Below are 56717 nucleotides of genomic sequence, written 5' to 3' on the forward strand. Positions count from 1 at the left end.
TCGCGGTTGCCGATCCAGGTGATCGGACGCAGCAGGCCCGAGGCGGTGACGGCCAGATCGCCGACGCGCAGATCCTCGACCGCGACCTCGCCCCGGGCGGTGCGGATCAGGGTGCCGGTGGTGAAACAAACTACAGGTGATACATCGAGCACAAGATTGCCACTCTCAATACCGCCAACATCGTCCTGGCGACCACCTGCCTGTACGTAGTAAGTGCGACCCGCAACAGCCTGGAACGTCAGGCCCGCTTTAAAGAAGTCAAGATTGTTTGGGTCGCCCCCGAATTGTCCGTCATCATTTGATGCCACCTCAGTTAGGTTGCCGTATGATGCGCTTGCAGCCGGATTTGTAAGGGCAAAGACCTGTAGCGTCGTGTCGTAATCGGAGCCGCGAGTCCCGAGGGTGACAGGACCGTTTTGTTGCGCCGTGTAGCTAAACCAAACAGTCTTTCCGCTCGGCGCTCCCTCCGGCCCAACTCTAGTGTCTTCTCCTGCTGCGCTAGTAGCATCTGTTGTTGATTGAGAAATTCTAGAAACTGTAATAGGTGTGGCATTAGAAATATCGTCGTTCTGGGCCATTTTCTTCTCCCAAATAACTCGTTGGCAGTTATCGCACGTACATAAGATCAATGCTGTAACCACAGCGCAACAGCAAAAAAAACATTAAGAATCGATATGTGTCACGAGTTTTCTCGTGTAATTGCAATCTAATTTAATGCATTGTAAAACTTTTTACAATCATAGGCTCGACATCGAAATTTTGAGAAAGTCGATGCGCCACTTGCTGGCGATTTTTATTCAGCAAATGTCCCGAAATTACTCGAAATTTTACTCACAGACAGTTGGCCTACATTCAAAGCGCATCGTTCCGAGCCGTTAGCTGCGCACTCCATGCTTGACCGCAAACGCCCACACCGGAATGCCAGCGGGAGCGCCGGCCACGTTGCGGTACCCGCTGACGTTGCCAAACAGGATCCGGTTCGGCTCGATGCCGATCGCTTTGTGTCCGCCCGTGATCATCACCCCGCACCAATCGACTCGCAGCAGGCCGTGCTTGGGGTGGACGCCGAACAGTTCGGTCGCTGTCCAGCCCAGGCGTACGGCGTCTGCACCGTAGCGCTCGATGAAATCGGTGCAGGCCTCGTGGATGTTCGCCCAGGCCGTGGGGTTGACGTAGCGGCAGGGCGGTGAGGTCGGGCGCAGGATGCCGAAGGCTTTGCGCCACTCGGCGGCTTCGAGCGGGAGCGGATCGGACGCGAGTTCGGGAAGGAGCATCAGTGCTGCCGGCTGCGATTGGGCCGGTCGGCATAGCGGCGCTTGGTTACCCCAGCCTTGCGGCGCCGGATCAGCCCCTCAGCGCCCGCGCCAGCAGGGACCGCATCTCAGCGGCGCGCTCGGCAGCTCCCGCAGATGGTTGCCGACACCTGCGGGAGCCTAAGCTTTGGAGGCCATCGGGGCGGCCTCGCAAGCCTGCGCGGCTCGTAACATATGACCGGTGTCCCGAGGCAAGCCCTTTACGCCTTCTGCGCCCGCGCCAGCAGGATCGCCGTGCGGACGGCAGTGCGCCTAGCACCAGTTGTGTTCGTCTTGTCGCGCAGAACAGCGGTAGCGAAGGCGTTTGCCTTCACGGCGGCTGCCACGTCGAGCGTGTAGCCCTCGCCGAGTTCCGCCCGCTGCTCCATCCGCCCGCCGAGCACGGCATCGACCAGGGCGTTCAGGTCGTCATGGGTGACGACCTTGGCCTTGAAGAGCTCGCCGACGGTAGGGGAGGAATCAGCCATGTCGGTGAAATTACTCGTTCCAACGCCTCTGCGGAACGGGTTTGTCGCTCCAACGCTTCCCCACGGGATCAATGACTTGGCTGTGCCTCTTAATCAGCGGGTCCTAGGTTCGAACCCTAGTGCGCCCACCAAATATATCAGATACCTTGCAGTCCAATCGGTCGATCCGAATGAGATCGATGCGGGACCGTGGTGTCTCGGCCAGCCTCTGTCGCTCACAGACTGTTTGTGCGTTCGAGCGCAGATCGATCGCTGCGTCCCGTCGGCGGGATAGCGATGTGCTTGTCCCGATGGTGCGGTATCATCGCGCCCGGCGAAGCATCGCCCTGGAAATGCGATCGGGGGGAGACACGCCGTGTTCGTCTCCCATCCTCTTTTTTCGGCATTCGGCCATCACCTTTCGGAGTGATGCGCTCGTGATCGATCCAGCCGATGTCGTTTCGGAGGGGTGAGAGCGGCAAGCGGCCGGCGCATCGAGGGCGATTGCGGGCTGAGGAGCGAGCCGACATGGCGAGTGCCGGCACACAATCCGAGAAGATCGGCGAGGTCTCGCGCCTGGCGACCCTGGCGGCTGAGCGCATCCTGGAAGCACAGACGACGGAACGACCGCCGTCGCGGGAGCTGTTCATCGCTTTCGTGAGCGCCGCTCGGTTGCTCGAGGAGCACGAGGTGCAGTGGCCGCCGCTGGTCGAGCAGGTTTTGTTCGAGGCCGGCAAACGTTTCAGTCGGGCGGATGCGGAGCCATCGGCAGCGGAGCGGGAGAACGAAGCCGCGGGTGTCGTCGCGGGCCTCACGCGATTTCTGAGCGGTTTCCGGCGCCGCTCGGACGCCCGCTAATCTGCGCCCCGGCGTCGAGATCCGAGGGCCATGAAGGCCAGAGATCCGCCCGCGATCAACCCCAGGACGAAGCCGGCGCCGAAATCGCTGTCATGCTCATGCGTGCCCAGCCACAGGCTGCCGGCCACCAGCGACAGGATGAGCACGAGAATGGCGGGATCGACGAGCCGGCGAAGGCGAGACATCCCGGGAGATTATCTTTCCCAGGGCGATCCTTCCACCCGTCGGGCAGCCGGGTCCGGGAGCCTCGAGGGGTGCACACCTCTCCCCACTCGCCCGACCGTCGCGATGGCGCCTCGCGGGGCGCGCGATCCCTGGCGTGTCAGCTCACGGATGTGTGGGCAGGGCCGTTCTCCGACGCGGCGGCAGCGAGGCGAGCGGCGCTGCGGACGATCGCCAGGACCTCACGGCGCTTCTGATCGTCCTCGATCGCGTCGAAGGCGCGGAGCAGATCGATGGCACCGGGCGTGCGCAGGAAGCTGAACACTTCCGTCTGCACGTCGCCGGCGGCTCCGTCACCCTCGTCGAAGAAAGCGGAAACCGGCACTTCGAGCAGCCGGGCGATTTCCTGAAGGCGCCCGGCGCCGACCCGGTTCGTGCCCTTCTCGTATTTCTGCACCTGCTGGAAGGTCACGCCGACCGCGGTTCCGAGTGCAGTCTGGCTCAGGCCCCTCGCCTTGCGGAGCGCCACGATACGCTCGCCGACGATACGATCCTGCTCTGTTGCCCGCTTTGGCATCGCGCTGGGGAGGCTCATGATACGGTATTCCGGCTTTGGCAATCGGCCGCGCATTTGCCGCCGATCACATGGGTGGGGTGTAGCAACTTAGAAGTGAGCGATTTGGTTGCCCCAGTCCACCGAATCCTTCGAGACCGCTCCGATCGATCGATTCGACATCATCGGTGCGCCGGTATGGTTGTCAGGGCGTGCGATCGTGCTCACGTCAGGGCGGAAGCGTCGATCTTACGCACGGCTCCGCTTGGCCTTCGGACGAATACGGCGTTTCCCGTCTCGCGAACCGCCCGGTGCGTCCGAGGCTTGTACCGCTCGCACGGCTCCGGCCGACCTCGCCTCGAACCGGGTGCTCGCCCATGACACTGCCCCTGCCCTTCGACAACAGCTACGCGCGCCTGCCGGACCGCTTCTACGCGCGGGTCGCGCCGACGGCAGTGGAGGCGCCCCGGCTGGTGCGATTGAATCGGCCTCTCGCGCACGAACTCGGCCTCGATCCCGATGCGCTCGAAGCACCGGGAGGGATCGAGGTGCTGGCCGGGCGGCGAGTGCCCGAGGGCGCGGAGCCGTTGGCGGCTGCCTATGCGGGGCACCAGTTCGGACAGTTCGTTCCGCAGCTTGGGGACGGTCGCGCGATCCTGCTGGGCGAGGTCGTCGGTCGCGATGGGCGCCGAAGGGACATCCAGCTCAAGGGATCGGGTCCGACACCCTTCTCCCGCCGCGGCGACGGTCGGGCCGCCCTGGGGCCGGTCCTGCGGGAATATCTCCTCAGCGAGTCGATGCACGCCCTCGGCATTCCGACCACGCGGGCACTGGCCGCCGTCACCACGGGCGAGCGCGTGATCCGTGAGACGGTCCTGCCCGGTGCGATCCTCACCCGGGTCGCCTCCAGCCACATCCGGGTCGGCACCTTTCAATTCTTTGCCGCCCGCGGCGACGTGGAGGGTCTGCGGACGCTGGCCGACCACGTCCTCGCTCGGCACGATCCCGAGGCGGCGGCGGCCGAGCAGCCCTATCGCGCCTTGCTCGAAGGCGTCGTCCGCCGTCAGGCGGAGCTCGTCGCGCGCTGGCTCCATGTCGGCTTCATCCACGGCGTGATGAACACCGACAACATGTCGATCGCGGGCGAGACGATCGATTACGGGCCCTGCGCCTTCCTCGACGCCTACGATCCGGCGACCGCCTTCTCCTCCATCGACCGGCACGGGCGCTACGCCTACGGCAACCAGCCGCGCATCGCTCTGTGGAACCTCACGCGCCTCGCCGAGGCGCTGGTTCCGCTGCTTGCCGAAGACGAGGCGGCCGGCGTCGCGCAGGCCGAGGCGGCGCGCGGCGGCTTCGCCGGGCAGTTCGAGACCGCCTATTTCGGCGGGTTGCGGGGCAAGCTCGGGCTGACGACCGCGCGCGACGGGGACGCGGAACTGGCCAGCGACCTGCTCAAGGCCATGGCCGAGAACGGCGCCGACTTCACCCTCACCTTCCGCCGCCTGTGCGAGGCCGTGCCCGGTGCCGAGGGTGGGCCGGCGGCGGTCGAGGCCGTGCGCGGCCTGTTCATCGACCCCACGGCCTATGACCGTTGGGCCGAAGGCTGGCACCGGCGGCTCGCCGATGAGCCGGGGGATGCGGCGGCGCGCAGCCGGGCGATGCGCGCGGTCAATCCCGCTTACATTCCGCGCAACCACCGCGTCGAGGAGATGATCGAGGCCGCCGTCGAGCGCCAGGATTTCGGACCCTTCGAAACCCTGCTGACGATTCTGACGCGGCCCTATGAGGATCAGCCTCGATTCGCGCGCTACGCCGAGGCTCCCGAGGGCGGCGGACGGGGATATCGCACTTTCTGCGGGACTTGAGGAAGAATAATTCCCTCGGTGAGGAGCGTGCCACAAGATACCGTGACAACAGTATCGATTAACATATGCTATAGTTGGACTTCGGAGAGAATGGAATATTTCAAGTCTCTGGTAAGGATGCGGCGATAGCTGACAGTTTCTGGGGCGCGGGCGAAAGGCCTTCGCCGAAGGAGTTGTCATGGTTGAAGTTTACCGCGCGCGACGGACGATTCGATTGTCCCTCGCCAGCCGCGTCGCCGTTCTCGGAAGCCTGATCGTATTGGTCGCGACGCTGGCTGTGGGCGGCTACCTCCTGAACGAGGCGCGCGCCGTCATGCATGCCAGGGCCGGCGATGCCCTGGACAGCAGCCTGCGCCTCCTGCGCACCGGCCTCGGATCGGGCCACCAGGACCGCTCGGCAGTCGAAGCCGCGGTCGATCGGGTCGCCAGCGTCACCGGCGGCACGGCCACCGTGTTCGCGGGAGATCTTCGCGTCGCAACCACCTTGCGTCAGCCGGATGGCAGCCGCGCCGTCGGAACCCGGCTCGCGGCCGGACCCGTTCACGAGGCCGTGCTGGGCCGCGGCGAGACCTATCGCGGCGAGGCCGACATTCTCGGCACGCCCTACCTGACGGTCTACGAGCCTTTGCGCGGGGCCGACGGCCAGGTTTCGGGTATCCTTTATGTCGGCCTGAAGCGGGCCGACGTATTGTCCGGCCTCGACCGGATGATGCACCAGGCGGCCCTCGTCGGCGGACTGATGATCCTCGCCGCCATGGGCCTGCTCTGGCTCAGCATCCGCCGCGTCCTTCGCCCGCTCACCGGGATCGGCGTCACGATGACCCGGCTCGCCGAAGGAGACGTCGCGGCCGAGGTGCCGGGCCTGGACCGGCGCGACGAGATCGGCGGCATGGCCGCGGCCGTGCAGGTCTTCAAGGAGAGCCTGATCCGCACGCGCGGCCTCGAAGAGGAGGCGGCGCTCGCCCGGGCCTCGGCCGAGGAGCAGCGCCGGCACGCCCTGCGCACCGTTGCCGAACGCTTCGAGCAGGCGATTGGCGGCGTTCTCGGCACGGTCTCGACCTCGGCCTCCGAATTGAGGACCACGGCCGGCTCGATGTCCGCCACCGCCGCACAGACGGCGAGCCGTTCCTGCATCGTCGCGGCCGCGGCCGGGGAAGCCGCGTCCAACGTCGGCACCGTCGCGGCGGCGGCGGAGGAACTCGGCGCCTCGGTGCAGGAGATCGCACGACAGGTGTCGAACTCGTCCGCGCTGGCGCAGAGCGCCGTGGCGCAGGCCGATCGGACCGGTGCCCTCGTCCATGAACTCGATACGGTCGTGAGCCGGATCGGCGACGTGGTCGGGCTGATTTCCACTATTGCCGGGCAGACGAACCTTTTAGCGCTCAACGCCACCATCGAGGCGGCGCGGGCGGGCGAGGCCGGTCGCGGCTTCGCGGTGGTGGCCGCGGAGGTCAAGGATCTCGCCAGCCAGACCGCGCGGGCCACCGAGGAGATCTCGAGCCAGATCGGCCGGGTGCAGGGTGCGACCGGCGAGGCGGTGGCCGCCATCGGCGACTTCACGGCGCGTATCCGCGAGATCAGCGGCGTCGCCACCGGCATCGCCGCGGCTGTGGAGCAACAGGGTGCGGCCACCCAGGAGATCGTGCGCAACGTGGCCCAGGCGGCGAGCGGAACCGGCGCGGTGACGACGACCATCGCCGACGTCGCGCGGGCCTCGGACGAGACGGGGGCGGCCGCCGCCCAGGTGCTCGCCTCGGCCTCCGAGCTGTCGCGTCAATCCGAGCATCTGAAGGTCGAGGTGGGCCGCTTCCTCGGCACGATCCGCGCGGCCTGAAGCACAGCCGCCGCGCAACCGGCAGTGCTCTCAAGCTCTGCCGCCGTCACGGTGATGAAAAAAAATCGTACGGATTGACGGGACAGCGGGGATCGCTTACTCCGCGCCCCTCACTCCGTCGATGATCGGCGGGTGGTCGGCAGACGGATCCACGATGCGCACGGGTCTTATCGTAACGGAAGCGCCACGGACGGGGCGGGCTTGAGAACAAGCCCGGCAGACCCGGTCGGTGGCGCATGCAGGGTCCCTCGGGGCCCTTTTTTGTTGCGCGAAATCCAGCGGGCCGACATGCGGACCGGACCACGAAGAACGGATTGATGGAGGAGTCGATGAGCGGCGAGGTCATGACCGGTGCCCAGATGGTCATCCGGGCGTTCCAGGATCAGGGCGTGGATACCCTGTTCGGCTATCCGGGCGGCGCCGTGCTTCCGATCTACGACGCGCTCTTCGACGAGACCACGATCAACCACGTGCTGGTCCGCCACGAGCAGGGCGCGGTGCACGCCGCCGAGGGCTACGCCCGCTCGTCGGGCAAGGTCGGCGTCGTCCTCGTCACCTCCGGCCCGGGTGCCACCAACATCGTCACCGGACTGACCGACGCGATGCTGGATTCGATCCCGCTCGTCGCCGTCACCGGCCAGGTTCCGACGCACCTGATCGGCTCGGACGCCTTCCAGGAATGCGACACGGTCGGCATCACGCGCCACTGCACGAAGCACAACTACCTCGTCAAATCGATCGAGGACTTGCCGCGCATCCTGCACGAGGCGTTCTACGTCGCGAGCCACGGGCGCCCGGGCCCGGTCGTCATCGACTTGCCCAAGGACATCCAGTTCGCGTCCGGCGTCTACAGCCGCCCGGAGCAGGACGGCCACAAGACCTACAAGCCGCCGGTCAAGGGTGACGCGGAGAAAATCCGCGCCGCGGTCGAGCTGATGGCGGGTGCGCGCCGGCCGATCTTCTACACCGGTGGCGGCGTCATCAATTCCGGGCCGGAGGCCTCGCGGCTCCTGCGCGAGCTCGTGGCCGAGACGGGCTTTCCCGTCACCTCCACGCTGATGGGCCTCGGTGCCTTCCCGGCCTCGGACGACAAGTTCCTCGGGATGCTGGGCATGCACGGCACCTACGAGGCCAACCTCGCGATGCACGATTGCGACGTGATGATCTGCATCGGCGCCCGTTTCGACGACCGCATCACCGGCCGTCTCGACGCCTTCGCGCCGTTCTCGAAGAAGATTCACGTCGATGTCGACGCTTCCTCGATCAACAAGGTCGTCAAGGTCGATGTCGGCATCCTCGGCGATTGCGCCGCGGTGCTGGAGGAGATGCTGGCTCAGTGGCGCGCCCTGCCGCGCCAGCCCGACAAGGCGCGGATGGAGGACTGGTTCAACAAGATCAGCCGCTGGAAGTCGCGCGACTGCCTCGCCTATTGGCCCTCGGGCACGATCATCAAGCCGCAATACGCGGTGCAGCGGCTCTACGAGGCCTGCAAGGACCGCAAGACCTTCGTCACCACGGAGGTCGGTCAGCACCAGATGTGGGCGGCGCAGTACTTCAAGTTCGATGAGCCGAACCGCTGGATGACGAGCGGAGGCCTCGGCACCATGGGCTACGGCCTGCCGGCGGCGATCGGCACGCAGCTCGCCAACCCGGACGGTCTCGTCATCGACATCGCGGGCGAGGCCTCGATCCTGATGAACATCCAGGAGATGTCGACGGCGGTGCAGTACCGGCTGCCGGTCAAGATCTTCATCCTGAACAACGAGTACATGGGCATGGTGCGCCAGTGGCAGGAGCTGCTGCACGGCTCGCGCTACTCGCAGAGCTACTCGGAGAGCCTGCCGGACTTCGTCAAGCTGGCCGAGGCCTACGGCGCCAAGGGCATCCGCTGCGAGAAGCCCGGTGAGCTCGACGCGGCGATCCGGGAGATGCTGGACTATGACGGTCCCGTGATCTTCGACTGCATCGTCGACAAGACCGAGAACTGCTTCCCGATGATCCCCTCGGGCAAGGCGCATAACGAGATGCTGCTCTCCGACTATCTCGGCGAGACCGGGGTGGAACTCGGCGATGTCATCTCGGCCGAGGGCAAGATGCTGGTCTGACCGGCTCTTCCCTCGACGGCCCGGCCATGCGCGGCCCGATCACAGCACCGGTGTCGGGGCTCTCATCGCGAGAGGCCCCGGCGCCAGCCTCCGGCGAGCCGTTGTCGCCAGTCCGGCCGCGGAAGGGCGTCGTGGCGGCGTGGGTCGAGACGCGGGACGCTCGCCGCACGCTGTGCCGCCGTCCGGTCGCTGCGCTTGCGCAGGAGCACGAAGAACTCGTCCTCCCGCACCCGCGTCGGCTCCAGGGCCGCGCATTCGAACGGCAGCAGATCGAGGCCGATCACTTCCGCCAGCGCGCGGGCGAAGCTGTAGGGTGTGAAGACCGTGCAATGCACGTCGACGGAGCCGCCGGTCTCGGCGATGCCGGCGGCGATCGACAGGGCTTCCCCGGGGCCGCCGCTGATCGGCCTGACCGGAACGGCCTCACCCTTCCAGATGCGCCCCGCATCGACCGGGCAGGCCCGGGCGAAATGCTCGTAGACCGTGGCGATCGTCGGCTGCTCGAGACGCGCGAGATGGGCGGCGACGAGCGCGCCGACGCTGGTGGGTGTGCGGAAATGGTCGAAGGTGAAGCGCTTGTCGGGCACGATGAGGCAGAACACGCCGCCCTCCCGCAGGGCGTCGCCCGCCTCGCGCAGCCAGCGGATTGGATCGGGGACGTGCTCGACGACGTGGGACGCGACGATGTAATCGACCGGCCCGCGCGCGCCGAGCGCCTCGGCGAGGCCGCCGGGCCCGAGCACCACGTCAACGGGCAGGATGCCGTCGATGCCGGCGGGGCCGAGCGTCGGGTGGCCTCGGTACTGGCGGCGGAGTTCCTCCGTCGGAAGGTGGTCCGCGTAGAGCACGTCGCCGTCGCTCTTCAGGACGATCGGATGCGTGAGGGGACCGATCTCGACGCCGGTTCGGCCCTGCGGCACGACGAGATTCAAGACACGCTGGCGCCGATCCATGGCGCGGCCGGTATCACGCCGTCGGCGGGCGGGTCCAGCGCCTCGGCGCGGGCCGCGGCCGGGGGTGCAACAGTTTAAGACGAGGGACGCTGCAAGATGAACGCGATGAACACCCACTACCCCGAGCCCACCCGGGTCGAGACCGTCAACCGCCACACGCTCGCGGTGATCGTGGACAACGAGCCCGGCGCGCTGGCCCGGATCGCCGGCCTGTTCTCCGGCCGCGGCTACAACATCGAGAGCCTGACCGTCTCCGAGACGGAGGAGGCGCGCCACATCTCGCGCATCACCATCGTCACCACCGGCACCGACGCGGTGATCGACCAGATCAAGGCGCAGCTCGACCGCCTCGTCCCCGTGCATCGGGTCGTCGACCTGACGCTCCAGGGGCAGGCGCTGGAGCGCGAACTCTGCCTCGTGAAGGTGGCGGGCACCGGCGAGCACCGCAGCGAGGCCTTGCGGCTGGCCTCCGCTTTCGGCGCCCGCACGCTCGACGCCACGCTGAATTCCTTCGTGTTCGAGCTGACCGGCTCGACCGAGGAGATCGACCGCTTCATCCGCCTCCTCACGGTGATCGGCCTCGTGGAGATTTCCCGCACGGGCATCGCCGCCATGGGCCGCGGCGCGGAGCCGCTGTAGCTGGGCCTGCCCGTGGACGGCGCTATCCTTCCTGGGCGCCGTCCGCAGCGACGAGGGATTCCATGATCGCCCGCACTTTCTACTACGCCCCCGGCGCCTGCTCGCTCGCCTCGCACATCGTGCTGGAGGAGATCGGTGCGCCCTACGAGACGATCCGCCTCGATCTCGCCAAGGGCGACCAGCGGGCGCCGGAATACCTCGCGGTGAACGAGCGCGGGCGCGTCCCGGCCCTCTACGAGGACGGCTGGGTGCTCACCGAGAACGCAGCGATCCTGCGCCACCTCGCCCGCTCGCATCCCGAAGCCGGCCTCCTACCCGACGATCCCCGCGAACAGGCCGTCGTCGACGAATGGCTCGCCTGGCTCTCGACCGGCCACCACATCGCCTACGCCCATGTCCGCCGGCCGGAGCGCTACAGCGCCGACGAGGCGGCCCATCCCGAGATCCGCGCCAAGGGGGCCGACACCTTCGGCGATCTCTGCACCATGACCGAGGTGCGGCTCTCGAACGGCGGCTGGGCGCTGGGCGAGCGCTACAGCATCGTCGATCCCTACCTGATGGTGTTCTGGAACTGGGCGCGGGGCGCCACCATCGGCTTCGACATGCCGGCTCGCTTCCCCGCCTGGACCGCCCATGCGCGGCGCTTGTCCGAGCGCTCCGCCGTCCGGACGGTCTTCGCTCGCGAAGGGCTGACGCTTCCGGCCTGAGGCATCGTCGGGTTCTACCGCAGGATCCACACCGCCAGCGCGATCACGACGGCGACCGCCAGGACGATGCCGACATAGGTCGGCATGACCCAGCGGTTGGCGCCGTGGCTCGTGTGCAGCCTCGAGGCCCGGCTCCGGCGCGGCGTCGTCTCCGCTTCCCGAGCCAGGGCGATGCGGGAGGTCTCCGCCGGGCGCCCGGCCGCCTCGTCGTCGGTGCCGAGCGGCGAGAGCCCCGGGTCCTGGGCCGGGTTCTTATCGCCGGTCCGGCCCGAATCGATCTCCGCCTTGAGCTGCGGAAGGGTCGGATCGCGCGAGGGAGGGGGCGCCTCCGGAACGCGGTCGGCCGGTGGCGGCGGAGTTTCGGAGCGAAGAACCATCTTTGCGAACGTCCCCTCAGCAGCGAGCCGGTCCGCGACCGTCGCCGGACTGCCTCGCAGGAGAGCAAGTCGCCGACGGACGGCCCAGTTTCCGTCCGTGTTCGATCCGGGGCCCGCGGCGCAGCCGCCTGCAGCCGGCCGACCGCTCTCAGGATGTTCCCAGCAGCCGAGGATAGCGCGGCTGGTCCGGAAATCGCTACACGGCCGATACCGGGAGCATCGTCGCCGACGGCCGAAAGGACGGGCGGCGGGGAACGGACGAGGCGATTTACGGTTCTGCCGCTCAGGTCGGGCCACTGAAGCACGAGGACAGCCGGCGCCCATGTGCGGAATCTGCGGGGAGATCAGCTTCGGAGGACGGGCCGATCGGGGGGCCGTCGAAGCGATGATGATGGTCCTCCGCCCGCGCGGACCCGATGCGAGCGGCCTCCAAGAGGAGGGCCGCGTGGCCCTCGGCCATTGCCGGCTGAAGATCATCGACCTGTCGGAGACCGGGCGGCAGCCGATGGTCGATCCGGAACTCGGCCTCAGCCTCGTGTTCAACGGCTGCATCTACAACTACAAGGAACTGCGCGAGGAGCTGACGGCCAGGGGCTACCGCTTCTTCTCCACGAGCGACACCGAGGTGGTGCTCAAAGCCTATCACGCCTGGGGCCGGGATTGCGTGAAGCGCTTTCTCGGCATGTTCGCCTTCGCCGTCCATGAGCGCGAGACCGGCCGGGTGATGCTCGCCCGCGACCGGCTCGGCATCAAGCCGCTCTACTATGCCGAGACGCCCGAGCGCTTCCGCTTCGCCTCCGCGCTGCCGGCCCTGCTCGCCGCCGGGGATGTCGATACGTCGATCGATCCGGTCGCGTTGCATCACTTCATGAGCTGGCACGCGGGCGTGCCGGCCCCGCTGACGATCCTCAAAGGCGTGCGGAAGCTCCATCCCGCCACGACGCTCACCTTCGAGCCCGACGGCGCGCGCCGGGAGGAGACCTACTGGTCGCTCACGGTCGGCCCGCGGGACGAGGACCGCGCCATGACCGAGGCCGATTGGCGCGCAGCCGTGCTCGATTCCCTCGGCGTCGCCGTGGCCCGGCGCCAGATCGCCGACGTGCCGACCGGGGTGCTGCTCTCGGGCGGCCTCGACTCGTCTGTCATCGTGGCGCTGCTGGCCCGGAACGGCCAGAGCGGGCTCAAGACCTTCTCGGTCGGCTTCGACGCGGTGAACGGCGTCGAGGGCGACGAGTTCAAGTATTCCGACATCATCGCCGAGCGCTTCGAGACTGATCACGCCAAGCTCGTCGTCGACGGCTCGCGCACCCTGGAGGCGCTGCCTGCGGCGATCCACGCCATGGCCGAGCCGCAGATGAGCCACGACGCGGTGGCCTTCCTGCTGCTCTCTCAGGAGGTCGCCCGGCATGTGAAGGTGATCCAGAGCGGCCAGGGCGCCGACGAGGTGTTCGGCGGTTACCACTGGTACCCGAAGCTGATGGGCTCGACCGACCCGACCGCCGATTACGCCAAGGCCTATTTCGACCGCGACCACGCGGAGATGCGCGAGGCGATCACGCCCGATTACCTCGGCGCGGATCACAGCCGCGACTACATCGCCCGGTTCTTCGCGGAGTCGCGGAGCGCGAGCGCCATCGACAAGACCCTCGACCTCGACCAGCGGATCATGCTCGTGGACGATCCGGTCAAGCGGGTCGACAACATGACCATGGCCTGCGGACTGGAGGCGCGCGTCCCGTTCCTCGATCACGAACTCGTCGAACTCGCCGCGCGCATCCCGGCGGAGCTGAAGGTGCGCGATGGGGGAAAGTACATCCTCAAGGAGGCGGCCCGCGCCGTCGTTCCGGCGGAGGTGATCGACCGGCCGAAGGGCTATTTTCCGGTTCCCGCTCTGAAGCACATCCGCGGGCCGTTCATGGATTTTGTGCGCGACGTGCTCGACCGGCCGGCGGCGCGCGAACGCGGGATCTTCAACCGGGATTACGTCGATCGTCTGCTCGCCGATCCGGACGGGACGCTGACGCCGAAGGGCAATTCGAAGCTCTGGCAGGTCTCGCTGCTCGAAGCGTGGCTGCAATCGCACGGCATCTGATCTGCTGGTCCCGCGTTGGGCGCATGAGGCGCCGTGCAGATCGTCGCGCGAAGCAGACGCTTGCGCTCAAGGTGACGCGGATTCTCCACGATCATCGACGAAGCGCGGCGGGCAAGAACGCACGGTTTGGGGGAGGCCCGAGAGTATGTGCCGCTGGATCGCCTATCGGGGCCGCACGATACCGCTCGAGCATTACGTGACGGAGCCGGCGCATTCGCTGGTCTCACAGAGCATCAAGGCGCTCGAATCGACCGCGAGCACCAACGGCGACGGGTTCGGGTTGGGCTGGTACGGCGACCACCCGGAGCCGGGCCGCTTCCGCGAGGTGCAGCCCGCCTGGTCCGACGAGAACCTGCGCTACATCTGCCGGCACCTGCACTCGCACCTGTTCTTCGCCCATGTGCGGGCGGCCACGGGCACGCCGATCACGCGGCCCAACTGCCACCCCTTCGCCTGCGGCCCGTGGCTCTTCATGCATAACGGCTATATCGGCGACTGGGCCCGCCTGCGCCGGCCGGTCGAGGCGCTGATCCCCGACGAACTCTACCCCTCGCGCAACGGCACGACGGATTCGGAGGCGCTGTTCCTGGCGATCCTTGGTCAGGGCCTGATGGCCAGCGAGACGAAGCACGACCCAATCACTGCGACGGCGCGGGCGCTGGCCGCCGTGACGGAACTGGTCGGCGGCATCGAGGACGGCCATCCCTTCCGCTTCACGGCGGCCCTGGCCGACGGACGCGACCTGTACGCCTTCCGCTACGCGGCCAACGACGCGGCCAACAGCATGTATTACCGCCAGTCCGCCGACGGCGTCGTCGTCGTCTCGGAGCCGCTGGACAAGGAGCATGCGACCTGGACGCCGGTGCCCGACAACAGCGTCGTGATCGCCCGCAAGGACGAGCCGGTCGAGGTTCTGTCGCTCAAGGAGTTCGGGCTGGCACGCCGCTCCGGCCTGCCGCACCTGCAATTGCAGCTGAGTGCCTGAAGCGGCCCCGGGTAATCCGGGGCCGGGTTCCGTTCTCAGGTCACCCAGGTGGTGCCGCCGACGGCCGAGAGCGTCATGCCGTCGGAGCCGACATCGGCGGCGCTGTAGCCGAGGATCTGAGCGAGCTGTTCGCGGGCGCGCCAGACGCGGCTCTTCACCGTGCCGATCCGGCAGTTCATCACCGTCGCGGCCTCCTCGTAGCTGAGGTTCTCGATCGCCACGAGGATCAGCGCCTGCCGCATCGGCAGGGGCAGCTTGGCGAGCGCCGTCTGCGCGTCCATGAGATCGACATGGCCGGATTGTTCCGGGGCGGCGGCGAGACGCTCGGCGTAATCGCCGTCGCTGTCGGCTACCTCGCGCACCTCCTTGCGGTGGCGCGAGTAGAAGGCGTTGCGCATGATCGTGAACAGCCACGCCCCGAGATTGGTGCCGACGGTGAAGCGCGACCGGCTCCGCCAAGCCCGCAGGAAGGTGTCCTGAACGAGGTCGTCGGCGGCGGAGGGGTTCTTCGTCAGCGACATCGCGAAGTTGTAGAGGCGCGGCGTCATCTCGATGATGGCGGAGCGGAACGACTCCTCGTCCTTGCCCTCCTGAGCGACGAGGACGGTCTCCAACCGCGCGAGCAGGGCGTCGAACCGGCCGGCTCCGGCACTTGGGGTGCCCGGCATCTGGGCATAGGCTTCGGCGAGAAGGGCTCCGAGACGCTGCTGGATACCGGCAGGGAGCATGGGGGCCTCGCCGAGCGGCGGGGCGGACATTTCGAAGGCAGTCTTTGGCATCAGGTCCTGTGGTAGGTCACGGACTTGGGCCGGGGTCATGCCCCGGCCGCCGATTTGTCCCGCGAATTCCCTGCGCCTGCGCCTACATAGATTATTAGTACCGGTGCAGTGGTCCGTTATCCCGGTCGCGCTGCTTCGGCCGCCGAGCTTCTGTCTGCCCCCGTACCGATGACTTTACGCTGCGACAGCTTGAGTTCATGTGTCGCGGCGCGAACAACTTCGCCATAACGCGGTTGTCGAACCGCGGACGACCGCCGCAGGGTTCGAAGGTCAACGACTGCGCATGGGCTGGCCGCTCCGTCTTCTCGTCGCTTCCGGGATCGTGGCCGGAGGCGTCGCCGTCGGCGCCCTGGCCCGCTTCAGTCACGCACCGATGCCCGGCGAGGGCGACCTTCTCAATCTCGGGCGCTATCACCCCGAGACCGCCTTCGATCTCCTCGGTCGGCGCGTCGGGCGCGACGAGGCCGAGCGGCTGACGGCGACGGCGGAGGGCCGTGAACAGCTTTCGCCCGACCGCGGCGCCGTGGCGATCGACGCGGCCCTGATCGAGCGCGGACGCGACGCCTTCTACCGCGAGACCTTCGGCAACGAGGTGTTCCTCACCGACGTGATGGGCATGCTCGACGGCGGCATCACGCCCTACGAGGTCGCCCGCGCCATCGCCCTGCTCGCCGGGCAAGGCACCTCGAACCTTCAAGTCCGCATGGCGCGCGACGTCACCGTCGGCGAACGCACCTGGAAGAAGGGAGAGCTAGTGCCGACGGGGCTCGACGTGCCGCGCGGCTCCGCCTTCATCCTCGGCATCCGCGCCTTCTACGATCGCGGCCACCTGCGCATGGGCATCACCTGCGCCCTCTGCCACGCGGCCGTCGACCCGGCCTCCGGCAAGGTGGTCGAGGGCGCGCCCAACACCGACCTCAATGCCGGGCTGCTGATGGCGCTGGCGAGCAATTCGACGGCCTATTTCATGCACGGCAGCGCCGACCCGGCCAGCCATCCCGGCGATCCCGCCCGCGCCGTGACCGGGGAGGACGGGAGCAGGGTGACCCTGCCGGACCGCGAGTCATTCGAGGCCGCCGCCAAGGTGCAGGTCGCGAGCTGGCCGGCCGGCAGCTTCGATTCCTCCGCGGACCGCGAGACCAATCCGACCTCGATCCCGTCGAGCTTCTCCGCCTACGGCGAGCCCTACAGCTGGAGCGGACGCGCTGCGATCGGTCCATTCAAGGGGCTTTCGGCGCTCAACAACAACGTCCATGCCGCCAATTCCGACACCACGCAGCAGACGCGGGCGGTCAAGGTGCTGTTCGGCCTCGATCCCGAACTCTATCTCGGCATGGTCCTGCAGGGGGCCGCTGACGCGGCGCTACGCTTCGATCCGGCCTCGGGCAGGCAGCCGACCCAGGTTCTGGCCGTCGCCGACCTGACACCGGGCACGCCCGGCCTCAACAGCTACGCCGTGCTGCCGAGCTTTCCCGCCACCAACTACATGACCGACAACAGCCTGCTCGCCTCCGTCGCGGGGGAGCCCGCCAACTACGCCAACAACGCCATGTCGGCCTTCCAGAACCTCCTGCGGGCCCCCGACGCGGCGTTCGCCGACGCCGCGCAACGGGCGCGGGGGCGCGCGGTGTTCGCACGAGCCGGATGCGTCGGTTGTCACTCGGGACCCGCGCTCACCAACAACCGGGTGATCCCGATCGAGGAGATCGGCACCGAGCCGAGCCGCGCGCGCGCGACGGTCCGGATGGAGGCCCAACTGGCCGCGCCCGCCATTTTCGCCACGGACACGCCCTTCCCGCTGCCGCCGGACGCGAAGACGGTCCCGATACCCGTCGAGGGCGACGCGCTGAAGCAGCTTCAACTCGCCTGGGCGCATGCCGGAACGAAGGGCGGCTACAAAGTGCCCAATCTCGTCGGGCTGGCCTGGAGCGCGCCCTACCTGCACGATTCCGGCGTCTCGGTCGGACCCGACGCCGAGCGGCAACTCGGCGTGCCGGGCACCCTCGACGCCGGCGTCCTGCCCGATCCCGCCAACAGCCTGCGGGCGCTGGTGGACCGGAGCCTGCGGGCCCGGGTCGTGGCGGCGAACGGGGCGTCCGCGAAGGCGAGGACGGCTCGCGTCACCGGCGAGGGCCATGCCTACTGGGCGGATGCCGAGGCCGGTATCCCGGCCGAGGATCAGGCAGCCCTCGTCGCCTACCTGCTCTCCGTCGTCCGGCTGACCGAAGCGGTGCCGGTGCCCTGAGCGGGGTAACCGGTGCGACCCCGCGTCGGCCTACTTCAGGGCGGCATCCTGTGATCCAATGCAGGGCACCGGAGGTTGTCCGGTGAGCGCCCCGGTCGGGCCCGCGCCGCCGCGAAGAGAGGCCGATCCATGAGCGTTCCGGACTGGCTTCCGCTCCTGGCCTTCCAGGCTCCCCTCCCCCCGATCCGGCCCGAGCCGCCGCGGCGCATGCCGGAATGGTTTCCGGCCTTCATCATGGGCATGACGGTCTTCATCATGGTCGCCCCGATAATCGCGATCTGGGGGTTTCACAGGCCCGAGAAGCCGTTCCGCTCCGTCTGCGAGGCGGCCGGCGGCCGCGTGGTGCCGGGCTCGCTCGCGGGCGACGGTCCGCCCCGATGCCGTCGCTTCTGACGGTTGTGCGGGCACGAAAAGAAACCCGCGCCGGCCGAGGCCGGGCGGGTCGAAGTCCAGGGAGAAAACAGGAAGCAGACCTGTACGGGCTCTAACCTGCCGACCGCGGTCCGGTTCATCGAAATTCGCGCCGAGACTGCTACCTCGCGGTCAACGTGATCACGTGTCTTCGATCGGCGGCGCCGTCAGGTCTGGAACGACAGCACCGCGCGCGTGCCGGTCCGGCCCGGCGCGTAGGTGAGGACCGAGCGCAGGTTGGAGGCCATGGCGCGGATGATGCGCGAGCCGAGACCGGTCCCCTTCGCCTCGCCCTCCCCCGTCCAGCCGACGCCATCATCCTCGACCGTTAGCGAGAGCGTGTCGGGACCCTCGCGCATCACCTGCACCCGGATCTCGCCCTGAGTGCCGCCGGGATAGGCGTATTTGTAGGCGTTGGTGACGAGTTCGGTCACGACGACGCCGAGCGAGACGGCCTTGTCGGTGGCGAGCCGGATCGGCTCGGCCTGAAGGCGGATCGCGTGGTCGCGGCCCGACGCTTTCATGGCGAGCTGCAATTCCTCCACGAGCCCGCTCAGATAGGCGTCGAGCTCGACGGCCTCGACGTCCTGCGAGGTGTAGAGCCGCCGGTGGATGCCGGCGATGGCCGAGATGCGCGCCTGCATCTCCTCCAGCGCCTCCTTGGCCGCCGGATCGGTCACGGCGTTGGTCTGCAGGCGCGCCAGCGCCGCCACCAGGGTCAGCGAGTTGGCGACGCGGTGATTGACCTCGCGCAAGAGCAACTCGGCCCTGTCGCGCGCCTCGCGCACGGCGGCCTCCGCCCGCTCCTTGTCGCGCCGCAACGCCTCCTGCCGGAGCGCGGTGTCCACGGCCTCGCCGAGCAGTTCGCGGAACTGGCCCTGCACGTCCTTCCAGACGTAATCGACCGCGCCCGCCTTCAGGGCGGCCACTGCCACGCGGCTGTCCTCCGAGCCCGTCACGTAGATGATCGGCGGCGGCTCCGGCAGCGCGCGTAGGGCCGGCAGCAGGTCGAGGCCGGTCTGGTCCGGCATGTGATGGTCGAGGGCGATCAGGTCGATCCCACCGGCCCGCGCCCGCGCCAATCCCGCCTCCCCGTTCGGTGCCAGCTCGACGGAATGGCCTCGGGCCTGGAGCCCGCGCTGCACCAGGCGCCCGAGGCCCGGATCGTCGTCGATGTAGAGGATGCGGCAGGGGGCCGGAGGGGCGTCGCTCATGAGTTCTCGGGAACCTGGATCACCGAGAAGAACAGCCCCAGCTGGCGGATGGCGTTGGAGAAGCCTTCGTAGTTGACCGGCTTGGTGATGTAGACGTTCGCCCCGAGATCGTAGCAGCGCTGGATCTCGCGGGCATCGTCGGTGGTGGTGAGCACCACGACGGGGGAGCGCTTGGTGTGCGGGTTGGCCTTGATCCGCTCCAGGATGTCGATGCCGGTCATGTCCGGCAGGTTGAGATCGAGCAGGATCAGGAGGTGGCGCCGGGCGCTGGCCTCGCCCGAGCCGTCCGGACCCAGCAGGAAGTCGAGCGCCGTGGTGCCGTCGCGGAACGGCATGATCTCGTTGCTCACCCCGGCGCGGCGGATGTTGCGCTCGATGAGGCGGGCATGGCCCTCGTCGTCCTCGATCATCACGATGGTGACGGCTTGGATGGGCGGCTGCATGGTCACTCCGCGGCCAGGATCATCGGTTCGGGCTGGGCCGCTTCGGCCGTCCCGCCGCCTGTAGCCGCCTCACGGGGCAGCGTCACGACAAAGGTGGTGCCGACCCCGACTTGCGAGGCGACCTCGATCCGCCCGCCCAGCGCGCGCGTCAGCGCCTTCACGTGGGCCAGGCCGATTCCCTCGCCCGGCCGGTCCTGCACCCCGGAGCGGCGGAACAGCTCGAAGATGCGGCCGTGGTCCTGGGCCGGAATTCCGCGGCCGTTGTCCGAGACCGCGAAGCGGATGCGGTCGCCCGGAGCCGGCCGGGCCGTCACCTCGATGCGCCCGGGCCGGTCGGGATCGAGATATTTCAGGGCGTTGTCGATCAGGTTGCCGAAGATCTGTTCGACGGCGAGACGGTCCGCCACGATCACAGGCAAGTCGTCGGCCACCGTCACCGTCGCGCCCCGGCTGGCGGCCTGATGGCGCTGCACGTCGGCGATGCCCCGGAGCAGCCCCGTCATCTCGACGGGCTCGGGCGCGAAGCGGCGCCGCCCTTCGCGCGACAGCTTCAGGATGGCCGCGATCAGCCGCTCCATCTTCGCGACGGCCGCTTGGATGAAGCCCAGGGCCTCCGCCATGTCGCCGTCGATGCGCGCGCCCTGCGGGTGGTCGCGCAGAACGGTGCGCAACTCCTCCCGCACCGCTTCAAGCTCGCTGGTGAAGCCCATCACGTTGACGAGCGGCGCGCGCAGGTCGTGGCTGACGATGTAGGCGTAGCGCTGGATCTCCTCGTTCGATTCGCGCAACTCGGCCTCGGCCTCGCGCTGCTCGGTGATGTCGGTATGCACGCCGACCCATTCGCGGATGGCGCCGTGGGCATCGAGCACGGGAACCGCGCGGATCGCGAAGTGGCGCCAGAGGCCGTCCCGCGCGCGCACCCGGTGCTCGTGGAGGAAGGTACCCCGGGTCGCGACCGTCGCGTTCCAGGCCGCGACGCTCGCCTCTCGGTCGTCCGGATGCACGGCCTCGGCCCAGCCGAACCCCTCGTACTCCGACCGGCTCTGGCCGGTCAGGGCGCTCCAGCCCGGCTGCTCGCCGGTCATTCGGCCCTCGGGATCGTTGGTCCACAGCACACCACGCACCGCCTGAACGGCGGCCCGGAAGCGCTCCTCGCTCGCGCGTAGATCGCCCTGGATGCGCTGCTGATCGACTGCGGAGGCGAGCATCGCCAGGAACAGGATAACGAAGGTCGCGCCGGTCACCGAGAGGGCAATGTTCTTCTGGTCGGCGCCCGCGGCCGCGATGTGGGCGGCGTGCGCGCCCGCTTCCTCCGCCGTGAAGGTGGCCGCGGCCATGCCGGTATAGTGCATACCTGCGACGGCCGCGCCCATGACGAGCGCCGCGACGAGCTTCTGCGAGACGCTGGTCGGCCGGAAGGTGAGCCAGAGGGCCACGCTGGCGGCGCTGATGGCGATCGCGACCGAGAGCGCCACCACCGGAAGGCTGTAGGCGAGGTTGCCGGGCACCCGCATCGCGGCCATGCCGGTATAATGCATCGCCGCGACGCCGATTCCCATGATCGGGCCCGCGATGAGCACGTCTCGGCGCCCCGCCCGGCGGCGGCCGACCCAGGCCAGGGCCGCTCCGGTGACGCCGACCGCGATGAGGAGAGAGAGCAGGGTGATGCCGAGATCGTAGGCTGCCGGCATCCCCATCTCGAAGGCCAGCATGCCGACGAAGTGCATCGACCAGATGCCGCCGCCCATCGCCACCGCGGCGCCGAGCAGCCAAGCCGGCCGAAAGCGTCCCGGCGCCGTCCGCACCCGCGCGCCGAGATCGAGCGCGGTGTAGGAGGCGAGGATCGCGATGGCGAGGGAGAGCGCCACCAGGGCCGGATCGTAGCCGGTGTGAACCATCGTCGTTGGGCGGCCCGGGGCTGGTCAGGTCTCAAGCGCGGCGGCGAAGGCTTCCCACGCGCTGCGTCCCGAGGAAGCGCGAACCGGACCCCAGCAGAACGCCCGGTTCCTCATAGGTTAACGTACCCGGTCCGCGGGCGCCATCGGCCTTTCTCGGCACGCTGCGGCATTCGGCAAGGCGCAGTTGCCTGCGGCGACGTTTTTTTACACTGGCCGGGTCGGGTGCGGCTGAGGCACCCGATTGCTGCGGTCGGACCGAAATACCGGCGTCCGAGCCTTACGACGTTGGACCCGGCGGGTGAGCGATATGGGGCCGACGGCGAGGGGCCCTGCCAGCCGTGTTCATCCGGCCGAATCGGTCGGCGTCCTACCCGAACCCTCTGCCGAGCTTCATACATCCGTGACGTCGTGACAGGCGCATGCCGCCGACTAGAGTGCGAAACGAGAAAATCAGTCCTACTCGGTCTCGAGCATCAAATGCACTTTTGAATTTTGCAAGATAAATCCTGATATTACTCCAACCAACTGAATGAAATGTTATCATCTAATGGTATTTTTGACGAATTCTAATACCAGGATCGCACCGTGTGCCGCGCCTGTACACCTTAGTGCTCGAGTGCTCGTCGCATCATCCTGCCGGGAGGCATGCATGAAGAAGGTCACGACATTCGCAGCTGCGTTTATTTTGGCCACCGCGCCTTCGCGATCACGATGCTCACGAAACCGCCCGTGTCCGAAGCACGGCCGGTTGCTTCGATCGACACCGATGCGCTGACGATCAGTATCGCCCTGCGAGGCGAGTCTGCCTTCGACGCCAACGGCAAAGCCGTTGCGTCCGACAGGGAGGGGTGGTGCTGCGCCGATCGTCCCTGCCCCCACCGCGCTTGAACGGCGGCCCGGCGCTTCGTCTCGGCCGGATGTCACCGCGCCGGATCATCGGCCGAAAGCCCCGATAGGGGGCGGCGGCTGGTTCGTTTATCTGTTCAGACGAACCTTACGGCCGATCGACGGACGGGTTCGCGGCCTTGAGGCCGTTGACGGCTGCAGCCGGCACGGCTTCGCGACGCATGATCCAACGCACCGATATCCGATGCTATGCGGTCCACTGCGACAGTCTATCGTCCGCGCCGTTGCTCATGGCAGGACCACTGGCGCCGCTGGCACTCGGGTCTACCGCATCCGTGTCGACGGGTTCGGATTTTGGGGCTTAGGTTCATGTGAACCCTAAAGCATTCCGCAACCGACATCTAAGTCATTGAAGGGAATGGTGCTGCGAGAGAGGATTGAACTCTCGACCTCCTCATTACCAATGAGGTGCTCTACCACTGAGCTACCGCAGCGCGGTGTCGGGGGGCAGTGCCGCCGCCGGACTGGAGGGGGCATTAGCGGATCGCTTTCGGCTTGGCAACGCTGTCGGCGCGAACAAAATGCAGGAAGGCCGAGCCGGCGTGCCGCCGTGACGTTTTGTTGACGGATCGGGGGGGCGCGGCTATAGAGCGGCCTCCACGTCCGGCCGCAGATTTGCGCCCGGCCGTTTCGCCTTTGCTTATCATCAGGCTGCGCTGACCGACACCGGATCGTCCCGGGCTGGGTTCGTTGCCGCCACGACCAGACGAGGATGCCCCATGGCCAACACCGTGTCGGCCAAGAAGATGACCCGTAAGATCGCCAAGCGCACGGCGATCAACCGCTCGCGCCGTTCGCGGATGCGCACCTTCGTCCGCAAGGTCGAGGAGGCCATCGCCTCCGGCGATCAGGGCGTGGCTCTCTCGGCGCTCCGCGCTGCCGAGCCGGAGATCATGCGCGCTGCCCAGCATGGCATCGTTCACAAGAACAATGCCTCGCGGAAAGTCTCCCGCCTCGCCGCCCGCGTGAAGGCCATCGCCGCTTGATCCGACGAGTCGCGTCTCGACACCCGGAAACGGGATCGACCGAGAGGCGCCTTCACCAAAGAGTTTGAATCTAGCCCGGCCTCCCGCAGGCCGGGCTTTTTTCATGCGCCGGCCCCGTCCCTCGACAGCGACCGTGAGACGCTTGCGTCCGAGATCGGTTGGCCTGTCCGGCTGCGCGTATCCCGTACGACTCCCGGCCACGGACGGCCTTCGCCCCGACGCTGCCCTGTCGGCTCCTGGGCGACGCCTGGCCGGTCGCCTCCTCTGGCCGATGTTGTGCACCGGCCTCGCGCCCTTCTCCACAGATCCCGATCGGTTATCCCGAATTGCGGCTTGCACCGCCCCGGCGAACGCTTCGTTAACCATCCGCCGAGTGTTCAGCGTTGCGCGCGTCTGAGCTCAGCGTGTAGCTTAACAAAACCTTGCGGCCGCGGCGGTGCCGCAAGTCGAACGGCGGGACGGCACGAGTCTTCCCCAAGTTGCGGGCCCGGCTTCGACTCTTTCCTCCCACAGGCGCGACTCGCACCGCACGAAGATGTTTTCCCCGATCGTCCCGCTGTTAGGAGAACGATAGAGGATTGTTGATACACAGCCATCTTTAGCGATGGCCGCCGGCGCTGCCCTTGACAGCGTCGAGACCATTTCGGGGGAACCGTCCCGAGCGTCTCTCACAACCCTCCCGCCGGACCGTCGCGGTCTCCGGGAAGGCTCCCGGCAAGCCGGGGCTCTGTGAGGTACCTCACGTCGGGCGGCACCTCCACTCGTGTGGCGTATGCGTACGCATCCCCTCCGGTCCGCCGGTCCGGGATGCGAGGAGACACGGTGATGCACCTCGACGGCAGCATGGCGGACGGCGATGGCGGAAACGGCAGAGGGGGCACCGACTTTCCCGCTGCTTGGACGCGGGTGAAGCGACGGCTGCGGGCGGAGCTCGGCGAAGACGTGTTCGCGAGCTGGTTCGCCCGCCTGGAATTGGAGGATGTGACCAGCGGCGTCGCCCGGCTCACCGTGCCGACGCGTTTCCTCAAGAGCTGGATCGAGTCGCACTATCTCGACCGGGTGCTGACGACGTTCCGCGCCGAGGCCGAGAGCGTGAGCCGCATCGAAGTCGGCGTACGCGGCCCCTCCGCCCCGGTCCGGCCCGCCGCCGGCTCACCGGCCAAGGCGAATCCGACCAGCGGCCCGCTCACCCGTCTCCACGCTACGGCGACGGCGGCGGCCCTGCAGGGGCCCGGCCCGATGGTCGAGACCGAGATCGCCGCATTGCGCGGCGATTCGGCCGCGGTCGATCTGAACGGTGCGCCGCTCGATGCCCGGCTCACCTTCACGAGCTTCGTCGTCGGCCGCTCGAACGCCCTGGCCCACGCGGCGGCTGAGCGCATCGCCCGCAACGATGGCGAGGGCTCGCTCTACAACCCGCTCTACGTTCATGCCGGCGTCGGCCTGGGCAAGACGCACCTGCTCCACGCCGCGGGCCACGCCGCCCGCGAGGCCGGCCGCCGGGTAATCTACCTCACCGCCGACCGCTTCATGTACGGCTTCGTCAACGCGCTGAAGACGCAGAGCGCACTGGCCTTTAAGGAGCGCCTGCGCGCGATCGACCTGCTGATCCTCGACGACGTGCAGTTCATTCAGGGCAAGTCGATCCAGACGGAGTTCGGCCACACCCTCAACGCGCTGATCGATTCGGGCCGTCAGGTGGTCGTAGCCTCCGACCGTCCCCCGGCGGAACTCGAAACCCTCGACGAGCGGGTGCGCTCGCGGCTGGCCGGCGGACTCGTCGTCGAGATCGGCGGTCTCGATGAGGGCCTGCGCGCCTCGATCCTCTCCGCCCGGCTCGATGCCGTGCGCCAGAGCCACCCGAACTTCGAGGTCTCTCCCGCGGTCTCCGCCTACGTCGCCCGGGCGATCACTGCCAACGGACGCGACCTCGAAGGCGCGGTGAACCGGCTGCTGGCGCATGCCACGCTGACCGGCGCACCGGTGACGGTCGAGACCGCCGAAACGGCCATCCGCGATCTCGTGAAGAACCGCGAGCCCAAGCGGGTGAAGATCGAGGACATCCAGAAGCTGGTGGCCTCCCGCTACAACGTCTCCCGTTCGGACATCCTCTCCGAGCGCCGCACCGCCGCCGTGGTGAAACCCCGCCAGATCGCGATGTACCTGTCGAAGGTGCTGACCTTGCGCTCCCTGCCCGAGATCGGCCGCCGCTTCGGTGGACGCGATCACACCACCGTGCTGCACGCGGTGCGCAAGATCGAGAAGCAGATCGGCGAGGACGCGGTGCTCGGCGACGAGGTCGAGCTGCTGAAGCGCATGCTTCAGGATTGACCGCAACGGCGCGCCGGGATCGAGACGGTGCCCGGTCCCGGCGACACGCCGGGGCCGGCCGGCCCATCATTTCTCCGATCCGGTCGCACGGTGCAATCGGAAGATGTGCGGCTGTGTGGAGGCGGGACGGCGTCCCCGGCGCCCTTGCCTTCGCCGGGGCGCTTCGCCAAGCTATGCAGCCCCTCACCGCTTGAAGCCTCGGGCCGGGCCGAGGGCGGGCCAGTGTTTGAAGAGACGGCGGGTTTTTCGATGAGAGTCACAGTCGAGCGCGCGGCCCTCCTGAGATCGCTCGGCCACGTGCACCGGGTCGTGGAGCGGCGCAACACGATTCCGATCCTTTCGAACGTCCTGCTGCGCACGGGCGAGAACGGTCTCCAGCTCAAGGCGACCGACCTCGACATCGAGGTCACCGAGACGGTGCCGGCGGACGTGATCGATGCCGGTGCCACCACGGTGCCCGCCCACGTCATCTACGACATCGTGCGCAAGCTGCCGGACGGGGCGCAGGTCTCGCTGGAGACCTCGGGCGAGACCGGGCAGATGACGATCCGCTCCGGGCGCTCGCGCTTCGCCCTCGGTGCGCTGCCCGAGGGGGATTTCCCCGACCTCGCCGCGGGCGAACTGCCGCACGCCTTCGCGATCCCCGCCGCCGAACTGAAGCAACTCATCGAGAAGACGCAGTTCGCGATCTCGACGGAGGAGACGCGCTACTACCTCAACGGCATCTATCTCCACACCGTCGAGGCGGAAGGCGAGCTGAAGCTGCGCGCCGTGGCCACCGACGGGCACCGGCTCGCCCGGGTCGAGACCACGGCGCCCGAGGGTAGCCGCGGCATGCCCGGCATCATCGTGCCCCGCAAGGCCGTGGCCGAGATCCAGAAGCTCGTCGACGACGGCGGCGAGAGCGTGCAGGTCGAGATCTCGCCGGCCAAGATCCGCCTCACCTTCGCGGGCGGCGTGACCCTGATCTCGAAGCTCATCGACGGCACCTTCCCCGATTACCAGCGCGTGATTCCGACCGGCAACGACAAGCGCCTGACGGTGGAGCGCGACGCCTTCGCCCGGGCCGTGGACCGCGTCTCGACCATCTCGTCGGAGCGCGGCCGGGCGGTGAAGCTCGCCGTGAGCGAAGGGCGGCTTGCCCTCTCCGTCACCAACCCGGATGCCGGTTCGGCGACCGAGGAACTCGACGTCGATTACGAGGCCTCCGCCCTCGATATCGGCTTCAACGCCCGTTACCTCCTCGACATCACCGCCCAGCTTCAGGGTGACACGGCCCTGTTCAAGCTCGCCGATCCCGGCTCGCCCACGCTGATCCAGGACCGGGACGGAGCGCCCGCGCTCTACGTGCTGATGCCGATGCGCGTGTGAGGCGAGCGCCCCGTCGACGGTGAATCCGAGCCTGCGGCCCCGGCGCGGCAGATGAGGCGGCTTCCGATGTCGGTCGGATCGGATATACCGCCCGGATGGACACGCTGCCGGGCGGCGCCCGCCTCACCCGCCTGATCGCACGCGACTTTCGCAACCACCTCGATCTCGATCTCGCCACGACGCGCCGCTTCGTGGCCCTGGTCGGCGAGAACGGTGCGGGCAAGACCAACCTTCTGGAGGCGATCTCGCTGTTCTGCCCAGGCCGCGGCCTTCGGCGGGCCGATCTGGCGACCATGGCGCGCGTGAATGGTCCCGGCGGTTTTGCCGTCTCGGCGACGCTGGAGGCGGCCGAGGCCGAGCACCGGCTGGGCACCGGCTACGAGCCGCCCGGTTATGACGGGCGCGGCACGCGGGTCTGCCGCATCGATGGGGCGAGCGCCCCCTCCCCCGTCGCCTTCGCCGAATTCCTGCGGATCGTCTGGCTGACGCCGGATCTCGACGGGCTGTTCCGCGGCGCCGCCGGGGACCGCCGCCGCTTCCTCGACCGGCTCGTGCTCGCCGTCGATGCCGCGCACGGCGCCCGCGTATCGGCCATGGAGCGGGCTCTGCGCTCGCGCAACCGGCTTCTCGACGAGCGCCCGGACGATGCGCGCTGGCTCGATGCGGTGGAGCACGAGGTGGCCGAACTCGGCGTCGCCGTGGCGCTCGCCCGCCGCGAGACGGTGGAGCGGCTCGACCGGCTGATCGCGGAGGGGCGGGACGACGCGGCGCCCTTCCCCTGGGCCTCGCTGCGGCTGGAGGGCGACCTCGACGACCTCGTCGCGGTCTGGCCGGCACTGGAGGCGGAGGATCGCTTCCGCCGCGCCTTGGCGCAGGGCCGCCACCGCGACCGGGCGGCGGGCCGCACCCTGATCGGGCCGCAGACCACCGACCTCGTCGTGCGCCACGGCCCCAAGGACGTGCCGGCGGCCACCGCCTCGACCGGCGAGCAGAAGGCCCTGCTGATCGGCCTCGTGCTGGCCCATGCCCGCCTCGTGCGGGCGATGAGCGGGCTGACGCCCCTCATCCTCCTCGACGAGGTCGCGGCGCATCTCGATCCGCGGCGGCGCGGTGGGCTGTTCGATGCGCTCGAAGCGTTGGAGGGGCAGGTCTGGATGACGGGTGCGGACCCGGCCCTGTTCTACGAGTTGGAGGGCCGCGCGGACATCGTGCAGGTGGCCGAGGGCAGGATCGTGCCGGCCGTGGCCTGAGTCTCAGGTCAGCGCGGCGGCGATGTCGGTCTGGATGAAGTCGTTGCCGACGAAGAGAAGCGGAACGTCGCGGGTCCGGGCGCAGGCATAGGCGAAGCAGTCGCCCATGTTCAGCTGGGCCGGGTGGCCCTGTCCCTTTCCGAAGCGGGCGAAGGCGGCGAGAGCCGCCTGTCCATCGGTCTCCGTGATCGGCACGACGGAAATGCCTGCGGTCTCGAGAAAGACTCGAACCTGCTCCGCCGACGTCTCGGCGGATTGAGCCCGCCTCCGTGTCACGGCCGCAACGATCTCGAACACGGCGAGAGGGGATGTGACGAGTTCGGTAGCCTCGTCGAGACAGCGCAGGACTGCGCTGCGTTGAGGTTCGTTGGCAAGGATCGCGACCGCGGCGGAGGCGTCGACGAACATCACGTCTGACCATTCAGCTCATCGAAGAACGCCTTGTCGGCCGGAAGACCGGTATCGGGAACGGCATCGATGCGCCCGAGGAGCGGGCGGAGGCGTTCTTCGAGCGGGATGCGGCGCTCCCGCCGTTCCAACTCGTTGACGAGTGCGATACGCACCGCCTCGGTCTTGCTCACGCCCGCCCGCGATGCCAGCTTCTCGGCGAGGCGGTTCACCGCCTCGCTGCGGATGTTCAGGGGCATGGCGGCCTCGTTGTTTAGACAACCGGAAGCTATTGCCTACACACTTCTGCCGCAAGCCGGCTTCCGCTCCGTTCCTCGCCTCTCGCAAGTGACCCGATGACAGCTCGCCTCGACGAGGCCCGTGCCGCGCTGAAGAAGACCTTCGGCTACGACGATTTCCGGCCCGGACAGGACGAGGTGATCGGCGCCGTCCTCGATGGGGCGGACGTGTTCGCGGTGATGCCGACGGGCTCCGGCAAGTCGATGACCTACCAGCTGCCCGCCCTGGTCGATGCGGGCCTCACGGTGGTGGTCTCGCCGCTGATCGCGCTGATGCACGATCAGGTGCAGCAGATGCACGCCTTCGGCATCGAGGCCGCGACCCTGAATTCGACGGTGGCCGAGTCGGCCTCGCGGGAGACGTGGCGCAAGATCCGCTCCGGCGAGCTGCGCCTGCTGTTCGTCTCGCCCGAGCGCCTGCTCATGGACGGCTGCATGGAAGCCCTTCGCGGGGCGGGCGTGCGCCGGCTCGCGGTGGACGAGGCGCATTGCGTCTCGCAATGGGGCCACGATTTCCGCCCTGAATACCGCGAGATCGCCCGCGCCCGCGAGGCCTTGGGCAACGTGCAGACGCTCGCCCTGACCGCTACGGCGGATGCCGCCACCCGCGCGGAGATCGCCGAGCGCCTGTTCCCCGCCGGGCGCTCTCCGAAAACCTTCGTCCACTCCTTCGACCGGCCGAACATCCGGCTGACCTTCCAGCCCAAGGACAACCCGACGCGCCAGCTGGAGCGCTTCCTGCGCAACCGGCGCTCGGAGAGCGGCATCATCTACTGCTCGTCCCGCAAGCGCGTCGAGCAGCTCGCCGACACCCTGAAGGCCGACGGCTTCAATGCCCTGCCCTACCATGCGGGGCTCGACCAGGGCACGCGGGCACGGAACCAAGACACCTTCCTGCAAGAGGACGGCGTGGTGATGACCGCCACGATCGCCTTCGGCATGGGCATCAACAAGCCCGACGTGCGCTACGTCTGCCACGCCGACATGCCGACCAACATCGAGGGCTATTACCAGGAGATCGGTCGCGCCGGACGCGACAGCCTGCCCTCGGATACGCTGACCCTGTACGGCCTGGACGATATGGCGCTGCGCCGTCGCCAGATCGACGAGAAGGAGATCTCGGAAGAGCGGCGCCGGGTCGAGCGGCGCAAGCTCGAGGCGATGATCGCGCTCTGCGAGGGCGCGGCCTGCCGCCGCCAGTCGCTGCTGAGTTACTTCGGCGAGACCAGCGCGGCTTGCGGCCGCTGCGATCTCTGCCGCGGCGGCGTCTCCCTCATCGACGGCACCGTCGCGGCGCAGAAGCTGCTCTCGGCCATCGTCCGCACCGGGCAACGCTTCGGTGCCGCCTATGTCTGCGACGTGGTCCACGGCAAGGAAAGTGAGTCGATCCGCCGAAACGGTCACGCTGGCCTCAAGACCTTCGGCGTCGGTGCCGACAAGCCGGTCGCGGCCTGGCGCGCCTTGCTGCGCCAGCTCTTCGCCGCCGGTGCGGTGGCCGAGAACACCGACGGCTATGGCGGCCTCGTCATGACGGAGAAGGGCGAGGCGATCCTGTTCGGCCGCGAGACGGTGCAGGTCCGGCCCGATCCCGAGCCGAAGAAGGCCGAGTCCAGGAGCCGCCGCGCTGCGCCCCGCGACGACGAGGCCGGGCTGAACGAGGCCGACGAGGCCCTGTTCCAGCACCTGCGGGGCCTGCGCGCGACGATCGCCCGGGCCGAGGGCATCGCGGCCTTCATGGTCTTTCCCGACCGCACCCTGATCGAGATGGCGCGGGGCAAGCCCGTCGATCTCTGGGCCCTGCGCACGGTCCACGGCGTCGGCGAGCGCAAGCGCGAGGCCTATGGCGAGCGCTTCACCGACGCGATCCGGGAGTTCCTGAGCGATGCCAAGCAGGTAGGCTGACGCTCACCTCCATCGTCCGACCCTCTGAGGCGTCACGACTCGGCGGGACCGCCCGCCGCAGGTGGGCTGGCTTGCCATGCAAGCGTTATCCACATATTGTCCACAGGAAGAACATAACGCGAACGTAGGCCGCTTTCAGAAGGCGGCTCCGTTCCGCTCACGGGCCCTGTCCACATCCTGGGGACGCACCATGAGAACCGCCGACAAGCAGATCGCCGACATTCTCGTGCGCTATGGCGAGCCCTTCGCGGGCAACGTTTGGCGCGTGCAGGGTACGGCCGTGATCTATCACAAAACCCTGGAGCGGATCGCCGCCCACACCAAGATCCGCTTCGATGCTCCGACGCTCCTGCGCAGCGAGCGGGACGAGGCCGTGCTCCTCGTCACCGGCCGCATGCCCGGCGAGAAGGCGGGCGAGGAGCGGATCGAATGGTCGATCGGCGAGGCGCTGGTGAACGTGAATTACCGCGTCTCCGGCCGGCAGGCGGCCTACGTCTACGCCATGGCCGAGAAGCGGGCGAAGGACCGGGTCATCCTCAAGCTGATCGAGCTGCACGGCCTCGTCTATTCCGAAGAGGAGGCGGACGAGTTCCGCCAGAACCAGCCCATGGCCATTCGCGCCGTGGACGAGGACTTCGATGCGCCGCCGGCCTTCGACGAGGTGACGGAGCAGGAAGCCGACCTCAAGCGCCTCATCGACGAGGCGGAATCGATCAACGCGGTCACCGACCTAATGCTCGACGAGCGCACGCAGGGCATCCTCAACGCCATGCCGAACGGCACCCGCGAGGAGGTCCGCGACTACGCCAAGGCCCGCCTGCGGGCGCTGGGCTGGCCGCCGGCCAAGAAGGCCGGCCGCGGCAGCCGGGCCGCCTAACGGGATCCCGAAGGTCCGGCCCTTCGGCGGGGTGCCGGCTGTCTTTCAGGGCTCGGCCCTGGTCCCGCGAAAGGTCTCGACCTTCCGAAACCATGACGGGGTGAGCCCATGAACGCGCCGGTCCGGCCTCCCGGCCTCGACGTGCTGGCCGGCTCGGTCGAGCGGGTGACTTTCCACAGTGCCGAGACCGGCTTCTGCGTGCTCAAGGTCCATGCCCGCGGCCGCCGCGACCTCGTGCCGGTGGTGGGCCACGCCCCCGCCATCGCCGCGGGCGAGTGGCTGACGGCGTCCGGCCGCTGGACCACGGATCGCGAGCACGGGCTGCAGTTTCGGGCCGAGACCCTTCAGGTCACGCCGCCGACCGGCGTGGAGGGCATCGAGCGCTACCTTGCCTCCGGTCAGATGCGCGGTATCGGCCCGATGATGGCCAAGCGCATCGTCGCGGCCTTCGGCGAGGCGGTGTTCGAGATCATCGAGGCGGAGCCCGGCCGCCTCACCGAAGTGGATGGCATCGGCAAGACGCGTGCGGCCCGCATCGTCAAGGGCTGGGCCGAGCAGAAGGCGGTGCGGGAGATCATGATCTTCCTGCACGCCCACGGCGTCGGCACGGCCCGGGCGACCCGCATCTTCCGCACCTATGGCGGGGACGCGCTCAGGGTCATGGCCGAGGACCCCTACCGGCTCGCCCGCGACATCCGCGGCATCGGCTTCCGCACGGCGGATGCCATCGCGCTCCGCCTCGGGCTTGCCCGAGACGCGCCGCAGCGGCTCGCCGCAGGCGTTTCCTACGCCCTCCAGACGGCGATGGACGAGGGCCATTGCGGGCTTCCCGTCGAGCGGCTGGTCAGCCTCGCCGTCGATCTCCTCGAGGTCGGTTCCGACCTCGTCCGGGTCGCTGCGGCGCTGGCTCTGCGCGAGGGCCGGGAGGTGGTCGCCGACAGCTTGCGCGGCGAGCCCTGCCTGCTCCTCAAGGGACTGCATGGTTCGGAGAGGGCCATCGCGATGCGGCTGTCCGAGCGCGCTGCCGGAGCGCCGCCCTGGCCGGCGATCGATTTCGCCCTCACCCGCCCCTGGGTCGAGGCGAGGACCGGCAAGGCCTTGTCCGAGTCCCAGGCCGAGGCCGTGCGGCTGGCCCTGTCTGCCAAGCTCTGCGTGCTGACCGGCGGGCCGGGCGTCGGCAAAACGAGCACGCTCGACGCGATCCTGCGTATCCTCACCGCCAAGGGCGTGCGGGTCCTGCTCGCGGCTCCGACGGGGCGCGCGGCCAAGCGCATGGCCGAGCAGACGGGGTTGGAGGCGCGCACCATCCACCGCCTGCTGGAAATCGATCCGCGCAACGGCGGCTTTCAACGGGGCGAGGACAACCCGCTCGATTGCGATCTTCTCGTCATCGACGAGACCTCCATGGTCGACGTGCCGCTGATGCACGCCCTCCTCAAGGCGGTGCCGGAGCGCGCCGGCCTGATCCTCGTCGGCGACGTCGATCAGCTCCCCTCCGTCGGGCCCGGACAGGTTCTCGCCGACGCGATCGCGTCGGGCCGCATCCCGGTGGCGCGCCTCACCGAGATTTTTCGTCAGGCGGCGCAGAGCCAGATCGTCGTCAACGCCCACAGCATCAACACCGGTCGGATGCCGCTGTCGCCCGCCAAGGGTGAGGCCAGCGACTTTTATCTCGTCGAGATCGACGACCCGGATGCGGGCGTCGAATGCCTGATCGAACTCGTCACCCGTCGGATCCCCAGCCGCTTCGGCCTCGATCCCGCGCGCGACATCCAGGTTTTGACGCCGATGATTCGCGGTTCCCTCGGCAGCCGCAACCTCAACCACGCCCTCCAGCGGGTGCTGAACCCCTCTCCCCCGGCCGAAGTCGAGCGCTTCGGCTGGCGCTTCGCCCCAGGAGACCGGGTGATGGAGACCCGCAACGATTACGACCGCGACGTGTTCAACGGCGATCTCGGGACCGTGAGTGCTATTGATGCCGACGAGGAGGCGCTGGTGGTCGATTTCGACGGGCGCGCCGTCGTCTACCCCTTCAACGAACTCGACACGCTGGTGCCGGCCTTCGCTACCACGATCCACAAGTCGCAGGGTTCGGAATACCCGGCCGTGGTCATCCCGGTGGTGACGCAGCACCGGACCATGCTCGCGCGCAACCTGCTCTATACCGGCGTCACCCGCGGGCGCCGCCTCGTGGTGCTCGTCGGTCAGCGACGGGCGATCGGCATGGCGATCCGCGAAGGCGCCTCGCGCCGGCGCTGGACCAAGCTCAAGGAATGGCTCGAAGCGGGCTGAAGCCGACGAGTGTCACGCGTTTGCCCTCGCCGAGGGCCCGCGCCATCGTGTAGGCAGCGGGTGAACGGGCGCGCCGTCACGCTCGCCCGACCCAAGAGCGAGCAGGGCGGTCCATCATTTCCGAGCCCGACCACAGCCGAAAGGTGCGGCAGGTCTTCTACCTGCCGGGCTTCGATCCCCGTGAGCCGGAAACCTATTGGGGCCTGTTCCGACGCGAGAGCCGGATCACGTCGGGGCGTCGCGACATGGCCATCGAGGTCTCCGAGCCGGTCCGCTCCGCCGACGGCATCAGCCTCGACTGGGACGTGCGGAGTGAGGCCGAGGGCCGCAACACCCGCGTGCGCTACAGCCTGCTGCGCTGGGACGACATCGTCCGCGCCCGCTTCCCCCGCTCGAACCTGCGCCGCCTCGCGGAATTGCCGCCGCTCTGGTGGCGGCTCTGGCGCTCGGGCTACCTCAGGACCTTCCGGCGCGAGGCGCGGCGCTTCTACCGGGTGATCGTCAGCGTCCACCAGTTTTACCTCGCCTTCGTCCTCTTCAGCCTCGCCGCCGCCGCGGCGCTCGTGACGCTGAGCCCGCTCGCCGGCCTGCCCGCCCTCGTCGGCGCGGGCCTCGTGCCGCTCCTCGGCTACGGCATCCTCGCTCTGCTCACGCGGCTCACCCGCGGAAAGCCGCTCTACGTCGCCCATCTCGTCGACGACACCGCCTTCACCCACGACCACGCCTCCGGCCGCGAGACCACGATGCGCGCGCGCCTCGGCCCCTGGACCGAGCGCATCCGGGCCGCGGAAGCGACCGCCTCCGAGATCGTGGTGATCGGCCATTCCTCGTCGAGCTTCCTTGCCCTCGAAGCACTCGACCGCATCCTCGAGGCTGATCCGCAATTCGGGCAAAGGGGTACGCCGGTGACCCTGGTGACCTTGGGCAGCGTCATTCCCTGGATCACCCTCGATCCGCGGGCGAGGGACGCGCGGGAGGCGCTCGCCCGGATCGGCCGCGAGACCACCATCGGCTGGCTCGACATCCGCGCACCCTGGGACTGGCTCTCGATCCACCTGCGCGATCCCGTCAGTGCCTCGGGGCTGCCGGCCCCGCCCCCCGGGCGCTTCGCCGTGATGCGGGTGGCCATCGAGGATCTGATCGAACCGGCCCTCGTCGCGCGGCGCCAGTGGAACCTGTTCCGCATGCACTTCCAACTCTTGATGTCGAGCCGCGACGCAAAGGGCTTCGATTACGCGGCCTTCGTTGCCGGGCCCGAACCCGTCCACGCCGCGGTGGAACGCTGCCGGGCCGCGCGTCCGGCCGCCGGCACGATTGGCGAGGGAAAACCCGATCCGGACGCGGCGCTGTCGGAATCGGTGCCGCGCTGACCCTTTGCAGCCGGTGCTGATCCGCACTAGAGCGGAGCGCAAAGTCTGTATGCGTCGCGGCGGGAGGCATGACCCGCGGTTCTCGGGCCGGAATCCGGCGTGAGGGCGTTGCGGCGAAGGTTTGGGACAGGGCTTCGGATGTTTCGCAACGATGTTCCGATCACACCCGAGCTGGTGCGCCAGCACGGCTTGACGCCGGACGAGTACGAGCGCTTCCGCGCTTTGGTCGGCCGCGAACCGACGCTGACCGAGCTCGGCATCGTCTCGGCGATGTGGAACGAGCACTGCTCCTACAAGTCCTCGCGCAAGCACCTGCGCGGCCTGCCGACCTCAGCGCCGTGGGTAATCCAAGGTCCGGGCGAGAACGCGGGCGTCATCGATATCGGCGACGGGCTGGCCTGCGTCTTCAAGATGGAGAGCCACAACCACCCGAGCTTCATCGAGCCCTATCAGGGCGCGGCGACCGGTGTCGGCGGCATTCTTCGGGATGTCTTCACGATGGGCGCCCGGCCCATCGCTGCCTTGAACGCCCTGCGCTTCGGCTCGCCCGACCATCCCCGCACCCGCCACCTCGTCTCGGGCGTCGTCGCGGGCGTGGGCGGTTACGGCAATTCCTTCGGCGTGCCGACCGTCGGCGGCCTCGTCGGCTTCCACCGGCGCTACGACGGCAACATCCTCGTCAACGCCATGGCGGTGGGCCTCGCCCGTGCCGACGCGATCTTCTACGCGGCGGCCACGGGCGTCGGGAATCCGATCGTTTATCTCGGCTCGAAGACCGGCCGCGACGGCATCCACGGCGCGACCATGGCCTCGGCCGAGTTCGACGAGGCCAGCGAGTCGAAGCGGCCGACCGTGCAGGTCGGCGATCCCTTCGCCGAGAAGCTGCTGCTGGAGGCCTGCCTGGAGCTGATGGCCTCCGGCGCGGTCATCGCGATCCAGGACATGGGCGCGGCCGGCCTGACCTGTTCGGCCGTGGAGATGGGCGCCAAGGGCGATCTCGGCGTGGAACTGCACCTCGAGAAGGTGCCGACCCGCGAAGAGGGCATGACCCCCTACGAGATGATGCTCTCGGAGAGCCAGGAGCGCATGCTCATGGTGCTCAAGCCCGGCATGGAAGCCGAGGCGCAGGCCATCTTCGTGAAGTGGGGCCTCGACTTCGCCGTCATCGGCCACACCACCGACACGCTCCGCTTCGTCATCAAGCACAACGGCGAGACCGTCGCCGACCTGCCGATCAAGGAACTCGGCGACGAGGCGCCGCTCTACGACCGGCCGCACATCGCCAACACGCATCAGTCCGTGATCGCAGCCGCGAGCGTCGCGGCGAGCCTGCCCAACGCGGACGCCCTCAAGCGCCTGATCGGCTCGCCCGAACTCGCCTCCAAGCGCTGGGTCTACGAGCAGTACGACCACTTCATTCTCGGCAACACCGTGCAGAAGCCCGGCGGCGACGCCGCCATCGTGCGGATCGAGGATGGGCCGAAGGGCCTTGCGATCTCCACCGACGTGACCCCGCGCTACTGCGAGGCCGATCCGGTCGAAGGCGGGCGGCAGGCGGTGGCCGAGGCATGGCGCAACATCACCGCCGTCGGCGGCCGGCCGCTCGCCATCACCGACAACCTCAATTTCGGCAATCCCGAGAAGCCCGAGGTGATGGGCCAGCTCGTGGGCTGCCTGAAGGGCATCGGCGAGGCCTGCACGGCGCTCGACTTCCCCGTCGTCTCCGGCAACGTCTCGCTCTACAACGAGACCAACGGCATCGGCATCCTTCCCACCCCCACCATCGGCGGCGTCGGCGTGCTCGACGATGTCGAGCGCCACGCGACCCTCTCGCTCAAGCGCGAGGGTGACGTGCTGGTGCTGATCGGGCGCAGCGAGGGCTGGCTCGGCCAGTCGCTCTACCTCGCCGAGATCGCCGGCCGCGAGGAGGGCGCGCCTCCGCCGGTCGATCTCGCCACCGAGCGGCGCAACGGCGATTTCGTGCGCAGCCTGATCGTGGCCGGCATCGCCGACACGGTGCACGACCTCTCCGACGGCGGGCTCGCGGTGGCGCTCGCCGAGATGGCCATGGCCGGCGGCCTCGGCGCGGCCCTGCCCGCGGTGCTGGGCGATCTGCCGGCACACGCCTACCTGTTCGGCGAGGACCAGGGCCGCTATCTCATCGCGATCCCGGCGGAGGCCGCCTCCGACCTTCTCTACAGCGCCTCGGCGCAAGGGATCGACGCGGCGACCGTCGGCATCGTCGGCGGCGACAGCCTCGTGCTGCCGGGCGATGAAACCATATCCGTGGCCGAACTCAAGGCGGCCAACGAGGCGTGGTTCCCGGCCTACATGGCGAGCCAGCCCGCCGCTCCGGCGGCCTGACCCTTCAAGGACGAGCGGAGTTTTCCCATGCCGATGGATGCACGCGAGATCGAGTCGATGATCCGCGAGGCGCTGCCCGACGCGACGGTCGAGATCAAGGATCTGGCCGGCGACGGCGACCACTACGCCGCCACCGTGATTTCCTCCGCCTTCAAGGGGAAGACGCGCGTGGCCCAGCACCAGATGGTCTACGGCGCGCTCCAGGGACGGATGGGGGGCGTGCTCCACGCCCTTGCCCTCACCACGGGCGTGCCGCAGGATTAAGGCGATCACTCCTATCCAAACGGGTCGCGCCGATGGACCGGCCGAGCCTCGTCACTGCTGGCCGCCGCGTTCGATGCCGACACCGCCCTTCTGCGGATTGCCGAGGCGGCGGTCTTGAAATCCGCCGGACATTCCTGACTTTCCAAGCATTCAGAGACGTAAACGAGGACCTTCGCGATGACCGACGTCAACACCACCATCAAGAACGAGATCGACTCGCAGGACGTGGTCGTCTTCATGAAGGGCACGCCGCAATTTCCGATGTGCGGCTTCTCGGGTCAGGTGGTTCAGATCCTCAACTACCTGGGCGTGCCGTTCAAGGGCGTGAACGTGCTCGACGACATGGCGGTGCGTGATGGCATCAAGGCCTTCTCCAACTGGCCGACCATCCCGCAGATCTACGTGAAGGGCGAGTTCGTCGGCGGCTGCGACATCGCCCGCGAGATGTTCCAGTCGGGTGAGCTGCAGCAGTTCCTCTCCGAGAAGGGCGTCCCGGTCAAAAGCGCAGCCTGAGGCGCCTCGGCCCTTTTCGCGGAAACCCTTTCCGCTCCATCGTGCTTGTCCCGGCAATGCGGTCGGGACTTTGATATGCGCGACGTCATCATCGTGGGCGGCGGCCCGGCCGGGCTCAATGCCGCCCTGATCCTCGGTCGCGCCCGGCGCAGCGTCCTGCTCTGCGACGAGGGTCGGCCCCGCAACGCGGCTACCCCGCGCACCTGGGGCCTGTTCACCCGTGACGGCACGCCGCCCTTCGATCTGCGCGCCCAGGGCCATGCCGACCTCGCCCGCTACGGGACCGTGGAGTGCCGCGAGATCGCGGTGACGCAAGCGCGCCGGCTCGACGACGGCTTCGCGGTGCGGCTCGACGACGGCCGCGAGGAGCGCGCGCGTCGCCTGATCCTCGCCACCGGTCTGTCCCAGAAAATCCCCCGGATCGAGGGCTTCGACACCTACTGGGGCACGGGCGTGCATTCGTGCCCCTATTGCGACGGCTTCGAGGTCTGCGACCGCTCGCTCGTCGTCTACGGACGCGGGCATCGCGGCTGCGGATTGGCCCTCGAACTGACCGGCTGGAGCCGCGACGTCGTCCTCTGCACGGATGGCGAGGACGAGGATCTCTCGGACAAGGACCGCGACCGGCTCGCCCGCAACGGCGTGCGCGTGATCGAGGCGAAGGTCGACCGGCTCGATGGAGACGGCGCCCGCCCGACGCGGCTGCGCTTTCGCGACGGCACCGACACGCCCTGCACGGCTCTGTTCCTGATGCCGTTCGCCTGCTCCCCCTCCCCGCTCATCGCGCAGCTCGGCTGCGAACTCGACGAGACGCGCAGCGTCGTGCCGACGCACGAATACGAGAAGACCAACGTGCCGGGACTCTACGTGGCGGGCGATGCCTCGCGGCGGGTGCAGTTCGCCGTGGTCGCCGCCGCCGAGGGGGCGATGGCGGCCTTCGCCATCAACGCCGAATTCGTCGCCGAAGCCACGCGGTAGAGCGCGCCTCGCCGACCAGCCAATGCGCTCGCAAACGTGACCCGCGCCTCGGGCCTCGCGGTTGAGGACCACGGCGACGATCCCGACACCGATCCGGAGATCCGATGACACCGACCGTCCATCCGCACACACCGCGCGTCACCGTCGCCTGCGGCTGCGCCCTCGGTGAGGAGGTGCTGTGGGACGAGCGCGACGGCTCGCTGCTCTGGGTCGACATCGAGAATCCGGCGGTCTGGCGCCACTGGCCGGAACGCAACGAATCCCTCCGCCTGCCGCTCGACGAGAAGATCGGATTCGCCGTGCCGACGCCCGATCCCGACCGGGTGGTCGCGGGCTTCCAGACCGGCGTCGCGCTGCTCCGGCTGTCGGACGGTGCGCGCACGCCCCTCGTTCGTCCGGACGAGCACCGGGCGGGCGACCGCCTCAACAGCGGCAATGCCGGGCCGGATGGCCGGCTTTATTTCGGCACCATGGACGATGCGGAAGAGGAGGCGACCGGAAGCTTCTTCCGCTGGGACGGGACGCGGCTCGAGCGCTTCGGGGGGCGCGCGGCGGTCACCAACGGACCCGTCCTCAGCCCGGACGGCACACGCCTCTACACGATCGATACGGCGCAGGGCATCGTTCGGGTCCACGATCTCGATGGCGACCGGATCGGTGAGCCGCAGCCCCTCATCCGGTTCGATGAGGGGTCGGGCAAGCCCGACGGCCTCACCCTCGACGCCGAGGGCCATCTCTGGATCTGCCACTACGGGGCCGGGCGCATCACCCGATTCACGCCGGACGGAGAGCCCGAACACATCCTGCCGATGCCGACCGCCCTCGTGACCAAATGCGCCTTCGGCGGTCCCGACCTCTCGACCCTCTACATCACGACCTGCCTGCGAGGTCGCAACCCTACGATCGACCCGATGGCTGGCCACCTCTACCAAGTTGAGACGGAGTTTCGCGGCCTGCCCACAAGGAGGTTGGACCTACCTCTTTTTCATGAAGGCAACTAATAGTTTATTGAGGTGCGTCTTCGCACTGCGGCGAAAGCTGCCGCAATGCAAAGATAAATGTGCGGTTAAAATCGTGTGGACGGCGGAACTTATCCCCGCTATGCCGATTTTCTTGGAACGGTCGAGCTTTCGCTCAGAAACCGCAAGTCCCTGCGAATGGGTCGGAGCGGGTCATGCCAGTCTTCGATGGGAAGAATCTTTCGGTGCAGGACGACGGCGATGCGCTGCTAGCCATGATCCTCCACGCTGCCCCCTCCGCCCGTGACGCGGCCCGCGAACGCGGTCGGTTGCGGATCGAGCGGGCGACGATGCTGCCGGAAGCGGCTGCGCCGGCACCTCCCGAAAAACCTCGCTCGCTCAAGCCCGCCGAGATCACCCCGGTCAATTGAGCCGCGCCTGCCGAGCCCTGTTCCGTCTCACCAGGCCTGGGGCGTGATCACGCCCTGTCGCGTCACGACGACCCACTGGCGGCCCCGACGCTCGATCGCCTCGACCCGTCCGACGCCCGGAACCGCGTCTCCGCGCCCGACCTCGACGAGGCGGCGGCGACGGTCCTCAAGGATCGCCACTCCGTCATAGACATCCCGCAGAGCCCAGCCTTCGAGCGTCTCCGCCTTCGGCTTGTCCGGCAAGCTTCCGGTTTGGGTCGGCTCCGGCGCACGAACCTCCGGCTTGGGCTCCACCTTCGTTGGCGCCGCGACTGCCACCGTCTGTACCTTCTTCTCCACTTGTCCGACCAGGGCGGCGATGCGCTCGCCGTGGTCGCGCTCGGCCCGGGTCACGGTTTCGGACAGCGTCGTCAGGCGCCGCTCGACGGTCTGCTCCGTGCGGGCGATCCGATCCGACAGGCTGACATTCAGCGCCTTGGCCTCGCTGCGGGCGGCCTCGCCGGCGTCGCGCAGGCCCGTCACCGTGCGGGTCAGGCGGTCGATCTCCTGGGACAGACGCGCGGTCTCGGTCCGCCCGGCCTCCAAGCCGGCGCGAAGCGCGTCCGCCGTGTCGTCCGACCGTTGCCCCGGTGCCGCCATCAGACCGATGGCGAGACCGAAGGCGAGGGCCGCAGCGCTCGTGCCGACCAGCCGGGTCGTCGCGCCGAAGGGGATCCTCCGGCTCGCGACCTTCGCCGGAGAAGTCGCGGGCGAGGCAGGCACGGCGGCGGGCTTGGACGGCGCGGTGCCGCCGACGACCTGCCTCAACAGCTCGGCGGCCTTCGAGGCCGCATCCTTGCCCGTTTCGACCGTGTCCGACATGGTCAGGCTTCCCGGTGATGAGGCCGTGAGGCCTCGAATGCTGAGCAGTTCGACGGCGCGGCGGCTTTGGCCGCCTTCCGCCGGTCGTACCGGCGGCCCGAGCAGGTCCCTCTCGCCGACATCCGAAAGCGGGCCGCCTCGACAGGCGGTTGCTTCGGCTCGGGAAAGCTTCGCCGGGCATGCTCGGACTTTGTTAAGGATGCTTGTTTACTGAAAGGTTACCGTCGCCATCCTGCCGCCACACCGATCGAAGCTTCGGCCGCGATCGACGGATCAGGCGAGGCGCATGGCGGTGCGCCGCAGGGCCGAGGCCAGGATCTCCCGGGTTCTCGGATCGCGCGCCGTCCGCATCGCCGCCATCAGGGCCGGTGCCGCATCGACGGCCGTCTCGCCCATCCGGCCGAGTGCGTTGCCCAGGGCGCGACGTCGATCTTCGTCCGACGTCTCTTCCAACAGTGCCACCAACGGTGCGACGGCCGGGGCCCCGATTTCCGCGATGACGAGGCCGAGCCGCCACTGGACCGGGGCGAAGCCCGATCGCCTCATCACTGTGACCAGCGTCTTCAGGTGCGCCGCGGGCGCAGGTCCGATCCGGCGCAGGTCGTCCACGATCTGGAGCCGAACCCGATCCTCAGCCGCGCCCGCCAGGGCTTCGACGAGCGATCCGATCAGGGCCTCGCGCGCGTCCACGGCCGCGGGACCGATCAGCCCGAGAGCGTGGAGGATGAGGAGGCGGACCGGTTCGTTCGGTGCGCTCTCGAGAGCGGCCGACAGTGGCCCGATTGCGGCCGCTCCCATGGCGCCGAGCAATTGCGCCGTGTGTCGCCCGAGCGCGCTCTCGCCGTAGATCGCGAGCAGACCGGCAAGGCCTTGGATCGCCGCCGGGGACGGGATCACCCCGCGTGCGATTTTGCGCAGGATCGCCTCCGAGCCGGATGCCCGGGGCGCGAGCGTGGCCGCGTCGATCTGCGCGGTCGCGAGCAGCGCGGCCGGCGCGCCGATCATCCGCAGCGCCTCGGCAAGGGCCGTGCCCAGCGCGGCATCCTCGGTCGCCCCGACCGCTGCCCCGAGGCTTGCGACCGCCGCACCCGCCTCTGTTCCGAACTCTCCCAGCCCCTCGGCCAAAGCGGTGCGCGCGGCGGGATCTTGGTTGGCTTCGAATTCCGCCAGGAGGATCGGCAGGGCGACCGGGCCGAGGCTCGCCATCGCTTCGACGATGCGACGCAACGTCCACAGATCGCGGCTCGCCCGCAGGGCATCGCGCAAGGGGCTAAGCGAGGCGGGCGAACGCAGACCGATCGCCGTCAGCGCCTCGGCCATCGCCGCGCGTGAGGGATCGTCGGCTGCGGCACCGACCGCCTCCACGAGGTCGCCGAGGGCGGGCGCCGCGCTTGGGCCGATCGAGCCGAGGGCCCGCGCGAGCGTCGCACGCTGCCGCGCCTGCGCCGCGCCGCGAAAAGCCGCCACGAGAGGGCCGATTGCGGTGGGTCCGATCCTGCCCAGGGCATGGGCAAGCATGGCGTGGGTGTTCGCGTCGCGTGCGGTTGCGAGCGCCGCGAGCAATGATTGGATCGCTTCCGAGCCCGCCGCGCTGATCCGTTCGATCATCAGCGCGACCTGACTGTGATGCCCGGGTCCGCACAAAGCCTCGACCCGCACGATGACGGCCGGCAGATGGAACGCTGCCGGGGCACCGATGCCGGCAAGGGCGTAGGCCAGGGCTTCGACACCGTCGAGATCCGTCGTTGCGGCGAGCGCCAACGCAAGCTTGTCTGCGAGCGGCGCCGCTTCGGTTCCGATGCGGCCTGCGGCGTAGGCGATCCATCGGCGCCGATCGTGGTCCCGGATTTGTTCGAGCCCGGCTGCAAGAGCCTCCAGATCCGTTGGGCCGGCCCACCAGAGCAGGCCGGCCAGATCCGCCGGCGCGGTCCCGCTCGCCCCGCCGGCCAACATTTCGAACAGGCCGGGCACCGGGCTCGTGCGATGACCGTCGCGGGACAGTCGAATTTCCTCGCCCGCACGTTGCCCATCGAGCAGCGCCCGCGCCTCGTCCTGTCGGATCTCGACGCGTTCCTCACGGTTCGACAACCGCATGTCGGCCGTGACACGGCCATTCACGATCCGGAAGAGCCGGAAGGATTCGGGGATCGTCTCGCCGTGGGGACGTAGGGTGCTGCACCGGACGGAATGACTCCGCAGATCACCCGATAGCCATGTCGCGGGAACGGGACCGGTGCACTCGTACACCTCCGCCATGCCGATCGGACGGCTGGGCTCTTCCTCGCCGAGACGGCTGCGGGACCAGGCCGCCTCGCCATCGCTGACCGCCACGTTGCCGCCGAAGCCTGCAAGGAAGAGTCGGCCGTCCCGGATGAGCCAGCGGGCCACATAGCCTCGGACATGGGCCGTGGAGGAGCCGCGCAGGAAACGGCATCGTCGCCAGAGCGGGTGGCCGGCCGGGAGGATCGGTGGGCAGCTCGTGAGGAAGTAGCCCACTCCGTCGGCTTCGAGCCGGTCCGGGACTTGACGTGTCATCGCTGAGGAGCGCCCGCAATCGCCATTGCGTCGTCATCGAGGACGCAGGCGCCCCCGGCCGTCAAGGACCTCAACTGCTCGCCCGGCCCGGCGAGGTGCTCGCTCATCCGACCTCGTTGGCCGGAACCGACAGATTGCCCCGGATCAGGTCGCGGCCGGCATAGATGCCGCCCGCGGTCTCCAGCTCGAGGCGTTCGGCGTCGCGGCGGCGCACTTCGGCCATGACATCGCTGGCGGCCTCCGGATCGTCCCCGATCGTGAGGAGCGTCTGCTCGCCGAAGGCGAGCGCCGACTCGACGGTCTCGCGGATCTGGTAGGCGACGCCGGCATGGATCAGCTCGACGGCGTGCTCCCGGTCGCGGGCGCGGGCGAGGACGGGGACCAGCGGGAATTCCGCGCGGGCGATCTCGGCGATACGCTTGGCCGTCTCCGGGTCGTCGACGCAAATCAGGATCGCGCGGGCGGTCTCGGCACCGGCCGAGCGCAGGATGTCGAGCCGGGTGCCGTCTCCGTAATAGACCTTGAAGCCGAAGGATTCGGCGAGGCGGATGTTCTCGGCGTTGGTGTCGATGATGGAGACGGAGCAGCCGCGCGAGATCAGCGGCTGGCTGACGATCTGCCCGAACCGGCCGAAGCCGACGATCAGGGCGCTGCCGGCGAGGTTCTCGGCCAGCTCGACGCCGTCCATCGAGACCGTTGCCTTCGGGCCGAGCCGGTCGAACAGGATCACCGCGAGCGGCGTCACCGCCATGGACAGGATCACCGTCGCCGTCAGGACGGCATTGGTCGTGCCGTCGATGATGCCCACGCTCGCCGCGGCGGCGTAGAGCACGAAGGCGAACTCGCCTCCCTGCGCCATCAGCGCGGCGCGCTCCAGCGACTCCGTATGGGTGGCCCGCAGGATCCGGGCGATCCCGTAGATCACGAGACTCTTCACCACCATGTAGGCGGCCACGGAAAGGAGGATCAGGCCCCAGTTCGCGGCGATGATCGCGAGGTCGAGGGACATGCCGACGCCGAGGAAGAACAGGCCGAGCAGGATGCCTCGGAAGGGCTCGACATCCGCTTCGAGCTGATGCCGGAAGCTCGATTCCGAGAGCAGCACGCCGGCCAGGAAGGCGCCCATCGCCATGGAGAGGCCGCCGAGCTGCATCGCGAGCGCGGAGCCGAGCACGACCAGCAGGGCGGCGGCCGTCATCACCTCGCGAGCCTTCGCGGCGGCGAGCAGGCGGAACAGCGGGTTGAGGAGCCAGCGCCCGGCCGCCACCAGAGCCGCGACGGAGCCGAGCGCGATGCCGATGGCGTAGAGGCGCTCCATGCCGCTGGCCCCAGCCCCGCCCGGCGCAAGCAGCGTGACCACCGCCAGCAGCGGCACGATCGCGAGATCCTCCAGAAGCAGGATCGCGACGATCCTCTGGCCCTTCGGCCTGGAGAGCGAGCCGCGCTCCTCCAGCAGTTGCATCACGATGGCCGTCGAGGTCAGCACGAAGCCGGTGCCGGCCACGAAGGCCACGGTCACCGAGAAGCCAAGGCCGACGCCGACCAGGGTGAGCGCGGCGATGCAGGCGCCAACCTGCGCGAGGCCGAGGCCGAAGATCTCGCGGCGCATCCCCCAGAGCCGGGACGGCTCCATCTCCAACCCGATGATGAAGAGGAACATCACGACGCCGAGTTCGGCGACGTGCAGGATCGCATGCGCGTCGGTGAACAGGCCGAGGCCGAAGGGGCCGATGACCAGTCCCGCCAGGAGGTAGCCGAGCACCGAGCCGAGTCCGAGCCGCTTGAACAGCGGAACCGCGATCACGCCCGCGGCGAGCAGCGACACGACCTGGACGAGCTCGCTCGCCGCTCCGGATGCTTCGGCAGCCATGGCGTCTTCAACCTCGATCTTTTGAGAGAGCGCCGCCCGTGGGCGGCGAGAGGGGCTTTGCGGGTGGCGGGGCACCCGCTCCGGGGCTCAGGGGTAGCGGACAGGCGGAGGGGATTCGGGCAGCGGAATGAACTCTGCGTCGTTCGGCACGGTGTCGAAACGGCCCTGGCGCCAATCCTCCTTAGCCTGCTCGATCCGCTCCGGCCGCGACGAAACGAAGTTCCACCAGAGGTGGCGCGGTCCGTCCATCGGTTCGCCGCCCAGCACCATGAAGCGCGCGCCTTCCGTCGCCCGCACGCTGATGCGGTCGCCGGGCCGGAAGACCAGCAGCTGGCCGGGCTCGAAGCCGTCGCCCGCGATCTCGATCGCGCCGGAGACCGTATAGATCGCCCGCTCGTCGTAGGTCGGATCGAGCGGCAATACGGCGCCCGCCTCCAGCGCCACGTCCGCGTAGACCATCGGGCTCGAAGTGCGCACGGGCGAGCGGGCGCCGAAGGCCTCGCCCGCGATCAGATGGACGGTCTTGCCCTCCCCCGTCAGCACCGGCATGGCCGCGGCATCGTAATGCTCGAAGGCCGGCGCGTTCTCCTCGTCCCGCGCATTCAGCGCGACCCAACTCTGGATGCCGAACAGCTTGGAGCCGGTCTGGCGCAGGTCGGTGCCGGTGCGCTCGGAATGGGTGATGCCGCGGCCCGCCGTCATCCAGTTGAGTTCGCCCGGGCGGATCGGCAACTCGGTGCCGAGGCTGTCCCGGTGCATGATCTCGCCGTCGAACAGGTAGGTCACCGTGGCCAGCCCGATATGCGGGTGGGGTCGCACGTCCATGCCCTGCCCGAGTAGGAATTCGGACGGACCCATCTGATCGAAGAAGATGAACGGCCCGACCATCCGGCACTCGGCCGAGGGAAGAGCCCGCCGCACGGCAAAGGAGCCGAGATCCCGCGAGCGGGGCACGATCAGGGTCTTGATTGCATCGCAGCTGAACGTATCAGCCGCAATCGGGTCGTCTGCACCGTGCCAGCTCATGCTTCTGCTCCCTCGCTTGAGCGGGACCGACCGCGATAGGCGGTTCTGCGCTCGACGGTTTAGCGCGACCCGAAGACTCGGGTCGACGGGCAACAAGATGCGTCGGCTGGTTCTGTTTTGTAATGGAAACGAGCAAAACGCATCGTTTCCAATTTTTCCATCTCATCCGTGGCTGGACGGGTGCTGGCCAGATGCGCTGGCGGTGTGGCACGGAACTCCGTGACGGCCGCGCCTGCCGAACACGGAAATGCGATCCGATCGGTCCAGCTTTATTTCAAATGATAACTTTTTGTTAGATCGCCTGGAATAGCGTCCATTGAGACGGCAATGAAAAATCGTTATTCAATCGTCGTTTGAAGAGACAAGTACAATGCCGGTGATTTTCCGGCTCTAACCTGTTGTGCGTTAATGAATGGTGGTCGTCCGAACCCGTTCGGAAGGGTCTCTCCGGCCCGGCCGCAGACTTCGAAGACCCTCGCGACCAAGGTGCTCTCGGCCGAACGTCGTGCTGAACTCGCACCAGAATGGCTTGATCCGGCTGCGACGGCTGCGCGACCGGAGCGGCTGGCGGTGATCTTCTCCGGCCTCGGTCGTCCGTATCGACGATGCCACACGCTCAAACCGCACGCCTCGACCGGGGGGCCTAACCATTCATGTTGGACTTCAGCACGCTGCAGGTCGCGAGCATCAGTAGCCGCCTTGCCTTCATCGTCGTCTTCCTGGTGACGCTCTCACGGCACCCGAGCGAGTTCTATTTCGGCATCTGGGCGAGCGCGCTCGGCTGCTCCCTGATCGCCTCCTTCATGATGCTGGGCGATCCCTCGACGGTTCCGCTCCAGCCCTTCAAGGGAGCCGTCGTCTACGCCCTCTACGGAGCCAGCCTCTCGGCCTCGTGGATCGGCTTGCGGCTGTTCTACGAACGGCCGGTTTCGGTTCCGCCGGCCATCGTCCTGGCCGTCGGTCCGGGCGTCCTCTACGGGCTCATGTTGCAGGTCGGCATCGCGATACCGTGGGGCCTGTCCACGGTGTTCGTTCTGATCGCCGTGAGCACCGGCCTGTGCATCCTCGAAATCCTGCGGACGCCCGCGCAGTCGCGCCTGTGGACGCAATACATCGTCCTTCTGGGATTTCTCGGTTATTTCTCGGCCTTCGTCCTGTCGGTCGTGATCATCCACTTTGCGAGCGAACACTTCGCTTCACCGGATAGTGGGGTCTACTCCCTGCTGTTCGATCAGTGGTGTGGAGTCTTCATCCAGATCGGCTACCTCGCCATGGTGAGCGAGCGCGCGCATCTGAGGCTCAGCCACTTGGCCGATACCGACCCGCTCACCGGTCTGGCGAACCGCCGCGGCCTGCGCGCGGCGATGAGCCGACGCGCGGCGGGCGATCGCGGAACCGCGGGCTGCGCGGTGCTTCTGGCCGACATCGATCGCTTCAAATCGATCAACGACACCCACGGCCACGAGGGGGGCGATGCCGTCCTCGTCGGCGTCGCCGAGAGGTTGCGCAGCGTGATGCGCAAGGACGATCTCATCGCCCGCTGGGGCGGCGAGGAGTTCCTCGTGGTGGTGGATCGAACCGACGACGCGCAGGCGGTCCTCGTCGCCGAACGCCTGCGCGCGGCGGTGGCCGGGCAGCCGATCCTGCTCGGCGGCACCTCCATCGCGGTGACGGCAAGCGTCGGCGTGTCGGTCGGGACGATGGGCGAGGTGCAGATCGATGCTGCCGTGGCCCGCGCGGACGCGGCGCTCTACGCGGCCAAGAACGGCGGCAGGAATCAGGTGCGCCTGGAACTGCCGACGGTGCCTCAGCCGGCCGCCGCCGGGGCGACATGGATTCCGGCCCCGCCCGTCGGGCCGTCCCAACCGATCGCGACTGCGATTGCCATCCGAGAAGCGTGATCGAGCCGTGCCCAGAAGATCGACGCAAAGAAGCGATGTCTGCGATCGTTCGCGCGCCAACGCGATGTCACGTGGCCGCCGGACCGGGCTTGCGCTCGCGGCCCTGGCGCTGGCTTCGCCCGGCCGGGCGGCGGATATGCCCGCGGCTCCAGCGCCCGAGGAGGCGCTGACGGCGGGGAGCCTCCTCGTGCGGGCTCGAATCATCGGTTCGATCCCCGTCAACCAGTTCTCCCGGATCGAGCTGGTCGGGGGCCGGGTGTCGACGCCGGCGCGAGCACTGCCGGATCTCGACATCACCTACTTCCTCAGCGATCACTTCGCGCTCGCCCTGCAGGGCGGGGTCGTGCCGACGCGAACCTCGATCCGCGGATCGGTCGTCGGCAACCTGCCGATCGGCACGACCTGGAGCGCCTCGGTGACCAGCGCGATCCAGTTCCACTTCCTGCCGCACGCCGCCTTCAACCCGTATCTCGGTGCCGGGGTCGCCTACACGCATCCGCTGGCCTACGAACCGGCCAAGCCGTTCGTCACCGCCATGAAGGCCGATCCGCAACTGGGGCCGATGATCCAGGCCGGCTTCGATTATCATCTCGGCGGCCGCTGGTACGCCAACATGGACATCAAGCAGGTCTTCCTGCCGACGCAGGTCTCCCGCGTCGGACCGGTCGGCGCGACGGTGCGGCTCGACTTGCTGATGGTCGGGGCCGGCCTCGGCTACCGCTTCTGACAATCCGGTCCGCGACCCCGATCGCCTGCGCCGGTGATCCCCTTTCCTCCGAGCGCGTTGTCCCGGCTGCGATCGTGACGGAGGAACAGGACATGACGAAGCTCTTCATCGCCCATGTGCGCGGCCCGGCCGGCGAGCGCCCGCTCGTGACCGTGCGTGCGGCCGCCGAGGGCGAGGCGCGCCTGTTCGTCGAGGCGGCCTACCCGGAAGACGAGGTGGTCGAGATCGCCGAGCCCGGCGAATGGGTGAGCGACGCCGATACCGGCACTCGGACCGGGGACGTGCGCGAGCATCCCGGCAGCGCGTGGCAGCCGCCGACGAGCCGGGCCTGAGACCGAAGGCCGTGACTTGCCTCCCCGAGGACGTGCGCGCCCTCGCGCTCCTGCTGCCGGAGACGGTCGAGGGTGCCCATCAGGGCCACCCCGACTTCCGGGTCGGCGGGCGGATCTACGCCACCCTCTGGACCGACGAGGCGCGCGTCGTCGTCAAGCTGACGCCCGACGAGCAGGCGCGCGTCCTGGAGGACGAACCGGACGCCTTCGAGCCGGTGCCGGGCGCCTGGGGCGGCCGGGGCTGGACCAGCCTTGACCTCGATGCTGCGGACGAGGCGGTTCTGCGTATCGCCCTGCTGACCGCGTGGCGGACCGTGGCGCCCGGAGACCTCGTCGCCCGCTACGACGATCTCGCCCTCGACCCTTGAGCCTCGCTCAAGCTCGAAGGCCCGGCGCTTCCTGGCCGGTGCTCGCGACGTATTCCGAGTAGCCGCCGCCGTAGAGGCGCACGCCGTCCCCCGTCAGTTCGAGCAGCCGGTTCGACAGAGCTGCCAGGAAGTGACGGTCGTGGGAGACGAACAGCATCGTGCCCTCGTAGGAGGCGAGCGCGGCGATCAGCATCTCCTTGGTGGCGATGTCGAGGTGGTTGGTGGGCTCGTCGAGCACGAGGAAGTTCGGCGGGTCGTAGAGCATCTTGGCCATGACGAGGCGGGCCTTCTCGCCGCCCGAGAGGACGCGGCAGGGCTTCTCTACGTCGTCGCCCGAGAAGCCGAAGCAGCCGGCCAGCGCCCGCAGCGAGCCCTGCCCCGCCTGCGGGAAGGTGCTCTCCAGATCCTCGAAGATCGTCAGGTCGCCGTCGAGCAGGTCCATGGCGTGCTGGGCGAAGTATCCGAGCTTCACGCTGCCCCCGACCGTCACCGAACCGGAATCGGGCTGCGCGGTGCCGGTGACGAGCTTCAGCAGCGTCGACTTACCGGCGCCGTTCACGCCCATCACGCACCAGCGCTCCTTGCGGCGGATCGAGAAGTCGAACCCTTCATAGATGATGCGGCTGCCGTAGCTCTTGTGGACGCCCTTGAGCATCGCGACGTCGTCGCCCGAGCGCGGTGCGGGCTGGAATTCGAAGGCGACGGTCTGGCGGCGGCGCGGCGGCTCGACCCGCTCGATCTTGTCGAGCTTCTTCACCCGGCTCTGCACCTGCGCGGCATGGCTGGCGCGCGCCTTGAATCGCTCGATGAACTTGATCTCCTTGGCGAGCATCGCCTGCTGACGCTCGAACTGCGCCTGCTGCTGCAGTTCGTTGAGCGCCCGCTGCTGCTCGTAGAAGCCGTAATCGCCCGAATAGGTGGTGAGCGTGCCGCCGTCGATCTCGATGACCTTGGAGACGATGCGGTTCATGAACTCGCGATCGTGCGAGGTCATCAGCAGTGCGCCGTCATAGCCCTTGAGGAAGGATTCGAGCCAGATCAGGCTCTCTAGGTCGAGGTGGTTGCTCGGCTCGTCGAGCAGCATCACGTCGGGCCGCATGAGCAGGATGCGCGCGAGCGCGACGCGCATCTTCCAGCCGCCGGAGAGCCGGCCGACATCGTTCTCCATCATCTCCTGGGAGAAGCCGAGACCGGCCAGCACCTCGTAGGCCCGGCCCTCGAGCGCGTAGCCGTCGAGCTCCTCGAAGCGGGCCTGCACCTCGCCGTAGCGCTCGACCAGAGCCTCCATTTCGTCGGCCCGCTCGGGGTCGGCGAGCGCGCCTTCGAGTTCCTTCAATTCCGCCGCCACGATGCTGACCGGGCCGGCCCCGTCCATGACCTCCGCCACGACGGAGCGCCCGCGCATCTCGCCGACGTCCTGGCTGAAATAGCCGATGGTGATACCGCGCTCCGCCGAGACCTGCCCCTCGTCCGGCTGCTCCTGGCCGGTCATCATGCGGAACAACGTGGTTTTGCCGGCGCCGTTCGGCCCGACGAGGCCGGCCTTCTCGCCCTTCTGCAGAGCGGCGGACGCCTCGATGAAGACGATCTGCCGGCCGTTCTGCTTGCCGATCTTGTCGAGGCGAATCATGCGTCCGCGAAGCCTGGATGAGGGTCTGAGGTGGAAGGCGAAAGGATGTACGCGGCCTTACGCCAAGGGCGCCGCGAGCGAAAGCGGAGCGGCCTCACGGCAGACCCGCTTCGGGCGGGCACGCTCCATCCGCCGCGCCCGGCCGGATCAGAACCCCGATAATATTTGAATGAGTCGGCGCGACAGGCGAATGGATCGATATAAATCCTCATGAAGTCTGTCTTGGTGAGGGGACTATCAACTGATGGATTCTGATTTGGATCAAAATTCAAATTCGAGGTTGGATCTTGTTAACGATCGGTCACTCACAAGATCGTGATCCAATGAGGCAGGGGCGGCCCTCGGATGCTTCGAAACAGTCCCCGTGACGCGGCTGATGCGCTGGTTCACTCATCTCAAGCTCCTCGGCAAACTCGCCATCCCGGCGGCGCTGATTGCACTGGTCTCGGCCGGCATCATCGTCTTGGCCCGTGACAAGCTCGATCAGATGGAGCGGACGACGCAGCAGGTCGTCGACGTGCGGGCCGCCCGCGTCATCACCGCCCTGCAGACCGCGCTCGCGATCGACGAGGCCGTCATCAGCGAGAAGAACATCATCCTGGAAAGCGACGCGTCGATCCTATCGACCCAGCACGGGCGTTTCGAGGATGCGCGGGGGCGGGCCCTGGCCGGCGTCGACAGGCTGATCGCCCTGGCGGAGGCGGACGCGAGCCGGACGAAGCTGGAGGAGGTGAAAGGGTCGATCTCGCTCTTCGTCACCACGCTCAAGCGCTCGATCGCTCTGGGGATGAAGGGGCTGAAGGAGCAGGCGGTCAAGGTCTCCTACGACGAGGTGAGGCCGGTCCGGATCAAGGCCATCGAGGCGATCCAGGCGCGCATTGCGTCCAACATGCGCGAACTCGAACAGGCCAAGCAGCAGGCCAGCGAGGTCGGCAAATCCGCCGCCGTGGCGCTTACCGGCATCGCCGCGGCCGGCCTGCTCGTCGCCTTCGGCCTGCTCGGGCTGATCGCCGTCGCCGGGGTCGCGCGTCCCATGGGCCGGCTCGTGCGAATTCTCGAGCGGATGGCGGAGGGCGAGACCGAGACCGACATCGCCGAGGCGCGCCGCGGCGACGAGATCGGCGCCGTCGCCCGCGCGGTGGAGGGCATCAAGGTGCTGGTGGCCCGCAAGGCGGCCGAGCAGGCGGAACTCAAGCGGGTGGCCGACGAGGCCGCTGCCGTCGAGCGCCGCCGCACCATGCTCGAACTCGCCGACGGCTTCGAGCGCGCGGTCGGCGGCGTCGTCGGGATGGTCTCGTCGTCCGCGACCGAGCTGCAGGCCACCGCGCAGACCATGACGGCAACCGCCACGCAGACCGCGAGCCAGTCCACCACCGTCGCCGCGGCGGCGGAGGAGGCCGCCTCCAACGTCAACACCGTCGCTGCCGCCGCGGAGGAACTCGGCGCCTCGGTCCACGAGATCGGGCGCCAGGTCGGAACCTCGTCGAACATGGCCCAAATCGCCGTCGGCGAGGCGGATCGCAGCGCCGCTCTCGTCCACGAACTGGCCCAGGCCGCCGCCCGGATCGGGGACGTGGTGAACCTCATCGCCAACATCGCGAGCCAGACCAACCTGCTTGCCCTGAACGCGACCATCGAAGCCGCGCGGGCGGGCGAGGCCGGCCGCGGCTTCGCCGTCGTCGCGAGCGAGGTGAAGGAACTCGCAGCGCAGACCGCGCGGGCCACGGGCGAGATCTCCGGACAGATCGCCCAGATCCAGGGCGCCACCGATCAGGCGGTGACGGCCATCGGCAGCATCACGGGGCGCATCCGCGACATCAACGCGGTGGCGACGACGATCGCCGCGGCGGTGGAGGAACAGGGTGCGGCCACCCAGGAGATCGTGCGCAACGTGGCGCAGGCGGCCCTGGGTGCGGGCGAGGTGACCGGCAACATCGCCGGGGTGGCTCAGGCCTCCGAGGAGACCGGTGTCGCCGCCAGGCAGGTGCTGGTTTCCGCCTCCGAACTGTCGCAGCAATCCGAGCAGCTGCGGGCGGAGGTCGCGCGCTTCCTCGCCACCGTGCGGGCGGCCTGAGCCGCCGAGGGCAGAAACGAAAAGGGGGCGCTCCGCGGCGCCCCCTTTTTCTTCGTCGGCCCAAGTCCAACCGTGCAAGCGATCGCCGTCGCTCCAAGATGGCGCTCTAACCCGGCACCTTCTTGTGGCTCACGGTGGCGACCTCGTCAGGCCGTCCCTCGTCGCCGGTCACGGCACCGGCAAGCGCCGCCGCGTGGAGGGCCAGCACCGGTACGAAGACCAGTGCCATCATCAGGGCGACGACGAGCACGACGCTGCCGTTGCGGCTGGACTTCGCCGCACGGGCGCGGGCACGCCGGGAAATGACGTTGGAGTCAGTCATGGCTCACCTCTTGTCGGACCAGCCGCCGAAGGCCGGTCGCGGGTGAGCCGGATCAGACGATCAGGCGCAGAGCACGCGGGAGGCCGAAGGCGGCGTGGTCGATCGACTACTGTCGTCGGGCATGGGGGTAGAAAGATCCTGTGGAGCCGCACATCGGACGCACGGCGGCGATGGACGGACAACGCGCGCATGACGGATGAGTTCGATCCCGTCAAGTCCGCATCGCCCGGCCCGCTGTGCACGAGCGCGGCGATTCCGCTCCTCAAGGCATCGAATCGAGCGGGGGCGCGAACGCGGGTGGCAGCCTCCGCGTTGGGATGGCATGTCGACCGATACGATCATCTGGACCCAGGGCGGGATCTCCGAGGTACCCCTGGCGCGCTACACCGGCCAAGTCGGTTCCGTGGCGGTTGCCACCATCGAGTACGATGGTTCGAACCGGCTCTGGACCTGGTGGAGCCCGCTCGCCGAGGACATCTGGGGCCACGCCCAGGATGCGGACGGCGCCAAGCAGGCTGCGGAGGTCTGGCTGCGTGGCTGGCTTGAGAATTTCCGCCCCTTCTTCGAGATGGCCCGCTGACGGCCTCAGGCGGCTGCGGCGACGGCGTCCCGGCTGCGCCACATGTAGCGGGCGAGGATCGAGCGATGAGGCGCGAAGCCTGCGGCGACCGCGGCCGTGTCCGCGATGCCGGTGAGCCGGCGCAACACGCCGACCGCGGCGACGTCGCCCGCGGGCCAGATGTCCGGATCGAGGAAGTGGAAGATGCCGACCATGTCGGCCGTCCAGGGTCCGACGCCGCGGATCCGGCAGAGCCGTTCCACGCGCTCCGCCTGCGGCACGTCTGCCAGCTCCGCGCCGAGCAGACCGGCGTCCTCCGCCTCGCGGATCGCGAAAAGGGCCCGCACCTTGTTCCCCGAGACGCCGCAGCCCAGCAGCAGCGGCTCGAAGCCCGGCACGAACAGCTCGGGCGTCGCGACGCCCTGGGACGCGGCGGCGGCCTCGATCCTGTTCCAGATCGCGAGGGCCGCTTTGGTCGAGAGCTGCTGGTTGACGACCTCGACGAACAGGCGCTCGGCCACGCTGGCATGGATCGGTGGAGCGATCTCGATCCGTCCAAGACCAGCGATCGCCGCCCGCAGGGGCTCCGCCACCGTCCCAGCCTGTCGCAACAGGCTGGCATAGATGTCGGGATCCAGCATCGTTCCGCTCTTGCTCCCCGGTTGCGCTCCCACAGAAACGCTTGAAGCCTGGGCGTGGTCCCGCCGGAGTTTCAGGATCCGCAGTTCGAGCGGGGCGCTCCGATGTCTTGCGTTCCTCGCTCTCAGGTCGCGATCCAGGCGGCCGATTCCCATCCGCACTGTGCGCTCAGCGAACCGGCGAACACGGCATCGAGCCGCAGCCGCTCAGCCTCGACGAGCGGACCGTCCACCGCCACCGGGCGGCAGCGGCCGTCCCAGCCCGGCACGACGAAGTCCGGGTTGTGCAGGGCGTGGTCGGAGGCTTCCGAGAAGAAGGCGCGCTCTCCCCCGTCGATGTAGCTCTCCGCCGGCAGGCCTTCGGCGAGCAGAATGTCGTGGGCGTCGAGTTCGATGTGCCAGTAGGTGACGCTGGCGACCGGCTCGCGGGTGATCGTGGTGCCGTTGATGAGGCACATGACGGGCACCAGCGCGCCACCCTCGTTGTCGGCATCGGCTCCGACCAGCACCGG

At 68.5% G+C, this 56717-nt stretch carries 52 protein-coding genes and 1 tRNA gene (1 of these 53 running past the window's edge); 31 read left to right on the forward strand and 22 right to left on the reverse strand.

The window, feature by feature from the left end; all coding sequences use genetic code 11:
- The 3 genes from BY998_RS24870 to BY998_RS20170 all read right to left on the reverse strand — a co-directional run.
- A partial coding sequence (locus BY998_RS24870) for a Hint domain-containing protein (RefSeq protein WP_245421674.1) occupies positions 1–578 on the reverse strand: 578 nt, incomplete at its 3' end.
- A gap of 297 nt (positions 579–875) precedes the next feature.
- The gene (locus BY998_RS20165; RefSeq protein WP_110353489.1) at positions 876–1274 is read right to left on the reverse strand and encodes a hypothetical protein; all 399 of its coding nucleotides are present in this window, start codon (positions 1272–1274) and stop codon (positions 876–878) included.
- A 239-nt stretch (positions 1275–1513) separates the two neighbouring features.
- Positions 1514–1780: a hypothetical protein gene (locus BY998_RS20170; protein WP_110353490.1), complete on the reverse strand. Its 267-nt coding sequence runs from the start codon at positions 1778–1780 to the stop codon at positions 1514–1516.
- A gap of 507 nt (positions 1781–2287) precedes the next feature.
- Between BY998_RS20170 and BY998_RS20175 the strand changes: the two genes are divergently transcribed.
- On the forward strand, positions 2288–2617 hold the full coding sequence (locus BY998_RS20175; RefSeq protein WP_110353491.1) for a hypothetical protein: 330 nt from the start codon (positions 2288–2290) through the stop codon (positions 2615–2617).
- On the opposite strand, the gene BY998_RS20180 is transcribed toward BY998_RS20175, so the two are convergent.
- Together BY998_RS20180 and BY998_RS20185 are read right to left on the reverse strand one after the other, a co-directional pair.
- Complete coding sequence (locus tag BY998_RS20180) at positions 2614–2802, reverse strand: hypothetical protein (RefSeq protein WP_110353492.1); 189 nt, start codon at positions 2800–2802, stop codon at positions 2614–2616. The two genes, BY998_RS20175 and BY998_RS20180, sit on opposite strands and share 4 nt — an antisense overlap.
- Before the next feature lie 137 nt (positions 2803–2939).
- Positions 2940–3374, reverse strand: coding sequence for a helix-turn-helix transcriptional regulator (locus tag BY998_RS20185; protein WP_181425577.1), 435 nt, complete (start codon positions 3372–3374; stop codon positions 2940–2942).
- A gap of 335 nt (positions 3375–3709) precedes the next feature.
- Here BY998_RS20185 and BY998_RS20190 point away from each other — a divergent pair, with 335 nt between their 5' ends.
- The 3 genes from BY998_RS20190 to BY998_RS20200 all read left to right on the forward strand — a co-directional run bounded on the left by BY998_RS20190 (position 3710) and on the right by BY998_RS20200 (position 9139).
- Entirely contained in the window at positions 3710–5200 is a 1491-nt protein-coding gene (locus BY998_RS20190) for a protein adenylyltransferase SelO (protein WP_110353493.1), read from the forward strand.
- Between the two features lie 178 nt (positions 5201–5378).
- Positions 5379–7034: a cache domain-containing protein gene (locus BY998_RS20195; protein ID WP_110353494.1), complete on the forward strand. Its 1656-nt coding sequence runs from the start codon at positions 5379–5381 to the stop codon at positions 7032–7034.
- Positions 7035–7363: 329 nt separating this feature from the next.
- A complete protein-coding gene (locus tag BY998_RS20200) occupies positions 7364–9139 on the forward strand; it encodes an acetolactate synthase 3 large subunit (RefSeq protein WP_110353536.1) in 1776 nt (591 codons plus the stop codon).
- A gap of 62 nt (positions 9140–9201) precedes the next feature.
- On the opposite strand, the gene BY998_RS20205 is transcribed toward BY998_RS20200, so the two are convergent.
- On the reverse strand, positions 9202–10071 hold the full coding sequence (locus BY998_RS20205; protein ID WP_245421675.1) for a methyltransferase domain-containing protein: 870 nt from the start codon (positions 10069–10071) through the stop codon (positions 9202–9204).
- A 117-nt stretch (positions 10072–10188) separates the two neighbouring features.
- Between BY998_RS20205 and ilvN the strand changes: the two genes are divergently transcribed.
- Together ilvN and BY998_RS20215 are read left to right on the forward strand one after the other, a co-directional pair.
- The gene (gene ilvN, locus BY998_RS20210; RefSeq protein WP_110353496.1) at positions 10189–10731 is read left to right on the forward strand and encodes an acetolactate synthase small subunit; all 543 of its coding nucleotides are present in this window, start codon (positions 10189–10191) and stop codon (positions 10729–10731) included.
- 62 nt (positions 10732–10793) lie between these two features.
- Positions 10794–11438: a glutathione S-transferase gene (locus BY998_RS20215; protein WP_110353497.1), complete on the forward strand. Its 645-nt coding sequence runs from the start codon at positions 10794–10796 to the stop codon at positions 11436–11438.
- Between the two features lie 14 nt (positions 11439–11452).
- On the opposite strand, the gene BY998_RS20220 is transcribed toward BY998_RS20215, so the two are convergent.
- Positions 11453–11815, reverse strand: coding sequence for a hypothetical protein (locus BY998_RS20220; RefSeq protein ID WP_110353498.1), 363 nt, complete (start codon positions 11813–11815; stop codon positions 11453–11455).
- Positions 11816–12137: 322 nt separating this feature from the next.
- Between BY998_RS20220 and BY998_RS20225 the strand changes: the two genes are divergently transcribed.
- Together BY998_RS20225 and BY998_RS20230 are read left to right on the forward strand one after the other, a co-directional pair.
- Complete coding sequence (locus tag BY998_RS20225; RefSeq protein ID WP_110353499.1) at positions 12138–13907, forward strand: N-acetylglutaminylglutamine amidotransferase; 1770 nt, start codon at positions 12138–12140, stop codon at positions 13905–13907.
- A 145-nt stretch (positions 13908–14052) separates the two neighbouring features.
- Positions 14053–14892 carry a class II glutamine amidotransferase gene (locus tag BY998_RS20230; protein ID WP_110353500.1) on the forward strand — a complete coding sequence of 280 codons (840 nt, stop codon included), beginning with the start codon at positions 14053–14055 and terminating at the stop codon, positions 14890–14892.
- A 35-nt stretch (positions 14893–14927) separates the two neighbouring features.
- Here BY998_RS20230 and BY998_RS20235 read toward each other — a convergent pair whose 3' ends face one another.
- Positions 14928–15671, reverse strand: a complete 744-nt coding sequence (locus BY998_RS20235) for a sigma-70 family RNA polymerase sigma factor (RefSeq protein ID WP_110353501.1) — start codon at positions 15669–15671, stop codon at positions 14928–14930.
- A 283-nt stretch (positions 15672–15954) separates the two neighbouring features.
- On the opposite strand from BY998_RS20235, the gene BY998_RS20240 reads away from it, so the two are divergent.
- Together BY998_RS20240 and BY998_RS20245 are read left to right on the forward strand one after the other, a co-directional pair.
- Positions 15955–17916, forward strand: coding sequence for a cytochrome C oxidase Cbb3 (locus BY998_RS20240; RefSeq protein ID WP_110353502.1), 1962 nt, complete (start codon positions 15955–15957; stop codon positions 17914–17916).
- Positions 17917–18045: 129 nt separating this feature from the next.
- Positions 18046–18309 carry a hypothetical protein gene (locus tag BY998_RS20245; RefSeq protein ID WP_110353503.1) on the forward strand — a complete coding sequence of 88 codons (264 nt, stop codon included), beginning with the start codon at positions 18046–18048 and terminating at the stop codon, positions 18307–18309.
- Positions 18310–18494: 185 nt separating this feature from the next.
- Here the strand turns inward: BY998_RS20245 and BY998_RS20250 are convergent, their stop codons facing one another.
- The 4 genes from BY998_RS20250 to BY998_RS20265 form a co-directional block, all read right to left on the reverse strand.
- On the reverse strand, positions 18495–19541 hold the full coding sequence (locus BY998_RS20250; protein WP_110353504.1) for a histidine kinase dimerization/phosphoacceptor domain -containing protein: 1047 nt from the start codon (positions 19539–19541) through the stop codon (positions 18495–18497).
- The gene (locus tag BY998_RS20255) at positions 19538–19984 is read right to left on the reverse strand and encodes a response regulator (RefSeq protein ID WP_110353505.1); all 447 of its coding nucleotides are present in this window, start codon (positions 19982–19984) and stop codon (positions 19538–19540) included. Before BY998_RS20255 ends, BY998_RS20250 begins: the two co-directional genes overlap by 4 nt.
- Before the next feature lie 2 nt (positions 19985–19986).
- Positions 19987–21882: an MHYT domain-containing protein gene (locus BY998_RS20260; protein ID WP_110353506.1), complete on the reverse strand. Its 1896-nt coding sequence runs from the start codon at positions 21880–21882 to the stop codon at positions 19987–19989.
- Between the two features lie 1265 nt (positions 21883–23147).
- Positions 23148–23222: transfer RNA gene (locus tag BY998_RS20265), tRNA-Thr, on the reverse strand.
- Between the two features lie 285 nt (positions 23223–23507).
- On the opposite strand from BY998_RS20265, the gene rpsT reads away from it, so the two are divergent.
- The 4 genes from rpsT to recF all read left to right on the forward strand — a co-directional run bounded on the left by rpsT (position 23508) and on the right by recF (position 28726).
- Positions 23508–23774 carry a 30S ribosomal protein S20 gene (gene rpsT / locus BY998_RS20270; protein ID WP_110353507.1) on the forward strand — a complete coding sequence of 89 codons (267 nt, stop codon included), beginning with the start codon at positions 23508–23510 and terminating at the stop codon, positions 23772–23774.
- 825 nt (positions 23775–24599) lie between these two features.
- Positions 24600–26105, forward strand: coding sequence for a chromosomal replication initiator protein DnaA (gene dnaA / locus BY998_RS20275; RefSeq protein WP_110353508.1), 1506 nt, complete (start codon positions 24600–24602; stop codon positions 26103–26105).
- Positions 26106–26354: 249 nt separating this feature from the next.
- Positions 26355–27476 (forward strand): DNA polymerase III subunit beta, encoded by a 1122-nt coding sequence (gene dnaN / locus BY998_RS20280; protein WP_110353509.1) that lies wholly within the window; start codon positions 26355–26357, stop codon positions 27474–27476.
- A 95-nt stretch (positions 27477–27571) separates the two neighbouring features.
- Positions 27572–28726, forward strand: coding sequence for a DNA replication/repair protein RecF (gene recF / locus BY998_RS20285; protein ID WP_110353510.1), 1155 nt, complete (start codon positions 27572–27574; stop codon positions 28724–28726).
- A gap of 3 nt (positions 28727–28729) precedes the next feature.
- On the opposite strand, the gene BY998_RS20290 is transcribed toward recF, so the two are convergent.
- Both BY998_RS20290 and BY998_RS20295 read right to left on the reverse strand, forming a co-directional pair.
- Positions 28730–29134: a type II toxin-antitoxin system VapC family toxin gene (locus BY998_RS20290; protein ID WP_110353511.1), complete on the reverse strand. Its 405-nt coding sequence runs from the start codon at positions 29132–29134 to the stop codon at positions 28730–28732.
- The gene (locus BY998_RS20295; protein WP_110353512.1) at positions 29134–29373 is read right to left on the reverse strand and encodes a type II toxin-antitoxin system VapB family antitoxin; all 240 of its coding nucleotides are present in this window, start codon (positions 29371–29373) and stop codon (positions 29134–29136) included. Before BY998_RS20295 ends, BY998_RS20290 begins: the two co-directional genes overlap by 1 nt.
- Before the next feature lie 96 nt (positions 29374–29469).
- Between BY998_RS20295 and recQ the strand changes: the two genes are divergently transcribed.
- From recQ to BY998_RS20345, 10 genes are all read left to right on the forward strand, one after another.
- The gene (gene recQ, locus BY998_RS20300) at positions 29470–31314 is read left to right on the forward strand and encodes a DNA helicase RecQ (RefSeq protein ID WP_110353513.1); all 1845 of its coding nucleotides are present in this window, start codon (positions 29470–29472) and stop codon (positions 31312–31314) included.
- A 190-nt stretch (positions 31315–31504) separates the two neighbouring features.
- On the forward strand, positions 31505–32191 hold the full coding sequence (locus BY998_RS20305; RefSeq protein WP_110353514.1) for a trna delta -isopentenylpyrophosphate transferase: 687 nt from the start codon (positions 31505–31507) through the stop codon (positions 32189–32191).
- Between the two features lie 108 nt (positions 32192–32299).
- Positions 32300–34483, forward strand: coding sequence for an ATP-dependent RecD-like DNA helicase (locus tag BY998_RS20310; protein WP_110353515.1), 2184 nt, complete (start codon positions 32300–32302; stop codon positions 34481–34483).
- A gap of 143 nt (positions 34484–34626) precedes the next feature.
- Complete coding sequence (locus BY998_RS20315; RefSeq protein WP_245421676.1) at positions 34627–35853, forward strand: hydrolase; 1227 nt, start codon at positions 34627–34629, stop codon at positions 35851–35853.
- A 138-nt stretch (positions 35854–35991) separates the two neighbouring features.
- Positions 35992–38217, forward strand: a complete 2226-nt coding sequence (purL, locus tag BY998_RS20320; RefSeq protein ID WP_110353516.1) for a phosphoribosylformylglycinamidine synthase subunit PurL — start codon at positions 35992–35994, stop codon at positions 38215–38217.
- A gap of 27 nt (positions 38218–38244) precedes the next feature.
- Positions 38245–38481 carry a BolA family transcriptional regulator gene (locus BY998_RS20325; protein ID WP_110353517.1) on the forward strand — a complete coding sequence of 79 codons (237 nt, stop codon included), beginning with the start codon at positions 38245–38247 and terminating at the stop codon, positions 38479–38481.
- A gap of 177 nt (positions 38482–38658) precedes the next feature.
- Positions 38659–38994 carry a Grx4 family monothiol glutaredoxin gene (gene grxD, locus BY998_RS20330; RefSeq protein WP_110353518.1) on the forward strand — a complete coding sequence of 112 codons (336 nt, stop codon included), beginning with the start codon at positions 38659–38661 and terminating at the stop codon, positions 38992–38994.
- 75 nt (positions 38995–39069) lie between these two features.
- Positions 39070–39972, forward strand: a complete 903-nt coding sequence (locus tag BY998_RS20335; protein ID WP_110353519.1) for an NAD(P)/FAD-dependent oxidoreductase — start codon at positions 39070–39072, stop codon at positions 39970–39972.
- A 104-nt stretch (positions 39973–40076) separates the two neighbouring features.
- The gene (locus tag BY998_RS20340; RefSeq protein ID WP_110353520.1) at positions 40077–40973 is read left to right on the forward strand and encodes an SMP-30/gluconolactonase/LRE family protein; all 897 of its coding nucleotides are present in this window, start codon (positions 40077–40079) and stop codon (positions 40971–40973) included.
- A gap of 203 nt (positions 40974–41176) precedes the next feature.
- Entirely contained in the window at positions 41177–41362 is a 186-nt protein-coding gene (locus BY998_RS20345) for a hypothetical protein (protein ID WP_245421677.1), read from the forward strand.
- 27 nt (positions 41363–41389) lie between these two features.
- On the opposite strand, the gene BY998_RS20350 is transcribed toward BY998_RS20345, so the two are convergent.
- Positions 41390–42223 (reverse strand): hypothetical protein, encoded by an 834-nt coding sequence (locus BY998_RS20350; protein WP_110353522.1) that lies wholly within the window; start codon positions 42221–42223, stop codon positions 41390–41392.
- A gap of 273 nt (positions 42224–42496) precedes the next feature.
- The gene (locus BY998_RS24615) at positions 42497–43741 is read right to left on the reverse strand and encodes a HEAT repeat domain-containing protein (RefSeq protein WP_210205508.1); all 1245 of its coding nucleotides are present in this window, start codon (positions 43739–43741) and stop codon (positions 42497–42499) included.
- A gap of 48 nt (positions 43742–43789) precedes the next feature.
- Here BY998_RS24615 and BY998_RS24620 point away from each other — a divergent pair, with 48 nt between their 5' ends.
- Entirely contained in the window at positions 43790–44392 is a 603-nt protein-coding gene (locus tag BY998_RS24620; RefSeq protein WP_210205509.1) for a hypothetical protein, read from the forward strand.
- 469 nt (positions 44393–44861) lie between these two features.
- Here BY998_RS24620 and BY998_RS20360 read toward each other — a convergent pair whose 3' ends face one another.
- Together BY998_RS20360 and BY998_RS20365 are read right to left on the reverse strand one after the other, a co-directional pair.
- Positions 44862–46628 carry a monovalent cation:proton antiporter-2 (CPA2) family protein gene (locus BY998_RS20360; RefSeq protein WP_110353524.1) on the reverse strand — a complete coding sequence of 589 codons (1767 nt, stop codon included), beginning with the start codon at positions 46626–46628 and terminating at the stop codon, positions 44862–44864.
- Positions 46629–46715: 87 nt separating this feature from the next.
- Complete coding sequence (locus BY998_RS20365) at positions 46716–47654, reverse strand: pirin family protein (RefSeq protein ID WP_110353525.1); 939 nt, start codon at positions 47652–47654, stop codon at positions 46716–46718.
- Between the two features lie 653 nt (positions 47655–48307).
- Here BY998_RS20365 and BY998_RS20370 point away from each other — a divergent pair.
- The 4 genes from BY998_RS20370 (at position 48308) to BY998_RS20385 (ending at position 50982) form a co-directional block, all read left to right on the forward strand.
- Entirely contained in the window at positions 48308–49555 is a 1248-nt protein-coding gene (locus BY998_RS20370) for a GGDEF domain-containing protein (protein WP_110353526.1), read from the forward strand.
- 136 nt (positions 49556–49691) lie between these two features.
- Positions 49692–50282 (forward strand): OmpW family outer membrane protein, encoded by a 591-nt coding sequence (locus BY998_RS20375; RefSeq protein WP_245421678.1) that lies wholly within the window; start codon positions 49692–49694, stop codon positions 50280–50282.
- Positions 50283–50374: 92 nt separating this feature from the next.
- Positions 50375–50614 carry a hypothetical protein gene (locus tag BY998_RS20380; RefSeq protein ID WP_110353528.1) on the forward strand — a complete coding sequence of 80 codons (240 nt, stop codon included), beginning with the start codon at positions 50375–50377 and terminating at the stop codon, positions 50612–50614.
- Positions 50615–50625: 11 nt separating this feature from the next.
- Entirely contained in the window at positions 50626–50982 is a 357-nt protein-coding gene (locus BY998_RS20385; protein ID WP_110353537.1) for an MmcQ/YjbR family DNA-binding protein, read from the forward strand.
- 7 nt (positions 50983–50989) lie between these two features.
- Here the strand turns inward: BY998_RS20385 and BY998_RS20390 are convergent, their stop codons facing one another.
- A complete protein-coding gene (locus BY998_RS20390; RefSeq protein ID WP_110353529.1) occupies positions 50990–52612 on the reverse strand; it encodes an ABC-F family ATP-binding cassette domain-containing protein in 1623 nt (540 codons plus the stop codon).
- Between the two features lie 376 nt (positions 52613–52988).
- On the opposite strand from BY998_RS20390, the gene BY998_RS20395 reads away from it, so the two are divergent.
- Entirely contained in the window at positions 52989–54686 is a 1698-nt protein-coding gene (locus tag BY998_RS20395; protein ID WP_110353538.1) for a methyl-accepting chemotaxis protein, read from the forward strand.
- 106 nt (positions 54687–54792) lie between these two features.
- On the opposite strand, the gene BY998_RS20400 is transcribed toward BY998_RS20395, so the two are convergent.
- Positions 54793–55008 (reverse strand): hypothetical protein, encoded by a 216-nt coding sequence (locus BY998_RS20400; RefSeq protein ID WP_110353530.1) that lies wholly within the window; start codon positions 55006–55008, stop codon positions 54793–54795.
- A 322-nt stretch (positions 55009–55330) separates the two neighbouring features.
- Between BY998_RS20400 and BY998_RS20405 the strand changes: the two genes are divergently transcribed.
- Complete coding sequence (locus BY998_RS20405; RefSeq protein WP_110353531.1) at positions 55331–55588, forward strand: hypothetical protein; 258 nt, start codon at positions 55331–55333, stop codon at positions 55586–55588.
- 5 nt (positions 55589–55593) lie between these two features.
- Here BY998_RS20405 and BY998_RS20410 read toward each other — a convergent pair whose 3' ends face one another.
- Together BY998_RS20410 and BY998_RS20415 are read right to left on the reverse strand one after the other, a co-directional pair.
- Positions 55594–56208, reverse strand: coding sequence for a DNA-3-methyladenine glycosylase 2 family protein (locus BY998_RS20410; RefSeq protein WP_110353532.1), 615 nt, complete (start codon positions 56206–56208; stop codon positions 55594–55596).
- A 122-nt stretch (positions 56209–56330) separates the two neighbouring features.
- Positions 56331–56717 carry the 3' end of a Hint domain-containing protein gene (locus BY998_RS20415; protein WP_110353533.1) on the reverse strand. The gene runs 654 nt beyond the window's last position, so only the last 387 of its 1041 coding nucleotides appear in the window; its start codon lies beyond the right edge, outside the window; its stop codon occupies positions 56331–56333.

Origin of the sequence: Methylobacterium sp. B4 (assembly GCF_003201865.1) — a bacterium.
In the GTDB taxonomy this organism is placed as follows: Bacteria; Pseudomonadota; Alphaproteobacteria; order Rhizobiales; family Beijerinckiaceae; genus Methylobacterium.

Coding starts and splice junctions, on each gene's coding strand:
- BY998_RS20165 (WP_110353489.1), bottom strand. CDS start 1,274: ATGCTCCTTCCCGAACTCGCGTCCGATCCGCTCCCGCTCGAAGCCGCC.
- BY998_RS20170 (WP_110353490.1), bottom strand. CDS start 1,780: ATGGCTGATTCCTCCCCTACCGTCGGCGAGCTCTTCAAGGCCAAGGTC.
- BY998_RS20175 (WP_110353491.1), top strand. CDS start 2,288: ATGGCGAGTGCCGGCACACAATCCGAGAAGATCGGCGAGGTCTCGCGC.
- BY998_RS20180 (WP_110353492.1), bottom strand. CDS start 2,802: ATGTCTCGCCTTCGCCGGCTCGTCGATCCCGCCATTCTCGTGCTCATC.
- BY998_RS20185 (WP_181425577.1), bottom strand. CDS start 3,374: ATGAGCCTCCCCAGCGCGATGCCAAAGCGGGCAACAGAGCAGGATCGT.
- BY998_RS20190 (WP_110353493.1), top strand. CDS start 3,710: ATGACACTGCCCCTGCCCTTCGACAACAGCTACGCGCGCCTGCCGGAC.
- BY998_RS20195 (WP_110353494.1), top strand. CDS start 5,379: ATGGTTGAAGTTTACCGCGCGCGACGGACGATTCGATTGTCCCTCGCC.
- BY998_RS20200 (WP_110353536.1), top strand. CDS start 7,364: ATGAGCGGCGAGGTCATGACCGGTGCCCAGATGGTCATCCGGGCGTTC.
- ilvN (WP_110353496.1), top strand. CDS start 10,189: ATGAACGCGATGAACACCCACTACCCCGAGCCCACCCGGGTCGAGACC.
- BY998_RS20215 (WP_110353497.1), top strand. CDS start 10,794: ATGATCGCCCGCACTTTCTACTACGCCCCCGGCGCCTGCTCGCTCGCC.
- BY998_RS20220 (WP_110353498.1), bottom strand. CDS start 11,815: ATGGTTCTTCGCTCCGAAACTCCGCCGCCACCGGCCGACCGCGTTCCG.
- BY998_RS20225 (WP_110353499.1), top strand. CDS start 12,138: ATGTGCGGAATCTGCGGGGAGATCAGCTTCGGAGGACGGGCCGATCGG.
- BY998_RS20230 (WP_110353500.1), top strand. CDS start 14,053: ATGTGCCGCTGGATCGCCTATCGGGGCCGCACGATACCGCTCGAGCAT.
- BY998_RS20235 (WP_110353501.1), bottom strand. CDS start 15,671: ATGCCAAAGACTGCCTTCGAAATGTCCGCCCCGCCGCTCGGCGAGGCC.
- BY998_RS20240 (WP_110353502.1), top strand. CDS start 15,955: ATGGGCTGGCCGCTCCGTCTTCTCGTCGCTTCCGGGATCGTGGCCGGA.
- BY998_RS20245 (WP_110353503.1), top strand. CDS start 18,046: ATGAGCGTTCCGGACTGGCTTCCGCTCCTGGCCTTCCAGGCTCCCCTC.
- BY998_RS20250 (WP_110353504.1), bottom strand. CDS start 19,541: ATGAGCGACGCCCCTCCGGCCCCCTGCCGCATCCTCTACATCGACGAC.
- BY998_RS20255 (WP_110353505.1), bottom strand. CDS start 19,984: ATGCAGCCGCCCATCCAAGCCGTCACCATCGTGATGATCGAGGACGAC.
- BY998_RS20260 (WP_110353506.1), bottom strand. CDS start 21,882: ATGGTTCACACCGGCTACGATCCGGCCCTGGTGGCGCTCTCCCTCGCC.
- rpsT (WP_110353507.1), top strand. CDS start 23,508: ATGGCCAACACCGTGTCGGCCAAGAAGATGACCCGTAAGATCGCCAAG.
- dnaA (WP_110353508.1), top strand. CDS start 24,600: ATGCACCTCGACGGCAGCATGGCGGACGGCGATGGCGGAAACGGCAGA.
- dnaN (WP_110353509.1), top strand. CDS start 26,355: ATGAGAGTCACAGTCGAGCGCGCGGCCCTCCTGAGATCGCTCGGCCAC.
- recF (WP_110353510.1), top strand. CDS start 27,572: ATGGACACGCTGCCGGGCGGCGCCCGCCTCACCCGCCTGATCGCACGC.
- BY998_RS20290 (WP_110353511.1), bottom strand. CDS start 29,134: ATGTTCGTCGACGCCTCCGCCGCGGTCGCGATCCTTGCCAACGAACCT.
- BY998_RS20295 (WP_110353512.1), bottom strand. CDS start 29,373: ATGCCCCTGAACATCCGCAGCGAGGCGGTGAACCGCCTCGCCGAGAAG.
- recQ (WP_110353513.1), top strand. CDS start 29,470: ATGACAGCTCGCCTCGACGAGGCCCGTGCCGCGCTGAAGAAGACCTTC.
- BY998_RS20305 (WP_110353514.1), top strand. CDS start 31,505: ATGAGAACCGCCGACAAGCAGATCGCCGACATTCTCGTGCGCTATGGC.
- BY998_RS20310 (WP_110353515.1), top strand. CDS start 32,300: ATGAACGCGCCGGTCCGGCCTCCCGGCCTCGACGTGCTGGCCGGCTCG.
- purL (WP_110353516.1), top strand. CDS start 35,992: ATGTTTCGCAACGATGTTCCGATCACACCCGAGCTGGTGCGCCAGCAC.
- BY998_RS20325 (WP_110353517.1), top strand. CDS start 38,245: ATGCCGATGGATGCACGCGAGATCGAGTCGATGATCCGCGAGGCGCTG.
- grxD (WP_110353518.1), top strand. CDS start 38,659: ATGACCGACGTCAACACCACCATCAAGAACGAGATCGACTCGCAGGAC.
- BY998_RS20335 (WP_110353519.1), top strand. CDS start 39,070: ATGCGCGACGTCATCATCGTGGGCGGCGGCCCGGCCGGGCTCAATGCC.
- BY998_RS20340 (WP_110353520.1), top strand. CDS start 40,077: ATGACACCGACCGTCCATCCGCACACACCGCGCGTCACCGTCGCCTGC.
- BY998_RS20350 (WP_110353522.1), bottom strand. CDS start 42,223: ATGTCGGACACGGTCGAAACGGGCAAGGATGCGGCCTCGAAGGCCGCC.
- BY998_RS24615 (WP_210205508.1), bottom strand. CDS start 43,741: ATGCTTGCCCATGCCCTGGGCAGGATCGGACCCACCGCAATCGGCCCT.
- BY998_RS20360 (WP_110353524.1), bottom strand. CDS start 46,628: ATGGCTGCCGAAGCATCCGGAGCGGCGAGCGAGCTCGTCCAGGTCGTG.
- BY998_RS20365 (WP_110353525.1), bottom strand. CDS start 47,654: ATGAGCTGGCACGGTGCAGACGACCCGATTGCGGCTGATACGTTCAGC.
- BY998_RS20370 (WP_110353526.1), top strand. CDS start 48,308: ATGTTGGACTTCAGCACGCTGCAGGTCGCGAGCATCAGTAGCCGCCTT.
- BY998_RS20375 (WP_245421678.1), top strand. CDS start 49,692: ATGCCCGCGGCTCCAGCGCCCGAGGAGGCGCTGACGGCGGGGAGCCTC.
- BY998_RS20380 (WP_110353528.1), top strand. CDS start 50,375: ATGACGAAGCTCTTCATCGCCCATGTGCGCGGCCCGGCCGGCGAGCGC.
- BY998_RS20390 (WP_110353529.1), bottom strand. CDS start 52,612: ATGATTCGCCTCGACAAGATCGGCAAGCAGAACGGCCGGCAGATCGTC.
- BY998_RS20395 (WP_110353538.1), top strand. CDS start 52,989: ATGCGCTGGTTCACTCATCTCAAGCTCCTCGGCAAACTCGCCATCCCG.
- BY998_RS20400 (WP_110353530.1), bottom strand. CDS start 55,008: ATGACTGACTCCAACGTCATTTCCCGGCGTGCCCGCGCCCGTGCGGCG.
- BY998_RS20405 (WP_110353531.1), top strand. CDS start 55,331: ATGTCGACCGATACGATCATCTGGACCCAGGGCGGGATCTCCGAGGTA.
- BY998_RS20410 (WP_110353532.1), bottom strand. CDS start 56,208: ATGCTGGATCCCGACATCTATGCCAGCCTGTTGCGACAGGCTGGGACG.